This window comes from Psychrobacter sp. T6-6, assembly GCF_052258185.1.
Classification (GTDB): domain Bacteria; phylum Pseudomonadota; class Gammaproteobacteria; order Pseudomonadales; family Moraxellaceae; genus Psychrobacter.
In genome coordinates this window covers 1-57671 of record NZ_JBQQEX010000009.1, presented here as the reverse complement: position 1 = coordinate 57671, position 57671 = coordinate 1, and the positions used below count along the sequence as shown (strand labels likewise).

Annotated in this window: 51 protein-coding genes (1 of these 51 running past the window's edge); 31 read left to right on the top strand and 20 right to left on the bottom strand. The window is 44.5% G+C overall.

The window, feature by feature from the left end; all coding sequences use genetic code 11:
• From ureC to ACTXGL_RS12155, 5 genes are all read left to right on the top strand, one after another.
• Positions 1-1603, top strand: partial view of an urease subunit alpha gene (ureC, locus tag ACTXGL_RS12175; protein ID WP_443527022.1) — the 3' portion only. The gene continues 581 nt to the left of window position 1, outside the view; only the last 1603 of its 2184 coding nucleotides appear in the window; its start codon lies beyond the left edge, outside the window; the stop codon is at positions 1601-1603.
• A gap of 165 nt (positions 1604-1768) precedes the next feature.
• A complete protein-coding gene (gene ureE, locus ACTXGL_RS12170; protein WP_319051045.1) occupies positions 1769-2383 on the top strand; it encodes an urease accessory protein UreE in 615 nt (204 codons plus the stop codon).
• Entirely contained in the window at positions 2373-3167 is a 795-nt protein-coding gene (locus ACTXGL_RS12165; RefSeq protein WP_443527021.1) for an urease accessory protein UreF, read from the top strand. The genes ureE and ACTXGL_RS12165 overlap by 11 nt, the downstream gene beginning before the upstream one ends.
• A 57-nt stretch (positions 3168-3224) precedes the next feature.
• Positions 3225-3911, top strand: coding sequence for an urease accessory protein UreG (ureG, locus tag ACTXGL_RS12160; RefSeq protein ID WP_443527020.1), 687 nt, complete (start codon positions 3225-3227; stop codon positions 3909-3911).
• Between the two features lie 69 nt (positions 3912-3980).
• A complete protein-coding gene (locus ACTXGL_RS12155; protein ID WP_443527019.1) occupies positions 3981-4733 on the top strand; it encodes a HupE/UreJ family protein in 753 nt (250 codons plus the stop codon).
• Positions 4734-4901: 168 nt separating this feature from the next.
• Here the strand turns inward: ACTXGL_RS12155 and tig are convergent, their stop codons facing one another.
• Both tig and rdgB read right to left on the bottom strand, forming a co-directional pair.
• The gene (tig, locus tag ACTXGL_RS12150; RefSeq protein ID WP_319051041.1) at positions 4902-6245 is read right to left on the bottom strand and encodes a trigger factor; all 1344 of its coding nucleotides are present in this window, start codon (positions 6243-6245) and stop codon (positions 4902-4904) included.
• Positions 6246-6669: 424 nt separating this feature from the next.
• Positions 6670-7320: an RdgB/HAM1 family non-canonical purine NTP pyrophosphatase gene (gene rdgB / locus ACTXGL_RS12145; protein ID WP_443527018.1), complete on the bottom strand. Its 651-nt coding sequence runs from the start codon at positions 7318-7320 to the stop codon at positions 6670-6672.
• Between the two features lie 549 nt (positions 7321-7869).
• Between rdgB and ACTXGL_RS12140 the strand changes: the two genes are divergently transcribed.
• Positions 7870-8499: a superoxide dismutase gene (locus ACTXGL_RS12140; protein ID WP_319051038.1), complete on the top strand. Its 630-nt coding sequence runs from the start codon at positions 7870-7872 to the stop codon at positions 8497-8499.
• An 86-nt stretch (positions 8500-8585) separates the two neighbouring features.
• Here the strand turns inward: ACTXGL_RS12140 and ACTXGL_RS12135 are convergent, their stop codons facing one another.
• From ACTXGL_RS12135 to ACTXGL_RS12115, 5 genes are all read right to left on the bottom strand, one after another.
• A complete protein-coding gene (locus ACTXGL_RS12135; RefSeq protein ID WP_443527017.1) occupies positions 8586-9326 on the bottom strand; it encodes an SDR family oxidoreductase in 741 nt (246 codons plus the stop codon).
• A 314-nt stretch (positions 9327-9640) separates the two neighbouring features.
• The gene (locus ACTXGL_RS12130; protein ID WP_443527016.1) at positions 9641-9835 is read right to left on the bottom strand and encodes a hypothetical protein; all 195 of its coding nucleotides are present in this window, start codon (positions 9833-9835) and stop codon (positions 9641-9643) included.
• Complete coding sequence (locus tag ACTXGL_RS12125) at positions 9828-10988, bottom strand: metal-dependent hydrolase (RefSeq protein ID WP_443527015.1); 1161 nt, start codon at positions 10986-10988, stop codon at positions 9828-9830. Before ACTXGL_RS12125 ends, ACTXGL_RS12130 begins: the two co-directional genes overlap by 8 nt.
• A 70-nt stretch (positions 10989-11058) precedes the next feature.
• Positions 11059-11877, bottom strand: a complete 819-nt coding sequence (locus ACTXGL_RS12120) for a DUF72 domain-containing protein (RefSeq protein ID WP_443527014.1) — start codon at positions 11875-11877, stop codon at positions 11059-11061.
• 71 nt (positions 11878-11948) lie between these two features.
• On the bottom strand, positions 11949-13007 hold the full coding sequence (locus ACTXGL_RS12115; RefSeq protein ID WP_443527013.1) for a polyprenyl synthetase family protein: 1059 nt from the start codon (positions 13005-13007) through the stop codon (positions 11949-11951).
• 797 nt (positions 13008-13804) lie between these two features.
• Here ACTXGL_RS12115 and fadB point away from each other — a divergent pair.
• The 4 genes from fadB to ACTXGL_RS12095 all read left to right on the top strand — a co-directional run bounded on the left by fadB (position 13805) and on the right by ACTXGL_RS12095 (position 18974).
• The gene (fadB, locus tag ACTXGL_RS12110; RefSeq protein ID WP_443527012.1) at positions 13805-15964 is read left to right on the top strand and encodes a fatty acid oxidation complex subunit alpha FadB; all 2160 of its coding nucleotides are present in this window, start codon (positions 13805-13807) and stop codon (positions 15962-15964) included.
• 231 nt (positions 15965-16195) lie between these two features.
• Positions 16196-17368 carry an acetyl-CoA C-acyltransferase FadA gene (gene fadA / locus ACTXGL_RS12105; protein ID WP_443527011.1) on the top strand — a complete coding sequence of 391 codons (1173 nt, stop codon included), beginning with the start codon at positions 16196-16198 and terminating at the stop codon, positions 17366-17368.
• A 270-nt stretch (positions 17369-17638) separates the two neighbouring features.
• On the top strand, positions 17639-18214 hold the full coding sequence (locus tag ACTXGL_RS12100; RefSeq protein WP_443527010.1) for an isochorismatase family protein: 576 nt from the start codon (positions 17639-17641) through the stop codon (positions 18212-18214).
• Between the two features lie 130 nt (positions 18215-18344).
• The gene (locus ACTXGL_RS12095) at positions 18345-18974 is read left to right on the top strand and encodes an HD domain-containing protein (protein WP_443527009.1); all 630 of its coding nucleotides are present in this window, start codon (positions 18345-18347) and stop codon (positions 18972-18974) included.
• Between the two features lie 93 nt (positions 18975-19067).
• On the opposite strand, the gene asd is transcribed toward ACTXGL_RS12095, so the two are convergent.
• Entirely contained in the window at positions 19068-19904 is an 837-nt protein-coding gene (gene asd / locus ACTXGL_RS12090) for an archaetidylserine decarboxylase (RefSeq protein WP_443527008.1), read from the bottom strand.
• A 114-nt stretch (positions 19905-20018) separates the two neighbouring features.
• Here asd and dtd point away from each other — a divergent pair, with 114 nt between their 5' ends.
• The 3 genes from dtd to phoR all read left to right on the top strand — a co-directional run bounded on the left by dtd (position 20019) and on the right by phoR (position 22456).
• Entirely contained in the window at positions 20019-20471 is a 453-nt protein-coding gene (gene dtd / locus ACTXGL_RS12085) for a D-aminoacyl-tRNA deacylase (protein WP_443527007.1), read from the top strand.
• Positions 20472-20583: 112 nt separating this feature from the next.
• Entirely contained in the window at positions 20584-21288 is a 705-nt protein-coding gene (phoB, locus tag ACTXGL_RS12080) for a phosphate regulon transcriptional regulator PhoB (protein WP_319051026.1), read from the top strand.
• A gap of 58 nt (positions 21289-21346) precedes the next feature.
• Complete coding sequence (gene phoR / locus ACTXGL_RS12075) at positions 21347-22456, top strand: phosphate regulon sensor histidine kinase PhoR (RefSeq protein WP_443527006.1); 1110 nt, start codon at positions 21347-21349, stop codon at positions 22454-22456.
• 216 nt (positions 22457-22672) lie between these two features.
• On the opposite strand, the gene ACTXGL_RS12070 is transcribed toward phoR, so the two are convergent.
• Positions 22673-23263 (bottom strand): M23 family metallopeptidase, encoded by a 591-nt coding sequence (locus tag ACTXGL_RS12070; protein WP_443527005.1) that lies wholly within the window; start codon positions 23261-23263, stop codon positions 22673-22675.
• A gap of 196 nt (positions 23264-23459) precedes the next feature.
• Here ACTXGL_RS12070 and ACTXGL_RS12065 point away from each other — a divergent pair, with 196 nt between their 5' ends.
• Positions 23460-24179 carry a 3'-5' exonuclease gene (locus ACTXGL_RS12065; RefSeq protein ID WP_443527004.1) on the top strand — a complete coding sequence of 240 codons (720 nt, stop codon included), beginning with the start codon at positions 23460-23462 and terminating at the stop codon, positions 24177-24179.
• A gap of 7 nt (positions 24180-24186) precedes the next feature.
• Here the strand turns inward: ACTXGL_RS12065 and ACTXGL_RS12060 are convergent, their stop codons facing one another.
• A complete protein-coding gene (locus tag ACTXGL_RS12060) occupies positions 24187-25152 on the bottom strand; it encodes an alpha/beta hydrolase family protein (protein ID WP_443527003.1) in 966 nt (321 codons plus the stop codon).
• A 306-nt stretch (positions 25153-25458) separates the two neighbouring features.
• Between ACTXGL_RS12060 and ACTXGL_RS12055 the strand changes: the two genes are divergently transcribed.
• Entirely contained in the window at positions 25459-26142 is a 684-nt protein-coding gene (locus ACTXGL_RS12055; protein ID WP_443527002.1) for an LOG family protein, read from the top strand.
• A 195-nt stretch (positions 26143-26337) separates the two neighbouring features.
• Here the strand turns inward: ACTXGL_RS12055 and ACTXGL_RS12050 are convergent, their stop codons facing one another.
• A complete protein-coding gene (locus tag ACTXGL_RS12050) occupies positions 26338-27906 on the bottom strand; it encodes an FAD-dependent oxidoreductase (protein ID WP_443527044.1) in 1569 nt (522 codons plus the stop codon).
• A gap of 599 nt (positions 27907-28505) precedes the next feature.
• Between ACTXGL_RS12050 and ACTXGL_RS12045 the strand changes: the two genes are divergently transcribed.
• On the top strand, positions 28506-28940 hold the full coding sequence (locus ACTXGL_RS12045) for a COG4315 family predicted lipoprotein (protein ID WP_443527001.1): 435 nt from the start codon (positions 28506-28508) through the stop codon (positions 28938-28940).
• A 118-nt stretch (positions 28941-29058) separates the two neighbouring features.
• Here ACTXGL_RS12045 and ACTXGL_RS12040 read toward each other — a convergent pair whose 3' ends face one another.
• Complete coding sequence (locus tag ACTXGL_RS12040) at positions 29059-29658, bottom strand: YceI family protein (protein ID WP_443527000.1); 600 nt, start codon at positions 29656-29658, stop codon at positions 29059-29061.
• A 516-nt stretch (positions 29659-30174) separates the two neighbouring features.
• Here ACTXGL_RS12040 and ACTXGL_RS12035 point away from each other — a divergent pair.
• Entirely contained in the window at positions 30175-30453 is a 279-nt protein-coding gene (locus ACTXGL_RS12035; RefSeq protein ID WP_057761772.1) for a type B 50S ribosomal protein L31, read from the top strand.
• A 109-nt stretch (positions 30454-30562) separates the two neighbouring features.
• Here ACTXGL_RS12035 and ACTXGL_RS12030 read toward each other — a convergent pair whose 3' ends face one another.
• The 4 genes from ACTXGL_RS12030 to ACTXGL_RS12015 all read right to left on the bottom strand — a co-directional run bounded on the left by ACTXGL_RS12030 (position 30563) and on the right by ACTXGL_RS12015 (position 35172).
• Positions 30563-31390, bottom strand: coding sequence for an SGNH/GDSL hydrolase family protein (locus ACTXGL_RS12030; protein ID WP_443526999.1), 828 nt, complete (start codon positions 31388-31390; stop codon positions 30563-30565).
• On the bottom strand, positions 31384-32781 hold the full coding sequence (locus tag ACTXGL_RS12025) for a nicotinate phosphoribosyltransferase (protein WP_443526998.1): 1398 nt from the start codon (positions 32779-32781) through the stop codon (positions 31384-31386). The genes ACTXGL_RS12030 and ACTXGL_RS12025 overlap by 7 nt, the downstream gene beginning before the upstream one ends.
• A gap of 194 nt (positions 32782-32975) precedes the next feature.
• Positions 32976-34043, bottom strand: a complete 1068-nt coding sequence (locus ACTXGL_RS12020) for a bifunctional nicotinamide-nucleotide adenylyltransferase/Nudix hydroxylase (RefSeq protein WP_443526997.1) — start codon at positions 34041-34043, stop codon at positions 32976-32978.
• A 139-nt stretch (positions 34044-34182) separates the two neighbouring features.
• Positions 34183-35172, bottom strand: coding sequence for an alpha/beta fold hydrolase (locus ACTXGL_RS12015; protein ID WP_443526996.1), 990 nt, complete (start codon positions 35170-35172; stop codon positions 34183-34185).
• Positions 35173-35800: 628 nt separating this feature from the next.
• Here ACTXGL_RS12015 and nfuA point away from each other — a divergent pair.
• Both nfuA and ACTXGL_RS12005 read left to right on the top strand, forming a co-directional pair.
• Entirely contained in the window at positions 35801-36472 is a 672-nt protein-coding gene (gene nfuA / locus ACTXGL_RS12010; protein ID WP_443526995.1) for a Fe-S biogenesis protein NfuA, read from the top strand.
• Positions 36473-36698: 226 nt separating this feature from the next.
• Complete coding sequence (locus ACTXGL_RS12005; protein ID WP_443526994.1) at positions 36699-38015, top strand: O-acetylhomoserine aminocarboxypropyltransferase/cysteine synthase family protein; 1317 nt, start codon at positions 36699-36701, stop codon at positions 38013-38015.
• Positions 38016-38232: 217 nt separating this feature from the next.
• Here the strand turns inward: ACTXGL_RS12005 and ACTXGL_RS12000 are convergent, their stop codons facing one another.
• Both ACTXGL_RS12000 and rsmI read right to left on the bottom strand, forming a co-directional pair.
• Complete coding sequence (locus tag ACTXGL_RS12000; protein ID WP_443526993.1) at positions 38233-39246, bottom strand: adenosine kinase; 1014 nt, start codon at positions 39244-39246, stop codon at positions 38233-38235.
• Positions 39247-39328: 82 nt separating this feature from the next.
• Complete coding sequence (gene rsmI, locus ACTXGL_RS11995) at positions 39329-40285, bottom strand: 16S rRNA (cytidine(1402)-2'-O)-methyltransferase (protein WP_443526992.1); 957 nt, start codon at positions 40283-40285, stop codon at positions 39329-39331.
• 134 nt (positions 40286-40419) lie between these two features.
• Here rsmI and ACTXGL_RS11990 point away from each other — a divergent pair, with 134 nt between their 5' ends.
• The 8 genes from ACTXGL_RS11990 to hisC all read left to right on the top strand — a co-directional run bounded on the left by ACTXGL_RS11990 (position 40420) and on the right by hisC (position 48652).
• Complete coding sequence (locus ACTXGL_RS11990; RefSeq protein WP_443526991.1) at positions 40420-40890, top strand: YraN family protein; 471 nt, start codon at positions 40420-40422, stop codon at positions 40888-40890.
• A gap of 246 nt (positions 40891-41136) precedes the next feature.
• Positions 41137-41937 (top strand): BON domain-containing protein, encoded by an 801-nt coding sequence (locus ACTXGL_RS11985; protein WP_443526990.1) that lies wholly within the window; start codon positions 41137-41139, stop codon positions 41935-41937.
• A gap of 356 nt (positions 41938-42293) precedes the next feature.
• Positions 42294-43295 (top strand): alpha/beta hydrolase, encoded by a 1002-nt coding sequence (locus ACTXGL_RS11980; RefSeq protein ID WP_443526989.1) that lies wholly within the window; start codon positions 42294-42296, stop codon positions 43293-43295.
• A 176-nt stretch (positions 43296-43471) separates the two neighbouring features.
• Positions 43472-43717 (top strand): BolA family protein, encoded by a 246-nt coding sequence (locus ACTXGL_RS11975; protein WP_178379289.1) that lies wholly within the window; start codon positions 43472-43474, stop codon positions 43715-43717.
• 111 nt (positions 43718-43828) lie between these two features.
• On the top strand, positions 43829-45097 hold the full coding sequence (gene murA / locus ACTXGL_RS11970) for a UDP-N-acetylglucosamine 1-carboxyvinyltransferase (protein WP_443526988.1): 1269 nt from the start codon (positions 43829-43831) through the stop codon (positions 45095-45097).
• Between the two features lie 116 nt (positions 45098-45213).
• A complete protein-coding gene (hisG, locus tag ACTXGL_RS11965; RefSeq protein ID WP_319051004.1) occupies positions 45214-45906 on the top strand; it encodes an ATP phosphoribosyltransferase in 693 nt (230 codons plus the stop codon).
• Between the two features lie 250 nt (positions 45907-46156).
• On the top strand, positions 46157-47452 hold the full coding sequence (hisD, locus tag ACTXGL_RS11960; protein WP_443526987.1) for a histidinol dehydrogenase: 1296 nt from the start codon (positions 46157-46159) through the stop codon (positions 47450-47452).
• 75 nt (positions 47453-47527) lie between these two features.
• Entirely contained in the window at positions 47528-48652 is a 1125-nt protein-coding gene (gene hisC, locus ACTXGL_RS11955) for a histidinol-phosphate transaminase (protein WP_443526986.1), read from the top strand.
• A gap of 150 nt (positions 48653-48802) precedes the next feature.
• Here hisC and ACTXGL_RS11950 read toward each other — a convergent pair whose 3' ends face one another.
• Positions 48803-50512, bottom strand: coding sequence for an anthranilate synthase component I family protein (locus tag ACTXGL_RS11950; RefSeq protein ID WP_443527043.1), 1710 nt, complete (start codon positions 50510-50512; stop codon positions 48803-48805).
• A gap of 3 nt (positions 50513-50515) precedes the next feature.
• On the bottom strand, positions 50516-51751 hold the full coding sequence (locus ACTXGL_RS11945; protein ID WP_443526985.1) for a beta-ketoacyl-ACP synthase II: 1236 nt from the start codon (positions 51749-51751) through the stop codon (positions 50516-50518).
• 552 nt (positions 51752-52303) lie between these two features.
• Here ACTXGL_RS11945 and ACTXGL_RS11940 point away from each other — a divergent pair.
• The 4 genes from ACTXGL_RS11940 (at position 52304) to fusA (ending at position 57392) form a co-directional block, all read left to right on the top strand.
• Positions 52304-53398, top strand: a complete 1095-nt coding sequence (locus tag ACTXGL_RS11940; protein WP_443526984.1) for an EcsC family protein — start codon at positions 52304-52306, stop codon at positions 53396-53398.
• Positions 53399-53869: 471 nt separating this feature from the next.
• The gene (gene rpsL / locus ACTXGL_RS11935) at positions 53870-54244 is read left to right on the top strand and encodes a 30S ribosomal protein S12 (protein WP_011281154.1); all 375 of its coding nucleotides are present in this window, start codon (positions 53870-53872) and stop codon (positions 54242-54244) included.
• 207 nt (positions 54245-54451) lie between these two features.
• Positions 54452-54925 (top strand): 30S ribosomal protein S7, encoded by a 474-nt coding sequence (gene rpsG, locus ACTXGL_RS11930; protein ID WP_057761735.1) that lies wholly within the window; start codon positions 54452-54454, stop codon positions 54923-54925.
• A 340-nt stretch (positions 54926-55265) separates the two neighbouring features.
• Positions 55266-57392 (top strand): elongation factor G, encoded by a 2127-nt coding sequence (gene fusA / locus ACTXGL_RS11925; RefSeq protein ID WP_319050998.1) that lies wholly within the window; start codon positions 55266-55268, stop codon positions 57390-57392.
• Positions 57393-57671 lie beyond the last annotated feature (279 nt).

The following is a 57671-nucleotide window of genomic DNA, read 5'->3' as shown; positions in this document are numbered from 1 at the left end:
TGGTATGGGGCAAGGGCAGTTGTTAGGGGCAGAAGTTGCTGACACAGTGATTACCAACGCATTAGTTGTGGACTATACAGGCATTTATAAAGCCGATATCGGTATTAAAGATGGTCGTATCAGTGCTATTGGTAAAGCGGGCAATCCTGACATTCAGCCTGCCATCGATATCCCTATTGGCGGCGCGACTGAGATCATCGCTGGTGAAGGAAAGATTCTCACTGCAGGGGGCGTTGATAGTCATATTCATTTCATCGCGCCCCAGCAGTGTGAGACGGCGCTGATGTCGGGAGTGACCACGATGCTGGGCGGTGGTACAGGCCCTGCCCAAGGAACACTCGCTACCACCTGTACGCCAGGAGCATATCATATTGCCTCAATGCTAAAATCTACTGATAGTATCCCTATGAATATTGGGCTATTGGGTAAAGGCAATGTGAGTGTTCCCAAACCGATTGCTGAGCAAATCGAAGCAGGGGCGGTCGGACTGAAACTCCATGAGGATTGGGGTACGACGCCGCAAGCTATCGATAATTGTTTGAGCGTCGCTGATGATTATGATGTGCAGGTCGCCATCCATACCGATACGCTAAATGAGAGTGGCTATCTTGAGAGCACGCTAGGCGCATTTAAAAACCGCTGTATTCATACCTTTCATACCGAAGGTGCGGGCGGTGGTCATGCACCCGATATTCTAAAGGCGATTGGCGAGTCGCATGTGCTGCCATCCTCAACCAACCCAACGCGTCCATATACCGTCAACACCATTGATGAGCATCTCGATATGCTGATGGTTTGTCATCATTTAAGTCCTGCTATCGCAGAAGACGTGGCCTTTGCCGAAAGCCGTATTCGTCAAGAAACCATCGCGGCTGAAGACATCTTGCACGATTTGGGTGCGATTTCGATGATGAGTAGTGACTCGCAAGCGATGGGGCGGGTGGGCGAAGTGGTCATTCGTACGTGGCAAACGGCGCATAAAATGAAAGTTCAGCGCGGGCATCTTGCTCCAGATGCGACAGCAGAAACCGAGCACCAAAACCAGCGTATCACGCTGACAGACTACGACCAAAACGTGGACAATGATAACTTCCGTATCAAACGCTATATCGCAAAATACACAATCAATCCTGCGATCACGCATGGTATTAGCGATATGGTCGGCTCAATTGAGGTAGGTAAATGGGCAGATATGGTGCTATGGTCACCTAAATTTTTTGGGGTAAAGCCTGAGTGCATCATCAAAGGTGGTCTCATCGCTGCGGTGCCGATGGGTGATATTAATGCCTCTATTCCTACGCCTCAGCCCGTACATTATCGTCCTATGTTCGCGTCGTATCCAAAATCGGTTGCCCAAACCAGTATTACCTTTATGTCGCAAGCCGCCATCGATAAGCAGGTCGATAAACAGCTTGGATTGACCAAAGTCATTCAGCCTGTACATGGAATCCGTCAAATTCGTAAAAGCGATATGCGCTTTAACAGCTACTGCCCTGATATGGATATCAATCCTGAGACCTATGAGGTGCGCGCTGATGGTAAGACACTTACTTGTGAGCCAGCTGAGGTACTACCCATGGCGCAGCGCTACTTTTTATTTTAGGCCTTATGACGCACGTTTTTAGGATTTTTAAAAGAGCGAACCATAGACCATGTATGCCAATGGTTAGGGGGTGTTTTGAGTGTGATCTTGCCTTCATTGCCAACAATTTTACCATTCAAATTATAGACCGATAGTTTGAGCAACAGTAAACAGAGCCTTATATTTATGAAAATATTTAATACCCGTTTAAGCGCACCTAACGACACACAACAAGCGCAGCTAACAGCGCAGTATCAAGCGGATGATTACCTGCTACTGGACTTTGACACGCGCCAGCATACACGCTTTAGAGCAGTTACTGCAGCAGGCACAGCTGTTGGTATTGATCTGCCTCGTACAGGGGTGTTAAAAGGAAATGATGTGCTTAGTAATGCAGCAGGAGACTTGATACAAATCATCGCCAAACCGCAAGCAGTGACTAAAGTGACGGCCAACGATGATTTTTTACTCATGAAAGGCGCTTATCATTTGGGCAATCGTCATGTGCCGTTGATGTTTGAGCACAGTTTTGATCAGGATGATGCAGGCTATGCGCTGTATTTTGAAAACGATCATGTGCTGGCTCAAATGCTCGAAAACTTAGGGTTATATACTGAGTCCACGTCCGTACCGTTCGAGCCTGAGACAGGGGCCTATCAGACAGGACAAGGGCATGCACATAGCCATTCTCACGCGCACTCTCATTCGCATGCAAGCAGCCACTCTCATTCGAGTAGCGACTCACACAGTCATTCCCATAACCATGATGAGGCATCTGTAGGTCATTCACATGATGGTTAATACCAGCACGCAATCTACTCAATCCGTCCAACTGGGACAGCTATTGATGCTGGCATCAAGTAATTTGCCAATCGGGAGCTATACCTATTCGCAAGGTGTAGAGTCAGCGATTGAGTCAGGGGTTATCTCTGACGAAGCCAGTACACTTGCATTTATGCAGGACTATTTAGAGCTTGCAGTGATTGGCTACGAGCTACCACTATTAGGGCTAATAATGTGTGCGCTCGGTGGAGGACATGAGGCGCTGGCAAACGAGGTAGCACATGACTACCATGCCAGCCTCGAGAGTAAAGAGTTTGTGCTTGAGTCCCAACAGTTGGCACAGGCGATGGTATCTTGGCTTAATGAAGTTTTAAATCTGGGCGTACCTACAGAGCTACCTGAAGATGGCTTTTTGCCACTTTTCGCTCATATTGCTCAGCATTGGCAACTACCACTAGCGCAGTCAATGACTACCTATGGATTTGCGCAATTAGAGAATATGGTGCTCGCCGCTGTAAAGACCGTACCGCTAGGACAGATGGCAGGTCAACGTATTTTATGGCAATTACAAAACAATCTCGGCGTTCAAGTTGATGCGTTGAGCGGTGACGTAAAACAAGCCTTTGATGATGTAATCACGTCAGCAAACGCTACCCATGCTTTGGATATGAATGAAGATCAGGTTTGTCAAAAACTGTGTCAAGACCTCTATGAGAGCCTCAACATCTCTAACAACTTGCCCAATCTAGCTATCCTCTCGAGTATGCATGAGGAGCAATACAGCCGGTTATTCCGCTCATAATTTTACATTTGTTTCTATTTACAGTTATTCCTATATGAATCCTCTAAGGAGCTTACGATGTCTCTAACCCCAATAAAACCAAAAAATACTCAAGCCATACCCGACTCAGCTATTGATAGTGAGAGCTCACATCAGCCTGCTTTATCGTGTTTACGCCTTGGTATTGGCGGGCCAGTCGGCAGTGGTAAAACGGCTTTGACCTTGAGACTATGTCAAAACCTGCGTGATACGATCAATATGGCAGTTGTCACTAACGATATTTACACCAAAGAAGATTCACAGTTTTTGACCCGTAATAACGCCATGCCAGCTGAGCGTATCCGCGGCGTTGAGACAGGCGGCTGCCCGCACACAGCCATTCGCGAAGATGCGTCTATCAATCTGACCACCATTGCCGAGCTGCAAGCGACCTTTGACGGCTTGGAGATGATCATCATCGAGTCAGGTGGGGATAACTTGGCCGCGACTTTCAGCCCAGAACTGTCTGATTTGACCTTATATGTCATTGATGTCTCTGCAGGCGACAAGATACCGCGTAAAGGTGGCCCCGGTATTACCAAATCTGATCTACTGATTATCAATAAGACCGATCTTGCACCTATGGTTGGCGCGTCGCTTGAGGTAATGGAACGCGATGCCAAAAAAATGCGCGGTGATAAGCCTTTTGTCTTTAGCAATATGAAAACAGGTGACGGTTTAGATGAGATTATTGACTTTATCAAAGAGCACGGCATGCTTGCGTAGCTTAGGCATATCCTTAGTCCGAATCCTTCACCATCGAAAATACAACATGAATAAAAAGGAACAAACCACATGACAAGATGTACAAAAGAGCTTGATGTCAAAAATGCTAAATTTTCACAGAGGTTGTCTACTCGTAGTCTCGTAGTTGGTTCATCGACATTGGCAACGTTGTCTGTGGTGCCGTCGCTGGCACAAGCACACTCAGGGCATATTCATTCGACTGCTACGCAAGCGCCATCGTTCTTGGGTACGTTGCAAGCGGGACTGATGCATCCAGTGACTGGCCTTGATCATCTATTTTTGGCAGTAGGCATGGGCATGTTGTTTTATGGGTTACAAAAGCAGCGCTTAGGTATGATGTCATTGACGGCAGGGTTGTCGTTAGGTGCAGTATTAGGCACGGTTGGTGTCTTGATCGGTGGTATTGGGTTTGCAGCCTCATCTGGGCTGATCGAAGTCGCCATATCATTATCGGTAGTCGTGTTGGCGATGGTTTTGATGAGTCAAAAAAGCAGACAAGAAGCATTCTCTGCGCAGACCCATACAGCACGTACGCCAAACATCCAGCAGTTGTCACTGTTTGGCTTTGGTGGTCTAGCAGTCTTTCACGGGTTGGCACATGCGCTTGAAGTGCCAGCGAATGTTGGTGTGAGCGGTCAGCTGGGTTTTTATGCAGGGATGATGGTCACGATGCTAGCGCTATATGCAGTTGGTACGCTAGTTAGTCAACAGTTGCAGCAACGATTTAGCGATAGCTTATGGTTACAGCGCGGGGTAGTACTGCTAGGGTTGAGCGCCGTATTTGCGCCTGTTTTGGTATAAGGCGCGTTTTATAGTACAAGTACGATGCTTGTAGGTTCGATAGTTGCGACTAATTTCATCTAGTTAACGAATGCCACAAAAAATGCGCCCCCGATTAAAAGGTCGGGGGCGCATTTTAGTTTTGATAATAGACTACAGCATATCTAAAAAGACAGCTTGTCGTATCAATTACATTGCTTGCTGCTGTTGTTGCTGAGCGGCTAGCAAGTCTTGGTAGCTAACTTCTTTGTCAGTGACTTTACCTTGTTCGATCAAGTAATCTACTACTTGGTCTTCTAGTACTACAGACTCAATGTTAGCACGCTGCTGCTTGTCATTGGTGTAGTACTCGATAACTTCTGCTGGATCTTCGTAGTTTTCAGCGGCTTCTTTGATGAAGGTTTCAACACGCTCTTGATCTACTTCTAGACCTTTGGTATCGATAACACGGGCAACGATGATACCAAGACGGGCAGCACGTAGCGCTTGCTCTTCAAATAGCTCATTTGGTAGCATGTCTTTATCGAAGCTATCAGCATTCGCACCGAACTGCTGAGAAAAACGTTGCATCATCATGTTGCGTTGACGCTCGATTTCTTGCTCTAGCATCGCGTTTGGTACGTCAAATTCGTTCTTTTCTAACAATGCGTCAAAAGTCGCTTGCTTAACTTGGCTACGCGCAGCATTTTTGATTTCGCGTTCCATGTTTTTGCGTACGTCTTCTTTCAACTTCTCAACGCCGCCCTCGGTCACGCCAAATAGCTCTAGGAACTCTTCGTTAATTTCAGGTAGCTTAGATTTTTCAACCAGTTTTACATTGATTTTGAACTGAGCTTCTTTACCAGCTAGGTTCTCAGCTTGGTAGTCTTCTGGGAAAGTCACGTCGATAGTTTTTTCTTCGCCAGCTTTCATGCCTTTAATACCAGCTTCAAAACCTGGGATCATCTGGTTGCTACCGATAACCAATTTGAAGTCCTCGCTAGAGCCGCCTTCGAATTTTTCGCCGTCGATAGAGCCTTCAAAGTCAAAAGTCACTTGGTTGTCTTTTGCCGCCATGCCCTTTTTCTCAACGAATTCTTCACGTTGCTTTTGTAGGTTTTCGATCATGGTGTCAACGTCTTCTTCACTCACTTGTGCAGTGTGACGCTCAACTTCGATCTCATCGATACCTTGTACGTCTACTTCTGGGAAGATTTCAACAGTAGCTTGATATACCAAGAAATCGTCTTCAAGTTTTACGTCGTCGATGTTAGGCATGCCAACAGCGCGGATGTCTTCAGATTTGATCGCTTCAAATACAGTATCACGGATGACATCGTTGATAACTTCTTGTTGAATGCCAGCACCGTACTGAGAGCGGATGTGTGACATAGGGACGTTACCTTTACGGAAACCGTCAATCTTGGCAGTTTTCGCAACTTGGCGAATACGGCCTTCAACTTTGTTTTGAATTTTTTCAACGGGCACTTTAACCGTTAGCTGGGTTTCTTTATTAGATAGCTTGTTAGTTGTGACTTGTAAATCTGTAGCCATGTTAATTACACCTTTAGGATTAAGTAGTACGTTTGATTAATGAAATAGTACTTAGGGTTAAATTGTAATAGACAGACCGCGCCTCAAATTACGGGCATGTACGACGGGCTGCCGTTGGAATAAATAGGGGATAGTGATAAGTTCGCAACCTCAAAATCAGCACCAGTAGCCATCGCCGCTGATACTCATTAAGATAACGCTGTCCAAGTTGCAGACACTATCAAATATCAATCATAAACCGTTAATGCAGCGCATAATAACGCTTTTTGGTGAATTATACAGCCAAATAACGGCTTTCAACAAAATTTTAAAAGTAGAACAGTATAATCTATCTGTTTATTAAAGTAAAAATTATCTCTTTAACGCCATGTTTTCTTATGTTGCTGTTTTTATTAAGCACGCTTATCAAGTCAGTTGGGTAAGTTTAGGCCAGCTGTTTCAATAACTGCTGGATTGCCTGACCACGATGACTGATGCGGTTTTTGTCAGTAGCGCTGAGACTCGCGGCACTGGCTTGAAAGTCAGGTAACCAAAACAATGGATCATAGCCAAAGCCGCCGTCACCATGCAGCGTCTCCAAAATCTCGCCGTGCCATAGACCTTGAGCAATAATCGGCAGCGGGTCATCAGCATGACGTACCATGGCTAGCACACAAACAAACATGCCCTCAATTGGGGTATCAGGTTGGGCTGTGCGTAATGGCTGTAAGTCAGCGATGAGTTTGGCGTTATTCTTGGCATCATTACCGTGCTCACCTGCATAGCGAGCTGAATAGATGCCAGGGGCATTACCTAGTGCCGGCACACACAGTCCTGAGTCGTCAGCAATAGCAGGCAGTCCGCTGATACGGCTGGCGTGACGGGCTTTGATAATGGCGTTCTCTACAAAGCTCAGGCCATCCTCAACCGCATCGTCAATATCGAGCTGACCTTGCGGGACAATCGTTACGTTCAGATTGGCTTCAGCAAATAGTCGTTTAAATTCAGCCAATTTGCCTTTATTATTACTGGCGAGTACCCATTGGTCATCGGAGGTCGACTCAGTAGAAAGTAAAGAGGGGTCAGTGGTGCTCATATAGACATTCCGTTAGGTGAGTAGCGATGATTTGATCGACCTTGATAGCTATGTTGTGACTGTATTACGCTTGATAGCGTATGGCTATACGATGGTGGTGATTATCATTAAATGAATAACCAATTGCTATGCAAATTATGCGGGCTATAACATTTGGTAACTGATATTATTGGCTACTGTTGCTATAATGGTTTCTAAGCTACAGTGAATAAAATTTTATAGCTTGTGAACATTAAGTTAATAAAAGTCTATAGGGTTAGACACTTAGCCTTTAGACAAAGAATAATAGCAATAAGTAATAGCTAGATTAATTTTGGACTCATAATAATACGTGATACTGTGTTAAGCAATAACGTGTATTAAACGATCAAATTCATTTCAAACAATAAACTCAGCCAATTTAGCTCGATATTGTTTATGTCTTTAGTACGCATCTTCTTAGGGTAGTTCTGTTTTTAGGCTTGCCTATCGACAGAAATACTAACTTTGATGATATATTTCCGAGATATAAACAGTATGAGTGGCCAAATAAGCAAGGATAAAATAATTATGTCAAACATTACATTGCCAGACCTACCATATGCAAAAGACGCACTAGAGCCACATATCAGTGCCGAGACGCTAGAATACCATCATGATAAGCATCATGCTGCTTACGTAAATAAGCTAAAAGACTTGCTACCAGGTTCTGGTCTAGAAGACAAAACATTGCCAGAAATTATCAAGGCAGCTTCTGAAAGCGAAAGCACTCAAAACCTATTCAACCAAGCAGCTCAAGTATGGAACCACACGTTCTATTGGAACTGCATGACGCCAACAAACGGCGGCGGCGAACCTACTGGCGATTTAAAAGCAAAAATCGAAGAAGACTTCGGTAGCTATGACAAGTTCCGTGAAGAGTTCAAGAACGCAGCATTGACTCAGTTTGGTTCAGGTTGGGCATGGCTAGTGGCTGATAAAGTCGGTGGCAAATTGTCAATCGCCAAAACTGCCAACGCTGATACGCCACTTGCACATGACCAAGTCGCTGTACTGACTTGTGATGTATGGGAACACGCGTATTATGTAGATTACCGTAACCGTCGTCCTGACTATGTTGATACGTTCTTAGACAAGCTAGTGAACTGGGATTACGCAAACGCAAAATATAAAGGTCAAGATGCTGGCGTTGAAGCATAATCTTTAATAGCTAAGTATTTGATTTATAGAAAAGGACACCGAAAGGTGTCCTTTTTTTGTTTGATCACTTTCAGTAGAAAACGATATTACGCTATACCGCCGTTTGCACCGATATTTTGTCCTGTCACCCAAGCCGCTTCTTCGCTCACTAAAAATGACACTACGCGGGCGATATCGATTGGTTCACCGATACGATTAAATGGTGACATACCAGCGAGATTTTCGATAGTCTCGTCAGCTTTACCTTGATTGAATAGCTCAGTGTCAGTAGGGCCAGGAGAGACTGCGTTGACAGTGATGTTGCGCTCGCCAACTTCTTTAGAAAAGATTCTAGTTAGCTGCTCTACCGCACCTTTGGTTGCACAGTATGTGCCATAGGCAGGCAGCATCATGCGAGTGGTCGTGCTTGAAAGGTTAACGATACGACCGCCATTATTAAGTTTAGTCGCCGCCGCACGTAGCGTGTTAAACGTGCCTTTTACATTGATAGAAAATATACGGTCAAAGTCTTCATCAGTAGTTTCTGCAATGGGTTTATTAATCATTATACCTGCGCTATTGACCAAAATATCTGGTTTGCCAAATTCACTGATGGTGGTGTCGAACAGCGTAGCAACTTGCTGAGTATCACTAACATCAGCTTGCACAGCGATGGCTTCACCGCCTGCTGATTTAATCTGGCTCACGATATCATTCGCTGCTGCATCATCATTTGCGTAATTGATGACCGTTTTGGCACCTGCTTCTGCGAGCAGTATAGCGATCTGTGCGCCGATACCTTTTGATGAACCAGTTACAATCGCGACTTTATTTTTTAGGGTTGTCATTATTATTCTCTCTATTATTGTAGGTGAATATCAGTACGCTTATGTTGCATCTTGACTAATGTCTCTTGATTAGTAGGATATAAGTTACCAGTGTGCAAAACCGATAAGTAGAGCGATTCTGTAGGCTTGTTTTTAGATAAATGTATGAGCTGAGTTTCTATAGGTTTGAAAGATAAAAATTTTGAGTTGCTAAGGGTTTGGATGAAAAAAAGGACACGGTGAGGTGTCCTTTTTTTGGTTTATAGGTTATGGCTGCTGTCAGATTTTTACGGGTTTATTAGTCTCAATTTCTAGATTAGAAAGATAAGAAGGTATTACACAGTAGGCGTTAACAGGTAAAAACCAGAGTAATAATTAGACATTAAGTGAACTTCACCTTTTCGAGTATATGAGAAAGGTAATACTTCTCCATATTTAGTAGTTAAAATACCTGTGACTTTTATAATAAAATCTTTTTTAGGAGCTTCTTTTAGACTTATAGTTTGAGTAGCGAGGATATCTTCATTCAACTACCTTCCATCCGGTACCTCTATCCACAACCGACTCATCAAACACTCTCACAAATCCTTGTTTGACCAATTCAATACGCGACACTTCAGGTTCGCCATCCGTTTTGATAACAGGTGCTTCTATAGGCGTAATCGATTGCCATGGTGCCCCTTGTCCTATTTTATTAGCCAATACAAAACTAAAGAACGCCGTGTCACCTGCCATCATACGTAGGTCATCAACGACCAGCTGAATGTCTTTTTTGTTAGGCTCGGCAGCGTCATTAAGAATCGTTTGAGTTCGGTAGCCTGTCCAGTCACCTGAGAACCAATCAAGACGATCGGCATAAGGTCGGCTTTGCGCTGGCATGTTTGCGCGTAGCGTCTGCGCGTTGTCGTACTGCGTCAGGTAGCGATATTCAGGTAAGCGACTGTCTAAAACGCTACCGCGTACTTCAATCAATCTATTTTTATCGTCTTCAGCGACTGTACGCCACATAAGCACTGTCGGCAGGGCAGGCATGGTTTTGAGGCGCGTGGTATGGATATTAGCCGCTGCCAAAGTTTGCTTAGCTTGAGACTGTGCATGGTATTTTAATCCTAAGCTAAGCAGTAAGTAACTACTACTAAGCAGCAGCATCCATAGAGTAAAGCGTTGACAGTTGATTAGCAGTCCTGCTTTGAATACCGCAAGTTTGCTACCCTTAATAAGTCCCAGAAGTAGTGCTATAAACAATGGCAAGGTATATAGCGGATCAATGATGAACATTGACGCAATGCTAAAAGGTGTCAGCGATAAAGACTCCTGTAGCGGCCACAGTAATTGAGTGCCATAGACGGTAAAGCTGTCTAAAATCGGATGAGTCGTCAGCGCCAATGTCATGGCTAGCATTAAGCGAGCTTTGGAGTAGGGCAATGGCATATCGCGCCATTGATGGTAACGGCTAATTAGCCAAGCGCCCATGATACCCACTGCAGTCAGGACGATCAGTGAGTGGCTAAAACCGCGATGGTAAGTCATGTCACTGATGGGGTCAGGATAATGAACTAGCACATCCAAATCAGGTAGCGTGCCTAGCATAGCCCCGTATAGGTAGGCTTTTCGACCTTGGTATTTTCCCAGTATCGCACCTTGTACACTAGCACCTAAGACAATCTGACTGAGTGAGTCCATAGTTATCTACTTGTTGATTATCGAATAAGGATTGTGCGTTATATCAGTGCGTTTATCAGCACATTTTTATTTAGAGAACCACAAAGTGATGCGTCATCAACGCTTCACGCAGCATCGCAATATTGTAATAAGCATGCGCCTTGACCGTGTTTTGAAAGAAGATATAAAGTGTATCAAAATGCTGACGCTGATTGGCAATCGCTTGTGCCCAGCCCTGCATCTCAGCTTCGCTATAACGATAATCATGACGGTCAGCTGCGCTCATCGCATCCCACCAGCCCGTATTATTGCCATGCATACGCAGATAGCCAGTGCGCTCAGTGAATATCAATCGTGATGGTGGCAACCCACCGACTTTTGGATAGTCGACGCTGCACCAAATGAGACCTTGCTGCTGGAAACTATCGACCACTTGTGGTGTGTGCCAGCCGTTATGGCGGAACTCGATAGCAAGTGGATAATCTTTAAACCAACTGACAAGCTCTGCCAGATAGAGGCGATGCGTGCGGGTACGATCAAAACCGTGTGGGAACTGGAGTAATAACGGTGCTAACGCATCCGCTTCGATAAGCGGTGATAGAGCGTTTAGAAATGCTTGTGCGTGTTCGGCAGTGCCTTTGCGAGCGTGGGTAAAGTCTTGATGCAATTTTACAGAAAATTTTAACTGACTGTCGGCTTGGGCGTAGGCTTTATCAACCATCCCCGCAAAGGCTTTTTGCCCGATGGGTGCATAGAATGTGCTGTTTACCTCTACCGCGCCGTACTGCTTGGCGTATTCACGTAGGAAATCTGTCTTTTTGGTGCCTTTTGGATATAGCGTACCGAGTAAATCAGTATCGCTATAGCCACCAGTGCCAAGATAGATACGCGGGGTAGGGGGACTGTCCATGTTGACCACTCACTGCCGTTTTGGGTAATAAAATGTACTACGATATCTGCTTTCGACTGCTATTCGACAAGCTACTTTTTACGCGACCAGAGCCATTCAATCAACGCCAGTAGAGCATCATTGTTTTTGCCAATGTTGTCTTTGTTACCGCCAAGCTCACGACTGATTGCTGCGCGTCCGTCATTAAAAAGAGATTGCGCGTAGCTGGTCGCATTATCGACACCCATCAGTTTTACATAGGTAGACTTGTCCAGCTTTTCATCGCTACCTGCCGGTTTGCCAAGTGTGTCTGTCGTCATGGTGACGTCCAACACATCATCTTGGACTTGAAAGGCAAGCCCGATGTGTTGTGCGCACTCTTGCAGTGCCATGCGCTGCGGGGCTGTTGCACCAGCACAAACGCCGCCCATAAGCATAGCTGCCTCGATCAACGCCCCTGTCTTGTCGCGGTGAATGGCTTCTAAATCGTCCTGCGCGATACTGGTACTGGCTTCGGCATTAAGATCTAGCATTTGACCCGACACCATGCGCCGTGCGCGCGGAGCAAAAATTGCCAATAGCTGGCTTGCAATGTCCGCATTGAATGGCGCAAAGGTTGGCAGCTCTGCAGTGAGTACTTCAAATGCTAGCGTCTGCAGCACATCTCCTGCCAGCAGCGCCGTCGCTTCATCAAAAGCAATATGAGCCGTTGGTTGGCCGCGGCGTAGCTCATCATCATCCATACAGGGCAGATCATCATGTACTAGCGAGTAGGTATGCAGTAGCTCGACAGCCAGTGCAGCACGGCGCGACATATCATAGTCTGAGTCGTTCTCGAGTAATGAGTCCAGATCAGCATTGAGCATATCGACATCATTGCGCTCGTCTGTACGTTCATTATTACTGCTGTTGATACTGGCAAAAGCACTGGCAACCATGAGCGGTCTTACCAGTTTGCCTTGTCCAGTCATCACATAGCGGCAAGCATCTACCAGTGGACTAGGAAGCCTGGCATAAGCAAACAACACCTCGATGTCTTGCGCCAATTGTTCGCGCACAGCACCATGAAACTGCTCAGTGCTTTGAAAAGAGATAAAGTCAAAAGAGGTGATATCAGAAGAAGTAGTGCCAGAAGTAAGGGAAACAGTCATAATCCAACCATTTATTAGGAGTACAGTAGAGACTTATCAGAGATAAGGTAAAAACAGTATTAGTGTAGCATGATAGGTTATACGGCTTTTGTGAGACACCGTATCAATTGATTGTTTTTTGCATTTTTTTATCACGATTCTCACAGTGGGTGTAGATCCCAAAATAAGACATGCTGAGCTGAAATACAACGACAAGATTTTGTTACGTATGGATGGTGTCACTCACTGGTTGAATATGCTTTGATAAAGGTACAATCTAAGTAAGTCATATTTGTTGAGCACAGCAACGGTTTATCATCCTTGTGGTGGTAGACAGCATAGGCAAGCCAGATAAATTAATACCAAAACAGTAACTCAGTATACAGTCATACACTAAAACACTTTGCGCATAAGGTAAATGCCTACAGGTGATTTAAGAGTGACTTGCGAGTATGGTATTAGCTTGTGACAGCTAGGGGCATAATCCCCTACACTAATTGACGTGAAAATGGTCCGATAGTGATCGTATTGAGTTTTGCTCAGTGTGGTCGATCATCTGTATTGGAGCATGTCTCAGTCAGTATTTTAATATCAGTGGTTGTAACATATAAATGAAGCGCCGTGTGGTGAGGTACAAGCGTCAACACAAGTATCCCATCATGAGCGCTGGATAATAAAGACATCTTCACTCGTGCGTAAGCTATGTGTTTATCTCTAAGACGTAGCATGCGTGGAGTGCTATTACCCATTTTACTAACAATAACTGGCTATTTATTTAATTCAAAACGTAGCTTTCGTTATATAGAAAGGAGTTTCAAATGGTATACCAAGGAAATCGCATCACGGTGACAATGCTAGAGGATGGCATCGCCAACATGCAGTACAACGCCGAAAATGAGAGCGTGAACAAGTTTGATGCTGAGACCAACAAGCAGTTTGGTGAAGCCGTTAGCGCGTTAGAAAAAGCTGACGACGTAAAAGGTCTTATTGTAACTTCAGCCAAAGGTGTGTTTATCGCTGGTGCTGATATCACAGAATTTGTCGGTTCTTTCAAAAAATCAGAAAGCGAGATCAAAGATTGGGTCGTTCATGTCAATGACGCTTTCAACCGTTTTGAAGACCTACCATTCCCGAAAGTTGCTGCCATCAATGGCGCTGCGATGGGCGGTGGTTGTGAGATGACATTGGTCTGTGAATACCGCGTCATGAGCGACAAAGCAATCATCGGTCTACCAGAAACTCAACTTGGTATTTTCCCAGGATTTGGTGGTACAGTTCGTAGTACACGTGTGATCGGTATCGACAATGCGCTTGAGCTTATCGCTACTGGTAGCCCAAAAAAACCACTTGCTGCTCTTAAACTTGGCTTAGTTGATGCAACCGTACCTGCTGATGACTTACAAGATGCTGCAATTGACCTAGTCAAAAAATGTATCTCAGGTGAGCTTGATTGGAAAGCAAAACGTGAAGAAAAACTAGCTCCAGTTAAGCTAAACCAGCTTGAGCAAGCCATGGCGTTCAACAGTGCCAAAGGTGCTATTTTTGCTAAAGCCAACCCTAAACAATACCCAGCGCCAGCGCTAGCAATCGAAGCGATTGAGAAGCACGTCAATCTACCACGTGACAAGGCAATCGAAGTAGAAGCGGCTGGTTTTGCTAAAGCGGCTAAAACCCCACAAGCAGAGAGCTTGGTTGGTCTATTCTTAAATGATCAATTGGTTAAAAAGCTAGCGAAACAACACAGCAAACAAGCACATGAAATCAATGAAGCAGCCGTACTAGGTGCTGGCATCATGGGCGGCGGTATCGCGTATCAAGCAGCCAGCAAAGGCCTGCCAATCATCATGAAAGATATCAAGTCTGAGCAATTAGACCTTGGTATGGGCGAAGCCAGCAAACTGCTTGGCAAAATGGTTGAACGTAAGAAAATGACCCCAGCGAAAATGGGTGAAACGTTGAGCCGTATTCGTCCTACTTTGAACTATGGTGACTTTTCTGAGACTGATATCGTAATCGAAGCGGTCGTAGAAAATCCAAACGTAAAACGTGCGGTACTAAAAGAAGTAGAAGGCCTGGTAAAAGACGATTGCATCCTAGCGTCAAACACCTCGACGATCTCTATTACTTATCTAGCAGAAGCGCTTGAGCGTCCAGAAAACTTCGTGGGTATGCATTTCTTTAACCCAGTACATCGTATGCCACTGGTAGAAGTTATCCGCGGTGAGAAATCATCTGAAGAAGCCGTGGCGACTACCGTTGCACTAGCCTCTAAAATGGGTAAAGTCCCTGTTGTAGTCAATGACTGCCCAGGTTTCCTTGTGAACCGTGTCTTGTTCCCATACTTTGGCGCGTTTGACTTACTACTCAAGCAAGGTGCTGATTTTGCTCATGTCGATAAAGTCATGGAAAAATTCGGTTGGCCAATGGGCCCTGCATACCTAATCGACGTCGTCGGTCTAGATACAGGTGTACATGGCGCAGCAGTAATGGCTGATGGTTTCCCTGATCGTATGAAGCCTGACTACAAAGGTGCCATCCAGCATCTATATGAGAATGAGCGTCTGGGTCAGAAAAACGGCATTGGTTTCTATAAGTATGAAACTGACAAGCGCGGTAAGCCAAAGAAAGTTGCTGACGAAGCTACTTACGAGTTACTCAAAACCACGACTGACAGCGACAAGCAAGAATTTGATGATCAAGCGATCATCGACCGTACTATGATTGCGTTTTGCAACGAAACGGTTCGCTGCCTAGAAGACAACATCGTAAGCACGCCTGCCGAGGCCGACATGGCAATGATTATGGGCGTCGGTTTCCCACCATTCCGCGGTGGCCCTTGCCGTTATGTTGACCAAATGGGTCTAGATAACTATTTAGCACTGTGTGAAAAGTATGCACACCTTGGCAAAGCCTATGAAGCGCCGCAAAAGATTCGCGATATGGCAGCAGCTGGCGAGACTTTTTACTCGGTCGCTTAATGAACATACCGTATTAGGATAAGTGTGGTACGTCTGGCAAAAGAGAGATAACAATGGATTTATTAATACTCTTTGATTGCGGACGTACTGTTTTAGTAGATTTACTTCAGAACTGATGGATGGGATTAATCGTCGACGTACATAGCATACGGTGCTTTGTGCAAGACCAGTAAACCATAGCGCTGAAGTGGACTGCCTACACTGACAATAAAAATTGAAAAGGAAGATAGTATGACAACTTTAAGTCCAAAAGATGTGGTCATCGTAGATGGCGTACGCTCGGCAATGGGCAAAACCAAAAACGGTATGTTCCGCCATGTACGTGCTGACAGCATTTCAGCTGAACTGGTACGTGCTTTGGTAGAACGTAATGACTTTGATACCAATGACATCGAAGATATTATCTGGGGCTGTGTTAACCAGACTCTAGAGCAAGGTTTAAATATCGGTCGTAACATCGGTCTGCTAGCTGGTATTCCAAAAACTGCTGGTGGACAAACGGTCAACCGTCTATGTGGCTCTTCTATGCAAGCGCTACATACTGCTGCTGCGCAAATCATGACCAACCAAGGTGATGTATTCATCATCGGCGGCGTCGAGCACATGGGCCACGTAGGCATGATGCACGGCGTTGATTTAAACCCAGCTGCCTCTAAGCACTATGCAAAAGCCTCAAACATGATGGGCTTGACCGCTGAGATGCTAGGCCGTATGAATGGCATTACACGTGAAGAGCAGGACGCTTTTGGTCTTGAGTCACATCGCCGTGCATGGGCTGCGACTACTGAAGGTCGTTTTGACAATGAAATCATCGGCATTGAAGGTCATGATGCGGCTGGTCGCTTGCAATTATGTACTGTGGATGAAGTGATTCGTCCAGATGCGACGATGGAGCAAATGCGCAACCTACGTCCAGCGTTTGATCCAAAAGGCGGTACGGTTACAGCAGCAACGTCATCTGCATTGTCTGATGGTGCGTCAGCCATGCTAGTCATGAGCGCACAAAAAGCCAAAGATCTTGGTCTAAAACCGCGTGCTCGTATTCGTAGTATGGCCGTTGCTGGTTGTGATGCGGCTATCATGGGCTATGGTCCTGTACCTGCTACCAACAAAGCACTAAAGCGTGCTGGTATGAGCATCGATGACATGCAAACCATCGAGCTAAACGAAGCATTTGCAGCTCAGGGTCTGTCTGTATTGAAAGGACTGAACCTGTCTGACAAGCAAGACATCGTTAACATCAACGGTGGTGCAATCGCTCTAGGTCATCCACTAGGATGTTCAGGTGCTCGTATCACCGTAACTCTGCTAAACGCAATGGAGCAGTCAGATACTGAAATCGGTCTAGCGACGATGTGTATCGGTCTTGGTCAAGGTATTGCTACTGTTATTGAGCGCGTTTAATCTAGTCTATATAAATAAGATTACCTGAACACGCAAAAACAGCTACTTTCTAATAAATAAAACCCCCAGTCATTATGGCTGGGGGTTTTTTATGGCATAAATAAACGAGGCACATGCCCAAAAACAAAACATGTGGTGCGTTTGCAAATTATCTCCATTGACGCATCCAAAAAACTGTGACTAAATAAGAGTGAGATAAACCATGGCACTATTAATGATAATTCTAAAATAGCTTTTGATAATAACTGTCAGCCGTACAAGGAGTGTACTATGTCTACCATGATTAATGATCGCACCTATCGAATCGCTCGTGAGAACACCCAGGCAATGATTATTGATGTACAAGAGCGCCTAACACCGCATATCTATGACCACGAAAACATCGTCAAAAAAACCGTTACTCTAATCAAAGGGCTGCAAGCACTCAATATCCCAATTATGCTGAACGAACAATACAAAAAGGGATTGGGGGATACCTTGCCAGAGTTACGCGACGTGCTTGAAGGTGATAATGCCAAGAGCTTCGAAAAAGCTACCTTTAGCGCTTGTGATAACAATGACACATGGCATCATTTGGCGCAGCAGAACCGTAGTACCGTGCTGCTATTTGGTGCTGAAGCGCATGTCTGTATTATGCAGACAGCATTAGATTTATTAGACAACGGCATGCAACCTGTCATTATTGGCGATGCGGTTGGCTCTCGTTTCCCTTACGATAAAAAACAAGCGATTCGCCGTATCCGCCGTGCGGGTGGAGTGATCAGTACTGTTGAGTCGATATTGTTTGAGCTGTGTCGTAGTAGTGAAGATCCTGCGTTCAAAACCATTATTAATTTGATAAAGTAGACAGTCATATAATAGGGTGCTCAGTCATTTAACTGAAACATTTATAAGAGATAGCGCTTGATAACATCAGCGCTATCTTGCTGTTAGCAACATCATAATTCATAAGATTATCAAAAAATTAGAGAGAAATATGTCCTTAAACACAACTATGTCATTGACCAACCCAAAGTCTGCTGCAAACATCGACATAGATGATGTTACTCACTTCTTATTAGAGCTAGATGCCCTCAAGCGTATCAATCGCCGTAGCTATGTGACACAAACCACTCGCCGCGAAAACTCTGCCGAGCACTCTTGGCACTTGGCTATGGCGTGTTGGTCGATTGCTGAAGCGTTTGAATTAGATGTCAATCATGAGCGACTGCTAAAGATGGCACTGGTACATGATTTAGGTGAGATTGACGCTGGCGATACGTTTTTATTCGCAAACAGTCGTAGCGATGCGCACGTTGAAGAGCGCGCTGGTATTGCTCGACTACAAGCAGAGCGTGGCAATGGTATCGCAGCATTAAGTGAGGTTTGGGAGGCGCAAGAAACGGGTAGCAGCAAAGAAAGCCAGTTGCTTAGAGTGGTTGACCGCTTATTGCCATTTTTACTCAATCTTAATACTGAGGGAAAAACGTGGGTCGAAGCCCAAGTAACACGTTCGCAGGTAGCTTGTGCCCTTGCTTTTATCAAAGACAGCTTTCCACCCATTCATGATTGGCTTAACAAAAATATCGACTATGCAACCCAGCAAGGATGGCTGATCGATGCATAACTCTATATGAGTGACAGGCATAAAAAAGCCCAGTTAAGTATGCATTAACATACCTAACTGGGCTGATATTTTGAGCGTTTTTATACAGTCATATTATTGAGCGTTCGCCATCCCCAACAGTTGACCCATTTGCACGATGCTGTTGGCTTGCATACTATCCAACCAGTCAGCTTTTGCCGCTTTTGGTAGCACCACGATAGCCGTTGAGCCTAAATAAAAACGTCCAAGCTCATCCCCTGCGGCAAACGGCAGGTCATGCTCGGCTTCTTGGATGTCGTCAGTACGAGTGATTTTACCTGTCGCGACGGTTTCGATACCAGCGACGATCATAGCGCCTACCATGACAACGGCTGCTTTGCCGTACTTGGTATCGAACATGCAGACCAGACGCTCATTACGGGCAAACAAATCTGGCACGTTAGCGGCCGTAGTGTTATTAACCGAAAACAACGTGCCAGGTACGTAGCGAGTCTTGGTCAACGTACCTGTAAACGGCATATGGACACGGTGATAATTGCTAGGCGCTAGGTAGATCGTCGCAAAACTGCCATCCGCAAAGTAACTGCCATCTTCGCTATCAGCCAGCAGCTGTCCGACATCATAGTGACGACCCTTGGCTTGCAATAACTTATGGTCTTGGATTTGTCCGAGCTGAGAGATAATACCATCAGCAGGGCTGACGATACCGTTGTCAGTGGTATCGATGGTACGAGCGTCTTCTTTTAATTCACGAGTGAAAAAATCATTGAAGCTCTCGTATGCATTGAGACTCTGGCGCTCATATTCGTCTAGGCTGATGTTATAGGCTTTTGCAAAACTACGAATAAAGGTACGTTTAACATAAGGATGGCGGCTGGCGGCCAAACGTCCAGCGACTTTACTGAGCTGCTGCTGTGGTACCAGCTGTTGTAAGGTGGTAAATACATTCATAATACGGCTACCAAAATAAGAGATGATGTCATTATTGCATGTGCAAGTTAATGACCGTATTTTATCATGGACAGCCCATTATTGTCTGAGCATAATCTGTTAAGGAATGAGTAAATGAAGGCACTTATACAACGAGTCAGGCGGGCTAGTGTGACTATCGATGAGCATTGTGTTGGCAAAATAGATCATGGAATACTGGCTTATATTGGTTTGGGACACGAGGATAGTCTGAGTACGGCTCAGCGAATGATTGATAAAATTCTCACGTATCGTATTTTTGAAAATGATGAAGATCCTACAAAATTTGGTAAACTAGATAAAGATGTCCAGCAGGCAGGCGGTGGTTTGTTATTGGTGTCGCAGTTCACCTTGATGGCAAAAACAGACAAAGGTCGCCGTCCTGATTTTGGTGGTGCAATGGCACCTGATGCGGCTCAAATACTGTTTGAGCAACTTATAGATTATGCAAAAACACAGTACCCAAACGTCGCCACTGGTCAGTTTGGCGCTGACATGCAAGTCGCTAGTGTCAATGACGGACCCCTAAATTTTCTACTGGAGATCTGACACTAGAGTGTCATCAAGCTGTCATAATTAATCCGTTTAATAGATAAAGACTGGTGAGTATTTATCGCCTTTTTACATGCTAAATTTTGCCCTCTAACACTGAGAATGTCATATGTATAACGAGCAAATTTTGATTGTTGAAGATGAACCTGCGATTCGTGAAATGGTTGTGATGACGCTAGAAATGGCTGGATTTGAGAGCCTGCAAGCCGCTGATGTCTCAGAGGCGCACCAGCAAGTGGTCGATCATAGACCGTCGCTGATCTTGTTAGATTGGATGCTACCAGGAGACAAAAGCGGCGTTGATTTTTGTCGTATGCTAAAGAACGATGAGCTGCTCTCTGAGATACCAGTCATTATGTTGACGGCGAAAAGTGAAGAGGACAGCAAGGTTTATGGACTCGATGCGGGTGCAGATGACTATATGACCAAGCCTTTTTCAACCCGTGAGCTGATCTCTAGAATCAAAGCGGTATTGCGCCGTAGTAGTGCGATGAGTAGTGACAAGCCTATTGAAATCGGTCAGTTGAGTCTAGATACCAAAAGTCAGCGTGTGACCGCCGCCGGAAAAGTCATCGATGTGGGTCCGACAGAGTATCGTCTATTGGCGTTTTTTATGAGTCATCCAGAGCGCGCTTATACACGAACGCAGCTCCTCGATCAGGTTTGGGGCGGCAACGTATACATCGAAGATCGCACCATCGACGTACATATTAAGCGTCTGCGTAAACTCTTGCGTCCTCATGACTGCGATACATTGATACAGACGGTACGCGGTACAGGCTATCGATTCTCTAGTCTTATTGAACCAAGCTAGTCTTGCATACATAAGGTCGCTGGAATACTAAAATAGCGGATAGTGGTAAGGATAAGAAATGGACAAGACAGTGCCAGCACAACACAAAAAAACCCGTAACAGCCATCAGCAAGATACCCCAGAAAACACCTCTGCCCAGCATGAAGCAGAGCAGCTACAAAAAATCAGAAGCGCACTGCGAGCACTACGAGACGCGGTGATTTTAATCGATGAGAATGATTGCTTAGGATGGTGGAATCAGGCGGCGCAGGATCTATTGTCTTTGCAGAAAGATGATAAAGGGAAGAGTGTCTTTGATTTTATTATCATACCAGAGTTTCACCAGTATTATGAAGACACCACACTGCCCAATGATGGTATCCACATAGAGTCATGGCGCGACCCTAGCCGTTACCTAAAATTTGAGCTCACGTCTTTTGGTGATGAAAAACTCCTATTTATTTATGATGTGACGCGCTTAAAGCACTTAGAGCAAATGCGCCAAGACTTTGTGGCAAACGTCTCTCATGAGCTACGCACACCATTGACCGTCATGACCGGTTACTTAGAAAACTTTACGGATCAGCCAGATATGCCGCCCCATTGGCGCCGTGGTTTTGAGCTCATGACTCAGCAAACCGCGCGTATGAATAGAATCGTAAATGACTTGCTGCTTTTATCTAGAATTGAGATCGAAGAGACGCACGAAGTCAATGCTATAGATATGACCAAGCTACTCACCAATATCTATGATGATGCGCAAGCCTATAACCAAGCCTATAAGCACATCATTCATCTACATATAGACACCTATGATGGTCTATATGGATCAGAGATGTACTTAAACAGCGCATTGTCCAATCTGGTGATCAACGCGATAAAATACACACCAAAAGGTGGCAATATTACTATCAGTTGGACGCGAACATCAGATGGATGCCGGTTTGCAGTCGAAGACGACGGATTGGGGATAGCACCAGAGCATATTGTTCGTTTGACGGAGCGCTTCTACCGTGTTGATAAAGGTCGCAGCCGTGCCACAGGTGGTACAGGTCTGGGGTTAGCTATCGTAAAACACGTACTGCATCAACACGAAGCGCAGCTACAGATTGAATCAATAGAGGGTGAGGGTTCGACATTTAGTGTGGTATTTCCAGCCACTTATGTGCGTACAGTCACCGCAAACTAGGGCGTGTCCCTAATTCAAACGCTTATCATTGAATGGGCTAAAAATGGCTAAATCTTTGGCAAACGGCGTCAAATAGCTGGTCAATATCTCGATATTGTCTGCACTATTTTCCTTGTTAGCCTGCGATTTATTTCATTTTTATCACCATTTTTAAAATAGGGACACGCCCTAGCACCTCTCTTGATACATGCTATTAGAGCTTTTTATACATTATGCTTAATTCTTTTGTAAAAGCGGGTAGGGGTTCACAGCACTGCCGTTAATATAAATACCATAATGTACATGCGGCGGTGTCCCTTTTGCATTGCCGCTATCACCCACGTAGCCAATAGTATCACCTTTATTGACCCAATCATTGGGAGAGATATCAGCATAGTCCTCTAGATGAGCATAATAATGTCCTGCACCGCCCGGTCCTACTACGACGACCACGAGGCCACCTAAAGTATTTTCGCCAACCTTGCTCACGATACCCTGCGTGGTTGACTGTATGGGTGTTCCTCGTTCTGCAAAGATATCGATACCTTCATGTGAGCGCCCTTGACTGCGTGCTGCGCCCCACGTATCCGTCAGGTTTTGCCCTGGTAGTGGGCTGGGTAAGCTATCTTCTGTCGGCAGTTCTTGCTGCAGCAAACTCATCTGTTGCCATTTGGCGACCACAAATGATTGGGTCTGTTGGCTGATATCGGGCAGCAGCTTATCAAACACAAATAACAGCCCAAGCAATACCACTGCTCTAATCAGTACGCTCAACACGCGCCCAAAAATAGAAGGCTTGGGTTGTTGGTTTTTTTCATCTGCTAGCATTGAGGTCTCTTATTTGTTTTATACGATATAAGACTTTATTATAAAAGCCCTGTATACAAAGGTGTGTATAGCATTGTTATCTATGGATTTTATCCCCATAAATACAGGTGTCATTAAACACAAGCACAGCAAATATAACGTTATCTACTTAACACTGTTGTTGAGCGATGACGGTGCTATGGATGGTTAACTTCTTATGAATGATGCTTTTAACACGGCTGATATCTCTACTATGGCTGAGACGGCGCTTGTCATCGATACTGAAACCGATCAAGGCCGTGATCCGAGGCCGATTCAAGTCGCAACGATCAACGTAGCTACTGGATATGAGTGGATGAAATATTTTAACAGTGGTCGTTCGATATCACCTGTGGTTATCAAGGTGCATGGTATTACGGATGCTGATGTCGCTGGTCTTGAGCGCTTTGAGTTAGATCAATTTGAGCTACCAGAGTATTTGATCGGACATAACGTACGCTTTGATTGGCGAGTAATTGGTAGTCCCTCTGCTAAGCTCATCTGTACCGTGAGACTGGCGCGCGCCGCTTTTCCAGAATGGCGCGCGTATGGTCAGTCCAAGTGCATTGAGCAGTTGTTGGGCAAGAGCGAGGCGGGTTCCATGACGATTGCCGCTCATGACGCGTTAGGTGACGCACGAATGTGCTATCTGCTTTATCAGGCATGCTGTGAGCGACTGGAGATTGCCCCGACAGATTTTGCAGCGGCACATGCGATTTCTAACAAAGCGACTCCTGTGAGTAAGATGCCGTTTGGTAAGCATAAAGGCAAACCAATCAAAGAGGTGCCTATCAGCTATGTAAAATGGATGATAGGCAATATTCATAATATGCAGCCGTCGCTATACTCTGCTCTAAAGAAGCGTATTGAAGCAGAGAAAACCCAAGAAGGTGAATAATTAAAGCCTATTCACCTTTGCTCAGCCAATCTACTGCCATTTGCCAAAGCTCTGGTGCTTTGGCATTGGTTTTACCACTAAAATAGAGCATATGACCGACTTGATTTAGTCCAAAATCATCAGGGTCTAAGAAGCGCTTCTCTACAGGCATCTTGGTAAATACGCGTATCATATCGTCCATGTTTTCACTATTGGCGATATCATCATCACTAAAGCCTAACCACAGTGCTGGCGTGCTGAGCTCATCATAAAAATGCGTGTGAATGCTTTTGCCAAACGCGGTTTTGATATAGCCTGCGCCATTGCACCACTCACGCCATTGGCGCGCAACGCCGCGTGGCAATGGCTCGCCCATACCAATCTTGTCTGCAGGTGTATAGCCCAATGCTAAGTTAGTAGTCGGAATAAAAACATCCATAAACCACATCGCTTTGAGCTTATAGGGCATACCCATGTTTTTGATCTGTCCTGATGAGCAGGCGACATTGAACACTGAAGAGATGGCGTCATGGTTCGGCATTAACCCAATGAGCTGTCCACCCGCGCTGTGACCGATGAGATGGTAAGACGCGTTAGGGAACTGATCTTGTAGCGCATCAAGTACGGCTGGCATATCATGGCGACCCCAGCTGATTAAAGAAGCACTACATTTTGCCAGCTCAGTCGACAATGACTCGCCGATACCTTCATTGTCAAAGGTCAGGACACCAAAGCCACTCTGTGCCAAATATGTCGCAAAGTTATGATAAAAACGGCGCTTGATGCCGGTAGCGGGCGCCATCATAATGGCTTTTGTGGGCGCCTCTTTAGGACGATAGACTGTAGCTGCCAGTACTTGATTGCGATCGGTCATGATGCTTAGCGAGTATATGTCGATATCAGTAGCGCTGTCCGTACTATTAGCGTTGATCAAGTTGTTATCGATGATAGAATTTGGGTGGTCTGTAGTCAAAGAAGCGTCGCGATTATCCATCGTTATACCTTAGTGTTTTTTTATTGGTAGATAATAATTATTAAACTATGATGTGTCACAAATACATGTCTTTAAAGTGTAGTTTTTGCGTAGTGATAAATCCCTGTGACTGTGTGATAGCATTGCTTATGTTAAGATAAATGCTGGTGAGACGGTTGCTCAAATATGACTTCCAAGTTTTATAAACCTTGGCTGAGCGCGTTTTATAAACAATGTGCATGATAATACAAACGAAGGGTGTCGGTGTTTTACCTTCACCAATAACAAGCACTCAATAAAACCTGATATAAAAATTAAGGATGCTGTATGCAAATGAAAATAAATGACGATACTTACGATGTAATTACTAGTAAGGACATCACAGATATAGAAAAAGCAGTGGATAAATCAGCATTGACGATGCCATTGGTCGCGGTATATTGCGGTTCGCGCTTGGGTAACAGTGATATTTATGAGCAGGCGGCGCGTGAGTTAGGTAGTGCGTTGGCAAATAATGGCATGGGATTGGTGTATGGCGGAGCCAGTATCGGTCTTATGGGTGCTGTGGCAGATGAAGTCATCACTGGTGGTGCTGAGGCCGTGGGCGTCATCCCAACTTTCATGCTCAAGCACGAAATTGCTCATGAGCAGCTAACTCGCTTGCATTTGACCGATACGATGCATACTCGAAAGACAGTCATGGCAGAGTACGCGGATGCTTTTATTACCTTGCCGGGCGGGCTAGGCACACTAGAAGAAATCATGGAAATCGCTACATGGCGTCAGTTGTACCAACACGAAAAGCCAATGATTATTTTAAATATCAATGGTTTTTATGACCGTATGATCGAGCATCTAAAATATACGACTGAGCAAGGCTTTATGAAGCAGCAAGATTTAGACCGTCTAGTAGTATGCAATACCATTGATGAGGCAATCGACATGTTACAGACCGTCGTGACTATCAAAGACGATGTCGATACAGAAAAAATGGCGGGCAGTAACCGCTAGGGTTGTCAGTATATAACCTAAATACGCTTATCAATCTGAAATGATGGCAATCATCATTAGTACATTGAAAGCAGGTACATTGAAAGCAAGCACACTGCAAGTGAGCACAAAAAAAGAGCAGATAACCCTATATAGGTTGTCTGCTCTTTTTTCTACGTATGGACAAAGTAACAACTTATCAATAAACGATAACGGCTACGCACCAGCCGGTGACAAATCGTCCAAAACCGCTTCGCGAACACTATGATTGACATCTGCCATCGCTATTGGAAAACCGCGCTGCTCAGCGAGTACGCGAGCCACCTTATCGACAGACACACCATCGTTGTGTGTCAGATATGACCATTCGTGCGCATAACGGCCACGATTCATCGGTGTATCGTTATCTACTAGTCCAAGTTCTGTCAACTCATTGACTATCTGATCAGCAGCGATCAGGGTTGAAGACGCTTTGACATTTTCTGCACGGGCGTAGCGTATATTAGAGTATAGGCTGACATCAGCCACCCGTAAGGTATCATCTTCTCCAGGAATTTGCTGCCCGCCATATAGCGCGTTACCGATGGTACGCGCACTATTGAATGTCGGTACAAACTCAGCCACATATTCAATTGCTTGCTGACTACGCGCTTGTAGCGGTGCTTTGTCCCAGCCATCTTCGATGTAATGTACATACTGCTGTGGTAGCTTGGGCTGAGCACTGTCAGTGTTAGAGGCGACCAAACCATCATCGAATAAAGTGATCGCTTTACTCATCCCATGTATTTGGAAGTAGCCACCAGGGTAAGGGGTTAACTGTGCCATACCTTCGGGCGTACCTCGTTGACCATAAACAATAATCTCGGGTATCTGTCCACCTGCATCGCCCCAATGGGTAACATAGGAAGACTTGAACTCAACCATACGCGTGACTTCTACACCGACCATATCGTCGATGACGCCAGTACGAAAACCGCACGCATTGATTAGGTAATCAACTTCGATAGACTCAGTTTGAGAGGCGTTCTCTTGATCGTAAGCTTGGTTATGAGCTTGTTGATAGTCAATACGCCATTTAGTAACATGATGATCGGCGTTGGTGCAGTTCTCACAATCTACCGGAACTACTTTTTGTACCGTAGTATCAGTGAAGACATGGGCATGGTCATACTCTTCAAGCGCTAACTGCGCAGAGGCCGCCAAACGAAAGATATTCCAGCCGTACTCTTGTACCACAATCAACGGAAATTTTACTTTGTTTAAGTCTAGGTATTTGGCAACAGGTATTACCCATTCATCAACTGTGCTCGGTACGGCAACTTGCTCACGTTTGGAGAGCTCTAGCAGCTGTTCATGACTATAGAGCTGATAGTAGTCTTCAGGCTCGCCCAATACTTTATTGTTAGCGTCTTGCTCGATCAGTTCTTGATAAGCGTCTGTTAACGTGTTCAAGCGCGGTAGCAAGTCTTCAGGAAACCCTTCATCGCGTGTTGGCACCGCAAATACAGTGGGGCGAACATCGATGGTATGAGGATAGAGGCGTAATATATCGATACATTGTTTGAGAAGTGCCACACAATCCTCATCAGGTATCTCACGGTATAAGTTACCACCTGCATGCAAATGGCACATTGGTGGACCATCAATAAGTGATTTTTTCTTTTCAAACAAGTAAGTTTCAAGTCCTAGCGCTGCTAAGCGAATAGCAATCGTTGACCCTGCAGTACCGCCGCCCAAGATACCAACGCGTTTTGTAGGCGATACGTTTTTGCCTCCATGAGACATCAAGTCAAAAGCAGAACCCTGTTTTGCAGAGTCTTGTTTGATAAGGTGAGCGCGATTTTTATTAGAAGACTGAGTCATTGTCGTCGTTGTATCCTTAGTAGCATTTGCATCAGGCTATGCTCGGTGTAATCGTGTAATGTCTTATAACTATTGATATGCGTGCGAAAGGCGCTAAGTTCAACATTTATGTATGAGTTGCAGTGAGCATGTTATCTATCATGTCATAGTCTATTGTGTAGTCATTCTTCACTTCCATAAGACTATTTTACGAAGAACTGTAGATAATATGATGACAAATACGTAAGTAGATGCATGAGTTTTGTCAACGAGGTGCTATAACCGCAGATTGGTTTTTGGCAGAAGGGCAAAGCAGGAAGCAAGATAGTAGAGTTAAGGTGCTAAGTGAAAATGCTCGTACTTAATCATTTTGTAAAGTTCAGCCACTTTTGTAAGTTTGTATATGGATGACCGTTATGGCGAAAAACTGTGTGCTATATTTATTTCGCTCAAGTGAGGTTAAAGCCCAGTTTTTATATCAGAAAATAAAAACGGCTCATAAAATTTATTATTACAATTATCAAAATGACAAGGAAGTTACTATGAAAAATATCATGATGTTATCTGCTCTAACAGGCGTTTTGGCACTGACAGGTTGTACGACGCTAAAGAGCGTCGTCGGTAATGACATGTCAGGTACACATGAGGTGCGAGCCACTAGCAATAATACTGCGCCAGTCGCTAGTAAAAACGGCGTATTGGTCGACGCAACCAATCACATGACACTATATACTTTTGATAAAGATTCAATGAACATGTCAGCTTGCGGCGGCGCCTGCCAAGTTGTGTGGCCAATATTTCAAGCACCAAGCAATGCAAAAGCTTCTGGTCAGTTTGCTGCATTCAAACGTGAAGATGGTAAGTATCAGTGGGCCATGAATGGTAAGCCTTTATACTTCTACGCCAATGACACCAAAATGGGTGATAAAGATGGCGACGATAAGCTTGACGTTTGGCACGTGATCCCAACAAAATAATCTACGATAGTTTGATATAAACATAAAAAAGCAGCGCCTATATAGGTGCTGCTTTTTTGTTACCGTCGACTAAAAATTGATATTTAGGACGAACGTAGATATTCAGCAAAGTCTGTCTTTATTTTTTCTCTACCAGTTCACCGTCGATTTGGATAGGGACGTTGGTCGTAATACCGCTAGCGTAAGCAGTCATACCATAAGCGGCGCGATCGATCGTACCAGTAGCGCGAAAACCAGCAACGGGCTCTTTAGTCAGTGGGCTGTTATCGATTTTATTTAACGTAACATCCAGTGTCAGTGGCTTGGTCTGACCGAGTAAGGTAAAGTCACCGGTTACTTTGGCTTGCTGTGGGTTGATAAATTTAACTTGGGTCGATTTGAACGTCATAGTTGGGTACTTTTCGACATTAAAAAATTCATCGGTTTTTAGATGTTTATCACGAGCATCCCAATTGGTATCGATACTATCAGTTGCAATAGTAAATTCCATGCTGGCTTGATTTGGTGCTTTCATATCATAATTCACCGTGCCCTCGACATCACTAAAATGACCCATTGTGGTCGAGAATCCCATATGGCTCACAGAAAATCCAACACGAGTATGTGAATTATCTAATTCCCACTGAGTTGGTAGTGCCGCACTTGCCATAGTAGTGATAGCAAGCGCTGAGCTGACGAATAACGCTTTAGCAGTAGTTTTCATTGTCATATTTATCATTGAATAGTCCTTATTGAGTATTTGTTTTCCATGCTTGATTATAAATCTAAGCTTGTCTATAAATGAGTAGAGCGATACTTCCTGTAGACCTGATCAATATCGCATAGTTGTGTAGTTTAATATGCTAAGTATAAATGACATAGTCATAGCATATTTATTTAGATAAACTACAGTATTTTATACTACAGATTAATTTTACTAACTAAATAATTGTACTGAATTACATTGCTTATCTCAAGACCGTAGCTATATTATTGACAACTTATCACATATCTCTATCACAACTGCAGCTTGCGTCCGCGTCAAAAAAGCGTTAAAATCGCGGTTTAATTTTCCCGCTGGGGAAAGGCTAAGTGAGCAGAAGCGTGGTATTGGGTGCTGGAATAAGCCAGTGATGCAGTTGCCATACTTGTAATGTCCTTAGTGCCTCAGTTACGTATGTGTTCGCTTGTTTGAGACATCATTTATGATGTTGATTGACACTGCCCTACATACATCGGACCTAGAGAGTATATTATGCGTAAAGATATCCATCCTAACTATCAAGAAGTTTTATTCCACGACACTAACGCTGACGTGTTCTTTTTGACTCGCTCAACGGCTAAGACTAAAGCGACTCGTGAATACGAAGGTAAAGAATACCCATACTACCCACTTGATATCTCAAGTGCGTCGCATCCATTCTATACTGGTGAGCAACGTAAAACGTCTACTGAAGGCCGTGTTGCAAGCTTCAACAAACGCTTTGGTGCATTTGGTGGCCGTAGCAAGAAAGCTGCTGACGCTGCTGAGTAATTTACCCTTATGGTGTAAATATATACTGCCAAGCAATAAAAAACCGCTGACTATTCAGCGGTTTTTTTTGTTTTGAGTCTCTTGTTTTTAGGTGTGCTTAGTAGTCAGTCTAAGCGGTAGATGAGTCTAATAACTGAGTCATCGTCTCTACAATCTGCTGCGCCCAGTAGCCATACATCAGGCTACTGGGATGAAAGCCATCACTCGCGAACATCACAGCGATATCGATAGGGTCACCATTTGCATGCTCCTCTATCATACGGGCAAAGTCAGTTGCCATGTAGTGGACACCATTATGAGCTGCGCATACTTGCTGTAATATCTCATCAAGCAATGAGGCTTTTGCACCCACAAAATTATTGAGCGGGGCAGGGATTGCAGGCATTTGCGCCATTGGTGGTAAACTCAAAAATATTAACTCACGGACACCGAATTTACGCTGTGCAATATTAATAATGTCTTCGATCTGCTGCTGCCATTTTTGTACAGAGACATTAGAAGTCGTATCATTGACGCCGACACTCAACAACATCACATCAATAGGTTGCTCAGGAGCAGGTAAGACATACAATCTGCGCAAAATATCAAAACTGGTATGACCTGTGGTCGCCTGCAATGACCAATTAAGCTGAGCAAAGTTGGCCCGAATAACCTGATGCTGCTCCAATATCGGTATGAGTTTGCCAACCAGCGCCTCTTGCTGGGTTTGGCTGCCGACACCTGCTGCTGCCGAGTCACCGACGACCATTAGGTTAAGTGTAGTATTTATTTCAGATGACGACCCATCTGCTTTCGGCAATTTAACCATACCATGCCTTTCACCGTGTGGCTCAGGCAGACGAACCGTATCACGCTTGATTTTACGACCTTGATAAAAGTATACAGGGGCAAATAGTACGTCTTTTGCAACCGCTGTTAGTTTGTTGGTATCTACCATCCCGCACGTTCCCTAATAGTTGTCAGGCTATCTTCGATTAGTAGTTGACCGTCCACATAGACATCACGTAATAGGTTGTCAGCTGTGGCACTTATGTCTTGTTCTTTTATGGTTTCTATCTGACCGCTTTCGTTTTTTACTAGCGCCAGTCGCCCTTTTTTTGAGCGTTTTGAGCGGCTAGTGACAGGGTCTTTGTAAATGTCTTTCCATACGCCATTGATACAGATGGCGCTAGACTTCATTGCCCAGCTCATAGTGTCGCGATTGACTTGTTGTAGTAGACCGCCGCCCATACCAAAAGTCACGTTTTCGGCGCTAAAGCCTGCTTTCGTCACCACATCAATAATTTTGCTCAAGCTCTGGGCACTGATACCATCCCCTTGGATGATACGCACATAGTCGGGCAGTACTTTGTAGCCTTTGCTGTTTGTCGTCGTACCAAATTTCACAGCCAAACGCTCTAATGCTTCTCGAACGACTTTGGTCGGCTCACCGCTGTCTGGTCGAATGACTAAGGTGCCGCCCATATTTTTGACTTCATCCTTTAAGGTATCACCCCAGATATTGTCGATTGCATTCCACAAGTCATAGCTATCAGATACGACTGAGAACGCTTTATCTTCACCGCCGAACTGCTCAATCATGTTGTGAAAAGCAGCGGTCTCACCATCACGTCCCCATGCGGTCATCGTACTGTGCTCAGCCGCTGGGATAGAGAACGCAGGCATGTCATCACCCATCTGATACCAGCGACTGGCAGCAACCAATGCTGTCATCGAGTCCGTCCCAGCAAAGTTAACCAAATGTGCCAAACTACCCAGCGCAACGGTCTCTTGACTAGAGGCACCGCGTGCGCCAAAGTCATGCAAGCGAAACGGGAGCGACTCTGTGTTGTCCGCTGACTTTTCTAACGCTTGACGGATAATGTCTTTGCAGTAGCGAGAGACACTAGCAACCGTTGACGGGTACCAAATCGCGCGTAATAGTGCCGTTTCAATATAGCTGGGTAGCCAGTAAAACTCAGGGTCGGTATTGATAACCTGACAGACCACGTTAGACACAGGAACGATACTGCCTTCGGGGATGGCCTCGATACGCAGTGGCAAGTAGCCGTTGTGTTTTTCGATCAAGTGCTCCCAGCCAGCACGATTAAAGGTTAGCCCATGTGCTTGAATTACTTTTTCGGCTTCATCGATATCTTGATGGGTGATAGGGGTACTTAGGTATTCTTTGATAAAGGCTTGCAAGCCAAAAAACACCACATCGTAGTCACCTTTGCGCGCTTCAATGTAACTTGACAGATACTCACTACCGCTTGGGTATTGCACCCAATGTGAGGTCTTATAGCTGTCGCTGTTTAAGATTAAATTATTTAGATTGCTGGTGTACATCACAGAACTCCTCTGCTTTGAGATGCCGCAGCTGCTTTAATAAAAAAACAATTAGAAAGCAGTAGCGGCGGTTAAGTGCCGTCTATCGGCACTGGTATAAAATTTTGAGGACGAATGGTGCGCTCGCTAATGATGGTTGAATTAGCAGCTATTCTCTCAACCAGTCACTAAGACAAGCTATGTCTAAAAACAGGCTACAATCCAACCATCTTGGTAATAATCGCATAGTGGTCTTCAAACATCATCTTGGCATCAAGCTCAGCGAGTGGCAACCAAAATGCTTTGGTTGCATCATCGCCGCCTTTTACTTTTGGCAATCCTTTTGGATCGTTTTTGAGTTGAAAATAAAAGGCTTGGGTAATGGTGCGACCACGCGCTGATCGATACGGGTCGTCAAAGGTATGCTGACTGTGGCAAGAGCCGCGCAGTACAGGCTCAGGGACCTTGAGGCGTGTCTCTTCACGCAGCTCGCGGATACACGCATCGAATAGCGTCTCTTTTGGGTCCAAAAACCCGCCCGGCAGTGCCCAAAGCCCACGCCCTGGCATACTGCGCCGCTCAACCAGTAAGATATGTCCCGACTGTACAATCAGCGCGTCAGCCGTCATAAAGGTCGGCGGGTAGGGTGCTGACTCCCATTGTCTTTTGTATTTATCGATGAAGTCTGCTTCTTCGTGCAGCTGCTGATAGTCTTCGGTTTGCTTGAACTTGTCGAGGACGTTACGTGTCGACTCAGGCGTACGCTCGGGCGTCGGCGTAGCACCCATTAGGTAGCTGTCGCGAATCGGCGTGGCAGATAGGTTCTGATAATTGGGCACTGACACAGAGTCCCAGTTAGGGAATAGCGATAGGTAATACGATGAGCTGTCTTTTGAATGACCAATCAAGCCAATATCTGTCTGCAAGTCACCAGTGACAGATTTCACGCCTGCTTGGACATACTGGAGCCAGCGTGTGTCGTTATATAGTGCATCGTCTAGACCAACACAGTGGATACGTGCAGCATCCTCTGCTGAATAAGCGCCTTTGATCATTGCAGCACGCTCAGCGACGCTAAACGGATTACGTAAGCTGCGTGGTAGATTAGCAGAGCCAATCAGCATAATCACATCGTCTGAGCGTTTTAGTGCCTCATCAATAACGGCCTTGTGTCCAGCATGAAACGGCTGGAAACGTCCGATAAAAACCAAATAACGATAGTGTTTATTGCCTTTCTGATCCAGGTTTTGCTTATCTGACTGTTGCTCTGATAATTCACTCATAGACGCCAACTTCCTACGACTTATTTTTATTGATTAAAAATTGATGACGCTAATACTGACACAGCGCATGACTTTATGACAAGTGCAAAGATGTTTAGGGGTGTGTCGTTATCGATATCATCTAATCCGCATATTTGCTTTAACCTGAATGCTTCTCTATCCATGCTGTCACTGTTGGCCAAATCTCTGTGGCTGCGTTGCGACTGATCATAATGCGACTGTGTGTGTAGTCATCTAAATCGCCGTTACTGAGCGAGTATTCTCGAAAGACATTGTACGAATTTTTAAAACCATCAAAAAACAACTGGCAGCCGCGAGTAGGGGAGATAAAATTATCTCCTTTAGCACTGATAGAATAAATAGGGGTCGTGATTTGTGGCATATACTGTCGATAGTCGATAAAGTCGTTACTAGCGTTTTTTGAGTGGTGCATAGGCTCGTTCATACTGTCTGCATGCGCAGCGCCTTGGCTAAAACTTGCCGCATTCAAAAAGCTGCTTTTAAAGTTTTTGTGCAAATTCCAATCATACCACTGGGTCATCGTATGATAGCTTTCATTAAAGGGCCCCATGTTGAGTGATTTGGCAGGAATAAAACCAACTAGCCTGGTAACGAGTTTGGCGGCGAGAATTTTCGCGTAGCTTGTTGAATTTAGCGTCGCCCCAAAAGCTTGGCAGGCAAACATACTGATGCTGTTGACCTTATCGATATAGCTAGGGTTTTGGACAAGAAACATGGTCAAACCAACACCGCCACCGCTATGAGTAACGCAGTGTAGGTTATCAAGTTTTAATTCTTCAAAGAAATAACGAAAAGTCGCTTCGTAGTCGTAAGTGGCAACAGTTTCAAAGTTAAACGACTCTTTTGGCTGTGAGCTGTCACCATGACCACGCCATTCCATGATATAGCAATGATGTCCCAAACCCGCAAAATACTCAGCGATTTTTAGACAGGTTTGTTTGTCTGAAAACGTACCATGTGTCAAAAATACATTTTGTGCGGTAACGTCAGAACCAGTATTGGCTAAACCCTCTGTCGTAGTAGCGCTTGCTGCCGTATCGACCACCTTCCAAACGGCAATTTCTTCATCATCTTTGGTAGTTACTAAGTGCAACGTCCGTGTCATCATAAAAGTGATCCTATCTTAAGCATACGCACGACTGATATACCGCCATCCATGGCTCATAAAAACAGCGCATCAAATGGTTAATAGTACGTCAAAACTAAATTATTTGCTCGGTATAGACTTAATCATTGCGGCGTATGCATTAATTTATTTGCAGGGTAGTTTAATTGATTTATAGAGCAGTGATGAAAACCATACCGATGATTGTATAGCAATGTAGAGTGACAAGAATAAAACCTGTGACCTGCTAGAAAAGCAATGAGTGCTTGATAAGTGACCAGTCTGTCTTTATATATAGGGTAGCGTCTAGATCAGCGTACTAACATGACCCCAATGGATTGTTTTTGCTATTAAAAAAATCAATGTCAACCATTTGTCGTGGTCACTGTCCAATTCACAGTAGCACAGTCGGAATTGTGACTTGTTTCAGGTATAATGACCACCATAAACGGATTGAATTTCACAAACATTGTGGTCCTTTCATAAATATGGTGATCAGTGTCATACAATAATAAACCTCAGTCACTGATGACTTACCAACCAACATAAATGCTAGACATTAAAAATTCAAATTCACGACACAGTAGCCATAATAGATATCGCATTTGTGTCATAACGCATAGGAAATATTATGAGTGAGCTAAACCAACCAGATCAGTCTACCGATTACGAATCAGCATTAGATACCGAGCAAGCTGAAGCGAAAAGTAACATTACGATCACTGAGTCTGCTCAAGGATACTTGGCAGATTTGTTATCCAAGCAGGATACCGATGGTATTGGTGTACGCATCTTTGTTGAGCATCCTGGCACGCCGCGTGCAGAGTGCTGCATGGCTTATAACCAGCCGGGCGAAGAAGACAGCGCTGACTTGCGTTTTACTTACGATGACTTTTCTGCCTTTATTGAGGCGGCGTCAGTACCTTATCTAGAAGATGCGGTCATTGATTACAATAAAGACCGTTTTGGTGGTCAGCTGACTTTCCGCGCGCCAAACTCCAAGGTACCTAAAGTAGGCGCTGATGCTAGCGTCGAAGAGCGCATCAACTATGTACTACAGTCTGAGATTAACCCAGGGTTGGCGGCTCATGGTGGTGATGTACAATTGCTTGAGTTGATTGACGAAGAAGGCATTGGTCTGACGGCGGTATTGAAATTCGGCGGTGGTTGTCAAGGGTGCTCGGCTGTTGATATGACACTGCGTCAAGGCGTTGAAGTGCAGCTCAAGCAGCAAATACCAGAGCTGACGCAAGTGGTTGATGATACTGACCACACGCGCACAGAGAACGCTTATTATAAATAAAAGCTTGTCAACCATATAAAATCTGAATGGTCAAACAATAGCTTTAGTATTATATTTAATAAAAAAGTCGAGTTCTAATGAACTTGGCTTTTTTTATTGATATGATTTGGTAGATAGCTTTTTAAGACCGTATTGAAACGCTGACTTTCGAGCAGTAGTTTTTAATCAGTCATTGTTAAACATTAACTTTTGATCTATACATTTTATGCACACAAGGGAATGTACTATGAGCGACGAACAAGCAGTCCAGCAGCAAGACCTAGAGAGCAACCAGCGTCTGGAGACGCTAGCCATTCATGCTGGCTATAGTGTTGAACAAACAACCAAGGCCGTAGCCGTACCTATCTATCACACCAGCTCATACGCGTTTGATAATACGCAGCATGGTGCTGATCTTTTTGATCTCAAAGTCGCTGGAAATATTTATACGCGTATCATGAATCCGACCAACGCGGTGCTAGAAGAGCGTGTTGCAGCGCTTGAAGGTGGTATCGGTGCGCTTGCAGTCGCTTCTGGTATGGCAGCCATCACTTATGCCATTCAGACTATCTGTGAAGCAGGTGACAATATTGTCGCTGTATCGACGCTATATGGCGGTACTTACAATCTGTTTGCGCACGCACTGCCGCGTCAGGGTATCGAGGTGCGGTTTTTTGATCACAAAGACCCAGAAGCGATTCGGGGTTTGATCGATGATAAGACCAAGATGGTGTTTGCAGAGAGTATCGGTAACCCCCTAGGTAATATCGTAGATATTCAGGCGCTCAGTGATATCGCTCATGAATATGGTGTGCCAGTGGTGATTGATAATACAGTGGCAACGCCTGCGCTATGTCGCCCGTTTGAGTTTGGGGCAGATATTGTGATTCATTCATTGACCAAATATATGAGTGGTACAGGAACATCAATTGGTGGTGCAATTGTCGATAGCGGTACGTTTGCTTGGGGCGACTACCCAGAGCGTTTTCCGTTGTTGAACACCCCAGACCATAGCTATCATGGCGTGAATTTTGTAAAAGACGTGGGCGCACCTGCCTTTATCGCTCGCGCACGTGTCGCGCCATTGCGCAATACGGGCGCCGCGCTTAGCCCACTGAACGCATTTAGTATCTTACAAGGAATGCAGACGTTGAGTCTGCGCATGGAGCGTCATGTACAGAATGCACAAGCTGCCGCAGAATATTTGCGTGATCATGACAAAGTCGCTTGGGTGAAGTACGCAGGTCTGTCTGATCATCCTGAACATGAGCTTGCTAAAAAATATATGAATGGCACACCTTCTGCTATTTTGACCTTTGGGGTAAAAGGCGGTCTTGAAGCAGGCGCGCGTTTTATCGATGCGTTACAGCTGATTACTCGATTAGTCAATATTGGCGACGCCAAATCACTGGCCTGTCATCCAGCAACGACGACTCATCGTCAGTTGAATGGACAAGAGCTTGAGCAAGCTGGCGTGAGTGAAGATATGGTGCGATTGTCGATTGGTATTGAGCATATTGAAGACATCAAAGCGGATCTTGCACAGGCACTGGCTGCTGCATAACATCAGCAACTGCTTGCTTTTTTAAGCAACATAGAAGCAAAAGCAACGTAATTGAATGGTGCTCATTCAAATACAAAAAAGCCCATATCTGTCTGATATGGGCTTTTTTATGTAAATATGTTCAGTGATAAAGTAGAGATGATCAGCTTAGATATACAAAGGCGTGCGCCTGACACTGTATTTTATCAATATAAGGCTGGCTATTATATGCGCTGAACTAAAGTATACGCTGCGCGATGTCTCGATAATCTTGCGAGGTCAGGCGTGGTCCAAACTGTTGAATCACTTGCGCTGATATCTCGCTGGCAAGACGTCCGCATTCTGGTAAGCTAAATTGTTGCGATAAGGCATATAAGAAAGCACCAGCATAGTTATCACCTGCGCCATTGGTATCGATAACATTAGCCACTACTGGCGTTGCAACGTCATAAACCTCAATCTCTGCCTCGTCATTTGGTTTGTGCACGATAATGGCGCCATTAGCACCATCAGTCACAACCGCTGTCTGACAGTACTCAAGTAGGGCACGCGCTGCTGCTTTGACTTGCTTTTTATCTGTAAATAGCTTGGCTTCTTCACTGTTGCAGAATATCACCGCGACTTTATTACCTAGCATATTGAGTAGGCCTTCTTTGGCAAACTTCACCACGGCAGGATCAGCAAAACTCACCGCGATTTTTGCATTATGAATACCTGCTTGCTGACGCAGCTGCGTCATCGCTGGCTGAATGCTCTCAGACATCGCTAGATATCCTTCGAGGTATAGCCAATCCGCTTGCGTCAAGGCATCGAAGTCGACGTTGTCCGCAGCGATCTCGCTTGAGGTGCCAAGATAGGTTTGCATAGTACGCTCACCGTCTTCTGTGACAGCGACCACACATGAGCCAGTCACACCGCCTGCATGGATAGATTTTTTTGAAGTGGAGACGCCTGCTTCGTGCAAATCTCTAAGGTAAAATGCGCCTTGATCGTCATCACCCACGCGGCAGGCATAGAACGGTTTGCCGCCTAGGCTTGCAAAGGCATACATCGTATTGGCTGCTGAACCGCCGCCCGCCTGCTTTGACGGGGCAATGTTGGCAAGCTGGAAGTATGCTAGGAGCTGCTGTTGCTCTTCAAATTCTGCTAGGGTCATATTGCCTTTAGTCAGCTCGGTTTCTTCTAGTGCGGCATCTGATAACACATACTCGTGATCAACCAACGCATTACCTATTGCCATTACGTCGTACATTGCTTACCTCTCTTTAATATGTTTATAACTATGATCGATTTATTACTATGAATTGTATCGTTGAAATTATTCAGCCTATGACTTATTCAGCTTGTAATTCTAGCAAACGCTGATAGAGCGCATTCTTTTTTACCCCAGTGATGTCAGCCGCCAACGCTGCCGCTTTTTTGACTGACAGATCCTCTAGTAACCGCTGCAGTAACTTATCATGAGTACTGATGTCGTCGCTATCTTTTGCTACGTTGACACCCGCAACGACCACGACGATCTCACCGCGTTGTTGATTGTCATCCGCTTTGACAAACTCGACCAACTCGCCAAGGGTGCTTTTGTGTACCGTTTCAAAGGTTTTGGTCAATTCACGACAAAACGTCACCGCGCGATCGGCTCCAAATATCGTTGCCATATCTTCTAGGCTAGATACGATGCGATGCGGTGCTTCATAAAAGATTAAAGTTTCGGTACGTGATACCAGTGCACTCAGTTGTTTTTGACGGCCGTGGGTCTTGGCAGGCAAAAACCCAATAAAGCTAAATCGATCCGATGGCAGACCTGCTACTGACAAGGCACCAATGGCAGCGGATGCACCAACGATAGGTGATACGGTCACGCCCGCATCATGCGCCGCTTGCACCAGCTGATAGCCTGGATCACTAACCAGTGGCGTACCTGCGTCACTAATAAGGGCAACCGAATGACCTTGTTCAATCATCTCAATAATCTTAGGCGTTTGAATCGCGCTATTATGCTCGTGATAGGCCCATAGCTTATTGTGACCTTTTTGCTTGGTGGTCGTGTCATCACTGTCAGCGTTACTTTTAGCAGTATGAGTCTCAGTGTCTTTTGCCTCGTCAGCTTTATTGCCTTTGGTATCAATACCGAAATGCGATAACAGCTTACCTGAGGTGCGTGTGTCTTCACAGGCAATAATAGCGACTTGTTTTAACACATCAATGGCGTGTGGGGTCATGTCAGTCAAGTTACCAATCGGCGTGGCAACGATATAGAGACAAGCCGGCATCGTAGTGAGAGTAGACATGAAAACCTCGGGTCGTTAAAAAGTAATAGTGCGCCATTATGCACAGTCGCTATTTATGGCGCGCTTCAATCAAATAATGAATGAACAAACGTATAGATATCGAGAGTGGGCGGCGCAGAAGTGGCTAGTTTAGCATGTTGTGCTATGATAATTCTCAAATGTTGATTAGACACATTACTCTTATGACCAATCATAAACCGTTGATGCTCACCTCGCCAAGACAACGACAAGGAAGTTGGTTTGAGCAGCGTGCCTGTGAGTTTTTGCAAGAGCAGGGGATGGACTTACTTGCACAGAATTGGCAGCAGCCAGCGGTAGGTGAGCTGGATCTGGTTATGATAGAGGCAGGATCTGCATGGTCGACGCTGGTATTTGTGGAAGTTCGTCAACGCAAGCGCTCGGTTTATGGCGATGCAGCACTCAGTGTGACGCCCAGTAAACAACGCAAAGTGATCAAAACAGCGCAATGTTTTTTGCAGCAGCACCCTGAGTATAGCCATTATGATTGCCGATTTGATGTTATTGCTTATAATACGGTAAAAGAAGATCGTACAAACAGCCAACCTGAGTGGTTAAAAGGCGCTTTTGCGGCTACTGCATGGTAGTTAAGCATAAGCATACAAGCGCTGAATATAAGGCTAGATAATCATAAGCCCAGAGTTTACTGAGCTTGGGCCGTATTTTACGAGCAATACTCGTTACTAAAAACCTAACCGCTCATCATTAAAATTAAGTAAAGTAGCTATGTTAAGTAGGGTAGCTTAAGTAGGGTGCCTACTGAAAAAATTTAGCACATCACCATTAAATATAAATTTATTGAATTTATACCATCAGGTTCTAAGAGGTAAGTAATGACACGGATGCATTTGCGCACGGCTATTTTTGGTTCCTCACGTCGTATCACGACAGGTATTATGGTTGCTGCCTGTGTTGCTAGTACGGGCTGTGCCACAAACTATCTGACCAACAGTACAGAGGGGACCTATGGTGTACCAATGACTGAGCGCACGATTCCGCAGCGGCTACTCGATCGTAGTATCGAACACACCGCCAAGATCAATGTCTATGGTCTAAAAGAAGACTTGCAGCAGAGCAGTCGTATGGGTATCGATAGCTTTAACAGTGAAGTGCTCCTCACGGGTGAAGTACCTACTGAAGCGCTCAAAGTAGAAGTAGAAAAAGTCATCAGCTCTATGCCAGATGTGCGCCGTGTCTATAACGAGATGGAAGTAAGTGCGTCAAAGGGCTACAGCTCAACTGTGCATGATGGTTACATCACCTCAAAGCTACTGGCAAAGGTAGCTGCTAGTGATGGCGTGAAAGCATCGCAGATCAAAGCCGTTACCAATAATGGTGTGGTGTATATCATGGGGCGGATGACACCCACTCAGCAGAGCCATCTGATCGATATTGCCAACAGCACGGTTGGTGTCACCGAACTTGTATTGCTAACGACGGTAGTCGACAACACAGGCGTAAAAATAAATAATGACGATATTATGTATGAAAACAACCTAGCCAATCCTACTACCACACCAGTGATTGTAGATACGGCGGTCAGCACGGCAACGCCTATAGTCGTCACAGAAGATGGGAATACTGTTACTCAACCCTCATCGAGTCCTTATATTGAGCTCTATAAAGAACCATAAAGTATCTCAGCTAATGCGCGACATTTTACCGCATGCTGTTCAGTCATAGCGATGAGTGGCTAAAAACGAACAGATAAAAACAGGTTGTCTGTATCTGTTTTCAATAGCTCTATGTATTGCTGATAACTTCGTATTGCTAATAGATTTTTTAATTTAATCACAATAAGCCTAAATAGAGATAACAGTAAGAGCACGAGAAATATTGGGTCAGTAGGTACTATATTCATAGTAAAAAGTAGCACAGACAGCATATTGGTCGCTGATATATTTAAGTAGCAACGCATTTTTAGACAATGGATAAAACAATAGCTGCAATGACGTTACGCATTATTAATAAATATAATAGGATACTGGCAATGAAGGATTCAAAAAACCACACACAACAGAGTGATAGCACCAGTAGAGATACGTTCAGTGATACAGGTACGTATGGTCATGTCGCTAGCAACAAAGGTCGCACGCTAAAATTCGGTGGGGCGATGATAGTAGTGTTCGGTAGTATTGCGCTAGCCACACAAAATGCACAGGCATTTTCACCGCTGGCTATCGTCAACGGCATTACCTCTAGTGGCGGTGTCAGTGTTAGCAAAGACATCTTATATGGTGATCAGCCATTACAAGACTTGGATATTTATTATCCTAAGCCTTTGGCAAAGGCCATGAAAGAACAAAGCACTATTAGCAATAACTACCCTATGGTGGTGTTTGTGCATGGTGGTTCATGGGAGAGTGGCAACAAAGAGCAATATGCCTTTGTCGGTCAAAGCTTGGCGCAAGCAGGCTATGTCACCGCAGTAATTAATTACCGCAAAGCCCCTGAGCATGTTTATCCTGATTATGTCAAAGATGCAGCCCAAGCAATTGCTTGGAGTGTAAAAAACGCCGAAAGCTTACATGCTGATCCATCACGTGTCGCTGTCATGGGTCACTCTGCTGGCGCGTTCAATGCGGTTGCCGCCATTGCCAATGAAGACTTCTTGGCACCTTACGGTATGAAGCCCACAGACATAGCAGCGGTGGTTGGTATTGCAGGTCCTTATAGCTATGACTTTCGTAAATTCGATAGTGCGACAGCCTTTGCTCCAGATGCCACACCAGATCAAGTGATGCCGGATCGTCAGATTAAAGGTGCTCAGCCGCCATATCTGTTATTGACAGCAGAAAAAGACAAAATAGTCTATGAAAGCAATACGACCAAGATGACAGCAGCACTCAAAGAAGCAGGTGTCACGGTCGAGACTGGTGAAATCGAAGGCGCAAGTCATGCCACCAGTATTGGCGCAATGGCGCCGCCGCTGCGCTGGGTCAATGATGTGCGTGCGCAAGTGTTAGCGTATTTAGACGAAACGCTCAAATAGTCTATATAGACGCAGTCGGTGTCAATAGTTACGTGCAACCTCATCTCTATTGTCTTGCTCGAGCACTGCAATGTACTTGAGCAAGACAGTGCTGTAAGACAGGCAAACTCTTGTTATAATGTCACCACTTTAAATCTACACCCTATTCTAAATTTTAAGGCAGAATATTTATGAGCATGAACGCTGACGATTTGATCGCATTTTTACAGACTCACTTCCCAGACGCTTTTATTCAAGCTGCCAACCAAGGTAATAAGTTTGATGTACGCGTGGTTGATGCCAGCTTTGAAGGCAAACGTGCAGTTCAACGCCAGCAAGCTATCTATGCGCTAGTCAATGATAAGATTGCGAGTGGCGATATTCATGCCCTCAATATCCAAGCGCTAACGCCTGCTGAGTGGGACGCTCAGTCAAAAGGCTAATTAAATAGCTGTATACATGACCAAGTATTATAGAATGCATCTTTTTAATAGACGCTTTTCATAAATTTGGTTTTCATAATTTCTTATACTCATTGCTAGGTTGTCACCTTTATGGATCAATTTTTAATCACTGGTAGTAGTCGTATCGCAGGGGAAGTCACTATCTCAGGCGCCAAAAATGCCGCTTTGCCGTTACTTGCTGCTATGATACTGGCTGAGACGCCAACGACATTGCATAATGTACCGTCACTAAAAGACGTGCGAACATTGATTGAATTGATCGGTGGTATGGGTATCGATATCCAAAAGCAGGATGATACCGTCACTTGCGATACAAAAAGCATTGATAACTTTTATGCGCCGTATGACTTAGTAAAAACCATGCGTGCCTCGATACTGGTGTTAGGTCCATTGCTGGCACGGTTTGGTGAAGCCGAAGTATCACTGCCAGGTGGCTGCGCGATTGGCTCACGTCCTGTTGATCAGCATCTAAAAGCATTTGAAGCGATGGGTGCAGTAATCAGTGTAGAAAACGGTTATGTAAAAGCACAAGCACCTAAAGGCGGCAAGCTTTTGGGCTGTAACTTCTCATTTGACATGGTTACCGTTGGTGGTACTGAGAACGTCATCATGGCAGCGGCACTGGCCAACGGCACAACAGTGCTAGGCAACTGTGCGTTAGAGCCAGAAGTGGTTGATTTGGCCAATATGCTGGTCGCTATGGGCGCTAAGATTAGCGGTATCGGTACTTCAACCATGACCATCGAAGGCGTTGAGCGCCTGCACGGTTGTGAGTATTCAGTCGTACCTGATCGCATTGAGACCGGCTCATACCTTGCTGGTGCGTTAATGACGCGTGGTGATGTATTGACTAAAAATACTACAGCGTCGTTATTACATCCTGTACTTGAGAAGTTTGAAGCGATGGGCGCAGTGATTACGACAGGTGATGACTGGATTCGCGCGCAGATGAAAGGCCGTCCAAAGCCGGTCGATATTCGCACTCAGCCACATCCAGGTTTTCCAACAGATATGCAAGCCCAGTTGATGGCGATTTGCTGTCTGGCTGATGGTACCAGCACCATTATCGAAAACATTTTTGAGAACCGCTACATGCATGTACCTGAGCTTAATCGCTTGGGTGCGTCTATCCAAGTTGATGGTCATACTGCAGTGATAAGAGGTGTCGAGAACTTCACTGCGGCGCCTGTTATGGCAACAGATTTACGTGCTTCTATGTCACTTGTGATGGCGGCTGCAACTGCAGAAGGCGAGAGCTTAATCGACCGTATTTATCATATTGATCGCGGTTATGAGCATGTCGAAGAAAAGCTACGTAGCCTGGGTGTCAATATTCAGCGTGTGAATACCAACGATTAGTATCACTAGATTGATGCTAACTTTTGGGCACATTACGCTATAAATCAAAACCTCCTTACCTTCTTACTACTTTTAATTGGGGGGAGGTATCAACCGTACATGGACATGATGTCATTATGACTGAGACAAGCAAACCTTTACCAGCCAGTGGTTTATTAAACGAAGTAAACGATGAGTTTTCAGGTCTAACCTTAGCGTTGTCAAAAGGCCGTATTCTAGAAGAAACTATGCCACTGTTACGTGCAGCTGGCGTTGACTTACTAGAAGACCCTGAAGCCTCTCGCAAACTTATTTTTCCGACATCAAACCCAAATGTGCGTGTATTAATTTTGCGTGCCAGTGACGTGCCGACCTATGTCGAGCACGGGGCAGCTGATTTTGGTGTGGCGGGTAAAGACGTGTTGCTTGAGCATGGTGCCAATCATGTTTATGAGCTACTTGATCTAAAAATTGCTCAGTGCAAGCTGATGACTGCTGGTGTGAAAGATGCGCCACTACCCAATCGTCGCCTACGCATCGCGACCAAATATGTGAATGTGGCGCGCGCTTATTTTGCAAGCCAAGGTCAGCAAGTCGATGTCATCAAGCTGTATGGCTCGATGGAGCTTGCACCGTTGGTGGGTCTGGGTGATTTGATTGTTGATGTGGTAGATACTGGTAATACGCTACGTGCGAATGGGCTCGAAGCCCGCGACCATATCTGTGATGTCTCATCACGTCTTATTGTTAATCAGGTCAGCTACAAGCGCAAATTTGCCCTGCTAGAACCAATTTTAGATAGCTTTAAAGACAGTATTGCAAATGCCTAATAGACCGGTGTTGATCATTGGTAATATAAAGCACGGTTATACGAATTTTTAAACCAGTTTGGCGCTCTATGATAGATATAGCGTGCTAAACTGGTTTTGTTGTCTTGGCTTGCCAAAAAATAAAATATAAGTAAACTCTACATTAGAAGACAGCGAATAAGCCATAATTTTATAAAAATTAAGCATACATTAGTTATGTTTACCTCATTTATTTTTAGAAGTATTTTATGCTCAGATATAGGATTAGGTCATGCGCCAGTTAAGTACCCAAGATGCCGATTTTGATAGTCAGTTGACACAATTGCTTGCTTTTGAAACGGTTAACGACTCTGAATTATTACATACCGTTGATGACATCATCGCACAAGTACGTGCTGATGGCGATAACGTCGTGTTGGCGTTGACCCAGAAATTTGATCATCACCCAGCAACAGCGATGCAAGAGTTAGAGCTTTCTAAAGAATCGCTGGCTGAGGCATTTGCCAGCCTAGATGATAAAGTAAAGGCAGCACTGACTACAGCTGCGACTCGAGTGCAGACATTTCATGAGCGTCAAGTACAAGAAACGTGGCAGTATGAGGATGAGCTGGGTAACCGTTTGGGCCAGAAGGTTACGTCACTTGATCGTGTTGGCATTTATGTCCCAGGTGGCTTGGCCTCTTATCCTTCGTCGGTATTGATGAATGCTATCCCTGCCAAGGTCGCTGGCGTCAAAGAAGTTATCATGGTCGTGCCAGCACCCAAAGGCGTGCTTAATCCTCTAGTGTTGGCGGCGGCACATTTGTCACAAGTTGACCGTGTTTTTACTATTGGTGGCGCACAAGCGGTAGCAGCGTTGGCTTACGGTACCCAAACCATTCCAGCCGTGGACAAAATCACAGGACCTGGTAATAAATATGTCGCAGCAGCCAAACGCGCGGTATTTGGTCAGGTGGGTATTGATATGATTGCTGGGCCCTCAGAGGTGCTGGTATACGCAGAGGGTGAAGCACAAGATCGTGCCGATTGGCTGGCGATGGATTTATTGTCACAAGCAGAGCATGATCGCATTGCTCAAGCTATCTTTGTGACCACTAGCGAAGATCAGCTTAAAGAAGTGGCAATGGAGATCGAAAAAGCACTGGCTGAGCTGCCAAAAGCAGATATCGCACGCGATTCGTTGCAGAACCGCGGTGCGCTTATTTTAGTAAAAGACCGTAGTGAAGGCATGGCACTGATCAATCGTATTGCTCCTGAGCATTTGGAGCTCTCTGTTGATAACCCTGATGCGCTATTAGATAATATTCGTCATGCCGGTGCTATCTTTATGGGACGTCACACGCCTGAGGCTATCGGAGATTATTGTGCAGGTCCGAACCATGTGTTACCGACGTCTGGTACAGCGCGTTTTTCTTCGCCGTTAGGTGTCTATGACTTTCAAAAGAAATCATCTATTATTTATTGTACCCAAGCTGGCAGCAAGCCATTGGCTGAGACGGCTGATATTTTAGCGCAGCGTGAGGACTTAGAAGCCCATGCACGCTCAGCACGTTATCGTTACCAGTAAAATATATTTGAGCGTTTTCTTATTTACTTTTAATATGTATTTAATAGTCTGTCTGACTAATTAGCAGGATAATTTATGAGTGAGTCAAAGATAGATACCAGACTTTGGTCATCTAAAGCACGCAATTTGTCACCTTACGTACCGGGCGAGCAGCCACAGCATGACAATTTGTGCAAACTGAACACCAATGAAAACCCGTTTCCACCGTCGCCAAAAGTAGGAGAGGCAATTGCCAAGGTATTGACGCAGCAAGCAGAAGAGCTGCGCTTGTATCCAGCGCCCGAGTCTAATGATTTGCGTGCGGCATTGGCACAGTCATATGATCTAGATATCAACCAAGTGTTTGTTGGTAATGGTTCAGATGAGGTGTTGGCACTTATATTTGCCAGCTTCTTCCTAAAAGAGCGTCCACTGTTGTCACCTGATATCAGCTATAGCTTTTATCCTGTCTATGCACAGACCTTTGGTGTACATCTTGTTAAGATACCCCTAGAAGAAGATTTTAGTATCGACCCTGATGCGTACCGCCAGCCTTGTAGCGGTATCATCATCGCCAACCCGAATGCACCAACTGGTTTGCTATTATCGCTTGCTGATATTCGTAAGCTTGCCAGCGAACACTCCAATGCCGTCATTGTCATCGATGAGGCTTATATTGATTTTTCTCAGAGAGAGTCAGAGACTCAAGTATCAGCAGTAAGTCTGATCAATGAATGTGACAATATCATCGTGACACAAACCTTCTCAAAGTCACGCTCATTAGCTGGTTTACGTGTCGGCATGGCTTTTGCCAATGCGTCATTGATTGAAGCATTGACGCGTATGAAGAACAGTTTTAATAGTTATCCGTTAGATAAGCTGGCACAAGCTGGAGCGACGGCGAGTGTGCTAGACGTGGACTACTTCGAGCAGACTCGTCAACAAGTCATCGACCTGCGTACGTCATTGACAGAAGCGCTGATAGCATTGGGCTATGACGTATTGCCGTCACATGCCAACTTTGTCTTTGTCCGCCCAAAAGGCGGTGATGCTAGTGGAGTGGCAAGTGCGTTACGTGAGCAAGGAATTATCGTTCGTCATTTTGACAAACCGCGTATCAATGAGTACTTGCGTATTACAATTGGTACAGCAGAGCAGAACAGCCGTTTGATTGAGGCTTTGACAGTGTTGCATGCCGATAACAGCGTTACTAGTGATTAATACAGTGTTTTCAATACTTATATCAACGCGCACATCGTAATGATTAGACAGATGTACTAAGAAGTAATAGATGTATTAAGAAGTATTGAAAAAGCCTGCTAACGCAACGTGAGCAGGCTTTTTTGGGTCATAAGAAAAAGCGCAGTACAATTATTTATATTTTTTAGCCAGCACCGCTAGCAGATTACCTACCTTGTCCAAGCACTCTTGGTATTCGGCATCGCAATCTGATGCAACCGTGATGCCGCCACCAGCCCATAGGTTGAGATGTCTTTCGCTGACAGCCTCATCATTCCACGATGCATTGGCCTGTAGCGTACGAATGAGCACATTCCATTGACCACTACCATCAAAATTCATATAACCCATCGTGCCGCAATAGGCACCGCGAGCTGAGGTCTCTAGTTCAGAGATGATTTCAACAGCGCGTTTTTTGGGTGTACCTGTGATGGAGCCAGCAGGCAAACTACCGAACAACACTGCCAGCGGATGAGTATTCGCTTTTAGCTCAGCGATGATCGTGCTGACCATATGATGAACATTACTAAAGCTCTCAATCGCGAATAGCTGTGGTACTTTTACACTGCCGATCTTGGCATACTTGCCCAAATCATTACGCAGTAAATCCACGATCATGACGTTTTCGGCACGATCTTTCTCACTATCGATCAGCTGTTGTTTGTGAGCGTCATCTTGATCTTGATCGAGGCTACGCGGCATGGTGCCTTTAATAGGCTTGGTTAAGATATGATGTTTGCCAGTATCGCTGTCTTTTGTAAAGGTAAAAAATAATTCAGGTGAGCAGCTTAGTAATTCAAATCGGTTATCACCTGTGGCATCGCTGCCACTTTCACTTAAGTGTTTGGCAGTATAGTCATCAACGCTCAGGTAACCTGCAAAAGGGGCTTTTGTATTGTAATGCAGCGCAGGGAGATAATCGATAAGCGCGACTGTTGGTTGGTTAGTATCATTGTTATACGGTAGTTTGCCAGACCACTTTTGCGTCAGATTGATCTGATAGCAGTCGCCTTGCTGTAGGTAGTCTTGAGTACGATCAAATGCTTGCTGATAGTCACGCTTGCTCCATTGTGCAGTTAGAACAATAGGCTCTACCTTGGATGCGGTTTCAGATAGTGTTTGAGAAAGGTGTTTCTCAACCAACTTGTGATCTAACTCGTTTAGAGAAGATATAAGAGCAGTCAAAAGCTTCTGCTGTGCTTCACTGTCGGTAGTGTCATCCGAATACTTATTGGTTTGATGACTAGTGAGCTCCCAACCTGTATCAGCTATATGGGTGAGATAAATATCATAATGACCTAATGAGGCACAAGGCTGCTGTGCCAATTCGATACTATCTGTAGGGCTTAATTCATGAGCGGCAATATCGTAACCAATAAAACCTATTAGACCGTGATGATAACCGGGATTTGCATTTTCTAAATTCGCATTTTCTACATTTATGTTTTTTGAATTGTCACTATTGGTATCATAAATTTTGCTGTAAGCAATCAGCTCATCTTGCCAGTCTAGATAGCTTATATAAGACGCCGTGATAGATTTGCTAGTGTTAGGGCCATCGCCACGCCAGATTTTAACCACTTTGTAGAGATTGCTAGAGCGCTGTTTATCAGTAGGATACACAGACCAGCTGACTTTCGGTAACAGACCAATGACTGGTTGCTTATGGTTATTTAGCCAAACAAGCTGCCAATTTGCTTCATTATCTTGATTGAGCAAATGGTGTTGTAGATGGGTCATCAACTCGGCAGCAGATAAATCACCAAAACGCCAGCTAGAGTTAATAGCTGGCGATGGGGCAGAGTCTATCTGGCTGGTTATATTTTGATTTGGTACAGGCATCATTTAACCGTCGAATTTTTTTATGATTAGCGTAGCATTAGTACCACCAAAGCCAAAGCTATTACTCATCAAGGTATCAAGGTCAGTTTCACGCATCTGGGTGACAATATCGAAGCCTTCAGCTGCAGGATCTAGGTTATCGACATTGATACTTGGTGCGATAAAGCTCTCTTGTAGCATCAATAAGCAATAAATAAGTTCTTGAGCACCGACAGCACCTAAGCTGTGACCTGTCATGGATTTGGTAGAGCTGATAGCAGGTACTTTACTGATGTCATTATCAAAGACTTTGGCAATTGCTTTTAGTTCTGTGATATCGCCTAGCGGTGTGCTCGTACCGTGGCTGTTGATATAATCAACGCTTTCTAGACCAGCTTCGGCTAGGGCTTGTTGCATACAGCGCACGGCACCTTCACCACTTGGGGCAACCATTTCTGCACCATCAGAGCTAGCACCGTAGCCGACGATTTCAGCTAATATATTAGCACCGCGTGCTTGTGCGTGCTCTAAACTCTCAACTACTACCATTGCACCGCCAGCAGCAATGACAAAACCATCACGATCTTTGTCATAAGCTCTTGAAGCAAGTGTTGGCGTGTCGTTGTATTGCGTACTGACTGCACCCATCGCATCAAACATACAAGACTGCGTCCAGTGTTCAGCTTCGCTACCACCAGCCAGTATGACGTCAGCTTTGCCCAATTGAATAAGTTCGGCAGCATGACCGATACAGTGGGTCGAGGTCGCGCAAGCAGAAGAAAGCGAGTAGGAGACCCCTTGGATTTTTAGACCTGTGGCTAAGGCTGCTGATACTGAGCTACCCATAGTTTTGGGTACGGCCATCGCACCGACACCGCGTAAACCTTTTTCGCGCATAGCATCTACGGCGTTTACGATATTTTCTGTTGATGCGCCACCTGAGCTGGCGACAACGCCTACGCGTGGGTTATTATTAATGGTCTCAAGTGATAACCCTGAATGCTCAATAGCATTCAAGGCACTAACATAAGCATACAAACTGGCATCGCTAAAGAAGCGTTTGAGTTTGCGGTCGATACCGCTGGTATCTAAGTCTGATTGGTTGATACTACCACTCACGTGTGACTTGAATTCATGCTCGGCATGAGCCTCATTAAATGTAATGCCAGACTGTCCTTCTTTGAGAGCAGTGGTAACGGTGGCTAAATCATGTCCGATACAAGAGACAATCCCTGCTCCAGTGATAACGACGCGGCGCATATGCTATTCCTTATAAGTAACGACTTGCTAGCAGTTGGTTGCAATAATCGTTGCAAATCTATATATGATATTTAACGATGAATTAATGTGAGCATTATAGTAAAAAGTAGTTCATGTAGAAGAGATAACGATAGCACGAATTTAGGTAACTAGACTCTATTAACAGTCTATTAAAGGTAATATTAACTCAGTGTACAATTATGCTCTCAATTACGGCACATGATAACGTATCAAGCGCTGAAAATCTTTGAGCAAATGTAAAAAAACGACTAACCGCCCCTTGTCGTTAAGGCTTATTAACAAATACATGTTCACAGACGGTCTTTGCTAAATAGATTTATTGGCGTTAGATAGAAATCAGCGAAAATATTGTAAATGAATTAAAAGCCATGGATAAGTGATAAAAAATTCAATTATACTTTTAGATACAAAATTTGTGACCGTGATAACATTGTTCGCACTGACAAAGGTTACAGCGGCTGGCTAGAATGACAGCTTGACTATTATTAAAACAAAACCAATTACCATATTCATCACATTAAGGACATCACGATGGCAAAGCGTAGTACTCTTTCTAAAAGCATCAATACTATTGGCTCTTTTGCTCGGAACAACCTAGAGCGTATGGGCGCTATGATTGATAACGTCAATGCCAAAACAGGCAAGCCGCGTCAATACAAAGCGGTAGATTTAGGGGATGAAGACTATCAACAAGACTTGTTTCGTGAACAGACGCTAAAAGCAACGCAACAGTTATTAGGACCACGCTTTGCTATGTATGGCAAGTACGCCAAAAAAGTGGTACCAAATAGTTTTTTTCAGTCGACAGTTGATAGTGCATTTGCCCAAGTAGCTAACCTTGCATCGAGCTGGAGTCAGTTAGATTTACCGGATGAGCACCGATTTGCCAATATCGCAACCTTAGATGACGAAGAGCGCTATGCGCTAGCGACAGATATCGCCAACCAAAACCGTGCGCTTGCAGCAATTGGCGGCATAACTGGTCTGGCTGGATTGCCAGGATTGCTTGCTGATACATTATGGTTATTATTGGTCTCGTTACGTACGATTTATCAAATCGCATCTGTGTACAATAAGCCATTAACAGGTAAGCAAGGCGTAAAAATGGCTTATGAGCTACTTTCCAGTGCAGACCTGAGCAAAATGCAAGAAAAACAAGCATTGTTAGCAGGTATGGGTATTGGTAAAGGTTTACTTGACAATGCTCAAAGCAGTGGATTACATAGTGAGCTCAAAAACTTAGGTCTAAAAAATAAAAATGTGAACTATTATGCCGAGCAAATAGATAGCATTGCCAGTCAAGTAGGCATTGATCTTGACCAGATCGATCTATCATGGGTTCGCCGCTTTATCCCTATCACTGCAGTAGCGGTAGGGGTGCATTACAATAGTCAATTAATCGACGAGGTTATCGGCGTTGCTCAAGCGACTTTTGCACCAGAAGCGAAAATGGTCAATCGCGCCATTACTGATGATAGCAGTAGCGAAGCTGAAGTAAAAAAAGCAAGCGATAGTGACAACACTGCAGAGCAAAATACGAAGGGTGAAAATGAAACAGATAGTGATAAAGACAATAGTGATGATAAGCTATCGGATAAGCAAACATCTGATAAAAAGACCAAATAAGTATCAATATCCATGCTGATATTGGTTACATACCCAGTCAGCATGGAATCATCACTATAGTATCCATAACGTATTATCTATAATAAGCAATCTGCTTGCATAAATATCAGTATTCACATTGGTACTTGTTTAGATTTCATAAAAAGCTTGAAAACTAGAGCAACCATCACAACATATGCATTATCGAGCAGTTTTTAATATCTTCTGTAAATCCAGCTTGAGACTGACCTATCTGCTTTATTTATTGAGTTATTTTTTAGTTAAAAATTTATAAAACGGCATAGCGTCAGGCTGGATGCATATCATCAAATGTTGTAAAGTTAAACCATAGATAAGTGGTTGAAATAGCAGCAACAACTCTTTATAATACACTGTCCTAAAAATGGGTGCCCCGAAATCTGCAAATATTGTCAGATAGATGGTGCATTGGCCCATTTTTTTGTTTTATACCAAACGGGAGAAGGATGCCTTATGGCAACAACTAACCAATTGATTCGTAAAGGTCGCAAAACCATCAAGGAAAAGTCAAAAGTTCCTGCGTTGGAAGCGTGCCCACAGCGTCGCGGTGTATGTACTCGTGTATATACTACCACGCCAAAAAAACCTAACTCTGCCATGCGTAAAGTATGTCGTGTACGTTTGACTTCAGGCTATGAAGTATCAAGCTACATCGGCGGCGAAGGTCATAACCTACAAGAGCACAGTGTTGTTCTTATCCGCGGTGGTCGTGTAAAAGATCTACCAGGTGTACGTTATCACACTGTTCGCGGTGCACTAGATTGCGCAGGCGTTAAAGACCGTAAGCAAGGTCGCTCTAAATACGGTGCTAAGAAGCCTAAAGTTTAATAACTAAACGTTATTGAATAAGCTTTTTGCACTACCCAATAACTGTGCATGGGTTTGGTGTCAGTAGTCACATTACTTTTATATAAGTCGTGTATGCTCGAAACATACCACCATGCAGTAAGGCTAACTGATAACTTGCTATTTTTTATTAAGAAACATAGTTGATGTTATGAATGTTAGACACTCCTGAAGACAAGGAAATTTATTATGCCAAGACGTCGCGTCGTTGCTGCCCGTGAGATCCTACCGGATCCTAAGTTTGGTAGCCAAACTGTTGCAAAATTCATCAACCATGTAATGAGTGATGGTAAAAAATCTACTGCTGAGCGTATCGTTTATGGTGCACTTGAGACAGTAAGTGAGAAGCGTAAAGTTGAAGATCCAGTATCTTTCTTCGAAGAAGTGCTTGAAAATGTACGCCCAATGGTAGAAGTAAAAGCTCGCCGCGTCGGCGGTGCAACCTATCAAGTACCAATGGAAGTACGCCCCTCCCGTCGTACTGCCTTGGCTATGCGTTGGTTAGCTGAAGCTGCTGCTAAGCGTTCTGAAAAATCAATGGCTTTGCGTTTAGCTGGCGAATTGAATGACGCCGCTGATGGTAAAGGCGCTGCTATGAAGAAGCGTGACGAAGTTCACCGCATGGCAGATGCCAACAAAGCATTCTCGCATTACCGTTTCTAAGCTACTTTTTAACAGTAGCTTGAGACTAATGGTTTAGGCCAACTAGTCTTACATTGTTGTTTATTCTATTGATTGCCGCCATCATTTATCCAGTTGTATAGTAAGTTCATTTATTAACTGAGATGGCGGAAATCTATCAAGATGTTTCTTTTGAAAATAAAATTTTTATTAGAGAGCATCCCGAATTTGATGCCACACTATTCTTAGTATTTGCTCTGTTTTTGTCCGCATTAGGCTCAATAATCAGTAAGTAATATTACGAAGCTGAACGCTTTGTCATAGAGTATGAGGTAGAGACACAATACATTATTATATACACGACTTTTCCTAGGAAAACACTATGGCTCGTAAAACTCCCCTAAAACGCTATCGCAATATTGGTATCTCAGCGCATATCGATGCTGGTAAGACAACCACTACTGAGCGTGTTTTATTCTATACCGGTGTTAGCCACAAAATTGGCGAAGTACATGATGGCGCAGCCACCATGGACTGGATGGAGCAAGAACAAGAGCGTGGTATTACTATTACCTCAGCCGCAACAACTTGTTTTTGGTCAGGTATGGCCAAGCAGTTTGACGAACACCGTATTAACATCATCGATACCCCAGGTCACGTTGACTTCACGATCGAAGTTGAACGTTCTATGCGTGTACTTGATGGCGCTTGCATGGTTTACTGTGCAGTAGGCGGCGTTCAGCCACAGTCTGAGACCGTATGGCGTCAGGCAAACAAATATAAAGTACCACGTCTTGCATTTGTAAACAAAATGGATCGTGTTGGTGCTGATTTCTATCGTGTTATTGAACAGATCAAAACTCGTTTGGGTGGTAACCCGGTACCATTGGTTATCCCAATTGGTAAAGAAGATGACTTCGAAGGTGTTGTTGACCTAGTTACTATGAAAGCCATCTATTGGGATGAAGCGTCTCAAGGTATGAACTACGAAGAGCGTGATATCCCAACTGAACTACAAGACAAAGCGGACGAGTACCGTGAACATCTTGTAGAAAGCGCTGCTGAAGCCAACGAAGAGTTGATGAACGAATATCTAGAAAACGGTGAATTGAGCGTAGAGCAAATTCATACCGCTATTCGTCAGTTGACTATCGATAACGAAATCATCCCACTTCTTTGTGGTACTGCCTTTAAAAACAAAGGTGTACAGAAGATGTTGGATGCTGTTATTCAGTATCTACCAGCACCAATCGACGTACCTGCTATTAAAGGTATTCTTGATGACAAAGACGAAAGCGAAGGCAGCCGTGAAGCATCAGATGAAGCACCTTTCTCAGCACTAGCATTCAAAATCATGAATGACAAATTCGTTGGTAACTTAACCTTCGTACGTGTTTATTCTGGTGTGATGAAGCAGGGTAGCAGTGTTTATAACCCAGTTAAAATGAAGCGTGAGCGTGTTGGCCGTATCGTACAGATGATGGCAAACTCTCAAGAAGAGCTTCCAGAAATCCGTACTGGTGATATCGCAGCTCTAGTCGGCATGAAAGATGTGACTACTGGTGATACGCTATGTGATGAGCAAAACGTGATCACACTTGAGCGTATGGAATTCCCAGATCCAGTTATCTCTCTAGCAGTTGAGCCAAAGACCAAAGCTGACCAAGAAAAAATGTCAATCGCGCTTGGCCGTTTGGCAAAAGAAGATCCTTCGTTCCGTGTACACACTGACGAAGAATCTGGCCAGACGATCATCAGTGGTATGGGTGAGCTACATCTAGAGATTCTAGTTGACCGTATGAAGCGTGAGTTCAACGTTGAAGCAAACATCGGTGCGCCGCAGGTTGCTTATCGTGAGACGATTCGTAACACGGTTGAACAAGAAGGTAAATTTGTACGTCAGACTGGTGGTCGTGGTAAGTTCGGTCATGTTTGGCTACGTCTTGAACCACTTGATCCAGCTGGTGACACTGAATACGAATTCGCTGAAGAAGTTGTTGGTGGTACAGTACCAAAAGAATTCCACGGTGCCGTTGATAAAGGTATCCAAGAGCGCATGAAAAACGGCGTACTTGCTGGTTACCCAGTAGTTGGCGTAAAAGCGACCTTGTATGATGGTTCTTACCATGACGTCGATTCTGATGAATTGTCGTTCAAAATGGCAGGTTCTATGGCCTTTAGAAAAGGTTTCATGGCAGCTGACCCAGCTCTACTTGAGCCAGTAATGAAAGTAGAAGTTGAAACGCCTGAAGATTACATGGGCGACATCATGGGCGATCTTAACCGTCGTCGTGGTTTGGTACAGGGTATGGAAGATCTACCTGGCGGTACTAAACAGATTCGTGCTGAAGTACCATTAGCGGAAATGTTTGGCTATGCCACTCAAATGCGCTCTATGTCACAAGGCCGTGCAACTTACTCTATGGAATTTCAAAAGTACGCTGAAATTCCAAAATCAGTTGCTGCTGAGATCATCTCTAAGTTCAACTCTAAAGATGATGACGAGTAAATAAAGCTTACTGAAGGTGACAATATAGAGTATATCTGTGTATTGTCACTAAAGAATAGACCAATAACTTGTTAAAAGACTTGTTATTGGTCGCAATTTTCTTATAATATCTGCACATTAGTATGTGCACCCTTTTAACAATTATCTTAATGTGGTCAAGAACACCTCAATTATCATATTTATATGAGTTGAGCCTTGGACCCCAAAAAAAGAGGAAATACCCATGGCAAAGGCCAAGTTTGAACGTAACAAGCCACACGTCAACGTCGGAACCATCGG

Coding starts and splice junctions, on each gene's coding strand:
- ureE (WP_319051045.1), top strand. CDS start 1,769: ATGAAAATATTTAATACCCGTTTAAGCGCACCTAACGACACACAACAA.
- ACTXGL_RS12165 (WP_443527021.1), top strand. CDS start 2,373: ATGATGGTTAATACCAGCACGCAATCTACTCAATCCGTCCAACTGGGA.
- ureG (WP_443527020.1), top strand. CDS start 3,225: ATGTCTCTAACCCCAATAAAACCAAAAAATACTCAAGCCATACCCGAC.
- ACTXGL_RS12155 (WP_443527019.1), top strand. CDS start 3,981: ATGACAAGATGTACAAAAGAGCTTGATGTCAAAAATGCTAAATTTTCA.
- tig (WP_319051041.1), bottom strand. CDS start 6,245: ATGGCTACAGATTTACAAGTCACAACTAACAAGCTATCTAATAAAGAA.
- rdgB (WP_443527018.1), bottom strand. CDS start 7,320: ATGAGCACCACTGACCCCTCTTTACTTTCTACTGAGTCGACCTCCGAT.
- ACTXGL_RS12140 (WP_319051038.1), top strand. CDS start 7,870: ATGTCAAACATTACATTGCCAGACCTACCATATGCAAAAGACGCACTA.
- ACTXGL_RS12135 (WP_443527017.1), bottom strand. CDS start 9,326: ATGACAACCCTAAAAAATAAAGTCGCGATTGTAACTGGTTCATCAAAA.
- ACTXGL_RS12125 (WP_443527015.1), bottom strand. CDS start 10,988: ATGGACTCACTCAGTCAGATTGTCTTAGGTGCTAGTGTACAAGGTGCG.
- ACTXGL_RS12120 (WP_443527014.1), bottom strand. CDS start 11,877: ATGGACAGTCCCCCTACCCCGCGTATCTATCTTGGCACTGGTGGCTAT.
- ACTXGL_RS12115 (WP_443527013.1), bottom strand. CDS start 13,007: ATGACTGTTTCCCTTACTTCTGGCACTACTTCTTCTGATATCACCTCT.
- fadB (WP_443527012.1), top strand. CDS start 13,805: ATGGTATACCAAGGAAATCGCATCACGGTGACAATGCTAGAGGATGGC.
- fadA (WP_443527011.1), top strand. CDS start 16,196: ATGACAACTTTAAGTCCAAAAGATGTGGTCATCGTAGATGGCGTACGC.
- ACTXGL_RS12100 (WP_443527010.1), top strand. CDS start 17,639: ATGTCTACCATGATTAATGATCGCACCTATCGAATCGCTCGTGAGAAC.
- ACTXGL_RS12095 (WP_443527009.1), top strand. CDS start 18,345: ATGTCCTTAAACACAACTATGTCATTGACCAACCCAAAGTCTGCTGCA.
- asd (WP_443527008.1), bottom strand. CDS start 19,904: ATGAATGTATTTACCACCTTACAACAGCTGGTACCACAGCAGCAGCTC.
- dtd (WP_443527007.1), top strand. CDS start 20,019: ATGAAGGCACTTATACAACGAGTCAGGCGGGCTAGTGTGACTATCGAT.
- phoB (WP_319051026.1), top strand. CDS start 20,584: ATGTATAACGAGCAAATTTTGATTGTTGAAGATGAACCTGCGATTCGT.
- phoR (WP_443527006.1), top strand. CDS start 21,347: ATGGACAAGACAGTGCCAGCACAACACAAAAAAACCCGTAACAGCCAT.
- ACTXGL_RS12070 (WP_443527005.1), bottom strand. CDS start 23,263: ATGCTAGCAGATGAAAAAAACCAACAACCCAAGCCTTCTATTTTTGGG.
- ACTXGL_RS12065 (WP_443527004.1), top strand. CDS start 23,460: ATGAATGATGCTTTTAACACGGCTGATATCTCTACTATGGCTGAGACG.
- ACTXGL_RS12060 (WP_443527003.1), bottom strand. CDS start 25,152: ATGGATAATCGCGACGCTTCTTTGACTACAGACCACCCAAATTCTATC.
- ACTXGL_RS12055 (WP_443527002.1), top strand. CDS start 25,459: ATGCAAATGAAAATAAATGACGATACTTACGATGTAATTACTAGTAAG.
- ACTXGL_RS12050 (WP_443527044.1), bottom strand. CDS start 27,906: ATGTCTCATGGAGGCAAAAACGTATCGCCTACAAAACGCGTTGGTATC.
- ACTXGL_RS12045 (WP_443527001.1), top strand. CDS start 28,506: ATGAAAAATATCATGATGTTATCTGCTCTAACAGGCGTTTTGGCACTG.
- ACTXGL_RS12040 (WP_443527000.1), bottom strand. CDS start 29,658: ATGATAAATATGACAATGAAAACTACTGCTAAAGCGTTATTCGTCAGC.
- ACTXGL_RS12035 (WP_057761772.1), top strand. CDS start 30,175: ATGCGTAAAGATATCCATCCTAACTATCAAGAAGTTTTATTCCACGAC.
- ACTXGL_RS12030 (WP_443526999.1), bottom strand. CDS start 31,390: ATGGTAGATACCAACAAACTAACAGCGGTTGCAAAAGACGTACTATTT.
- ACTXGL_RS12025 (WP_443526998.1), bottom strand. CDS start 32,781: ATGTACACCAGCAATCTAAATAATTTAATCTTAAACAGCGACAGCTAT.
- ACTXGL_RS12020 (WP_443526997.1), bottom strand. CDS start 34,043: ATGAGTGAATTATCAGAGCAACAGTCAGATAAGCAAAACCTGGATCAG.
- ACTXGL_RS12015 (WP_443526996.1), bottom strand. CDS start 35,172: ATGATGACACGGACGTTGCACTTAGTAACTACCAAAGATGATGAAGAA.
- nfuA (WP_443526995.1), top strand. CDS start 35,801: ATGAGTGAGCTAAACCAACCAGATCAGTCTACCGATTACGAATCAGCA.
- ACTXGL_RS12005 (WP_443526994.1), top strand. CDS start 36,699: ATGAGCGACGAACAAGCAGTCCAGCAGCAAGACCTAGAGAGCAACCAG.
- ACTXGL_RS12000 (WP_443526993.1), bottom strand. CDS start 39,246: ATGTACGACGTAATGGCAATAGGTAATGCGTTGGTTGATCACGAGTAT.
- rsmI (WP_443526992.1), bottom strand. CDS start 40,285: ATGTCTACTCTCACTACGATGCCGGCTTGTCTCTATATCGTTGCCACG.
- ACTXGL_RS11990 (WP_443526991.1), top strand. CDS start 40,420: ATGTTGTGCTATGATAATTCTCAAATGTTGATTAGACACATTACTCTT.
- ACTXGL_RS11985 (WP_443526990.1), top strand. CDS start 41,137: ATGACACGGATGCATTTGCGCACGGCTATTTTTGGTTCCTCACGTCGT.
- ACTXGL_RS11980 (WP_443526989.1), top strand. CDS start 42,294: ATGAAGGATTCAAAAAACCACACACAACAGAGTGATAGCACCAGTAGA.
- ACTXGL_RS11975 (WP_178379289.1), top strand. CDS start 43,472: ATGAACGCTGACGATTTGATCGCATTTTTACAGACTCACTTCCCAGAC.
- murA (WP_443526988.1), top strand. CDS start 43,829: ATGGATCAATTTTTAATCACTGGTAGTAGTCGTATCGCAGGGGAAGTC.
- hisG (WP_319051004.1), top strand. CDS start 45,214: ATGACTGAGACAAGCAAACCTTTACCAGCCAGTGGTTTATTAAACGAA.
- hisD (WP_443526987.1), top strand. CDS start 46,157: ATGCGCCAGTTAAGTACCCAAGATGCCGATTTTGATAGTCAGTTGACA.
- hisC (WP_443526986.1), top strand. CDS start 47,528: ATGAGTGAGTCAAAGATAGATACCAGACTTTGGTCATCTAAAGCACGC.
- ACTXGL_RS11950 (WP_443527043.1), bottom strand. CDS start 50,512: ATGCCTGTACCAAATCAAAATATAACCAGCCAGATAGACTCTGCCCCA.
- ACTXGL_RS11945 (WP_443526985.1), bottom strand. CDS start 51,751: ATGCGCCGCGTCGTTATCACTGGAGCAGGGATTGTCTCTTGTATCGGA.
- ACTXGL_RS11940 (WP_443526984.1), top strand. CDS start 52,304: ATGGCAAAGCGTAGTACTCTTTCTAAAAGCATCAATACTATTGGCTCT.
- rpsL (WP_011281154.1), top strand. CDS start 53,870: ATGGCAACAACTAACCAATTGATTCGTAAAGGTCGCAAAACCATCAAG.
- rpsG (WP_057761735.1), top strand. CDS start 54,452: ATGCCAAGACGTCGCGTCGTTGCTGCCCGTGAGATCCTACCGGATCCT.
- fusA (WP_319050998.1), top strand. CDS start 55,266: ATGGCTCGTAAAACTCCCCTAAAACGCTATCGCAATATTGGTATCTCA.